The organism is Spirosoma sp. 209 (genome assembly GCF_002006735.1).
GTDB classification, from domain to species: Bacteria; Bacteroidota; Bacteroidia; order Cytophagales; family Spirosomataceae; genus Spirosoma; species Spirosoma sordidisoli.
Genome location: NZ_MVEC01000017.1, coordinates 1 through 57,671, shown reverse-complemented (window position 1 = coordinate 57,671; position 57,671 = coordinate 1). Strand labels below are relative to the sequence as shown.

The 57,671-nt window shown below is 57.1% G+C and carries 39 protein-coding genes and 1 pseudogene (1 of these 40 running past the window's edge); 19 read left to right on the top strand and 21 right to left on the bottom strand.

Annotation, left to right across the window (positions count from 1 at the left end; translation table 11 throughout):
- Positions 1-2,449, top strand: the 3' portion of a protein-coding gene (locus B1C80_RS22630) for a DEAD/DEAH box helicase (RefSeq protein WP_077923501.1). It extends 575 nt beyond the left edge of the window; only the last 2,449 of its 3,024 coding nucleotides appear in the window; its start codon lies beyond the left edge, outside the window; its stop codon occupies positions 2,447-2,449.
- Between the two features lie 90 nt (positions 2,450-2,539).
- Positions 2,540-2,716 carry a hypothetical protein gene (locus B1C80_RS28560; RefSeq protein ID WP_165358854.1) on the top strand — a complete coding sequence of 59 codons (177 nt, stop codon included), beginning with the start codon at positions 2,540-2,542 and terminating at the stop codon, positions 2,714-2,716.
- Between the two features lie 73 nt (positions 2,717-2,789).
- Here B1C80_RS28560 and B1C80_RS22625 read toward each other — a convergent pair whose 3' ends face one another.
- A complete protein-coding gene (locus B1C80_RS22625; RefSeq protein WP_077923500.1) occupies positions 2,790-3,395 on the bottom strand; it encodes an OmpW family outer membrane protein in 606 nt (201 codons plus the stop codon).
- A 305-nt stretch (positions 3,396-3,700) separates the two neighbouring features.
- Complete coding sequence (locus B1C80_RS22620) at positions 3,701-4,213, bottom strand: phosphoribosyltransferase family protein (RefSeq protein WP_077923499.1); 513 nt, start codon at positions 4,211-4,213, stop codon at positions 3,701-3,703.
- A gap of 148 nt (positions 4,214-4,361) precedes the next feature.
- Between B1C80_RS22620 and B1C80_RS22615 the strand changes: the two genes are divergently transcribed.
- The 3 genes from B1C80_RS22615 to B1C80_RS22605 are packed head-to-tail and all read left to right on the top strand — an operon-like array spanning position 4,362 to position 8,126.
- Positions 4,362-4,952: a YcxB family protein gene (locus B1C80_RS22615; protein WP_077923498.1), complete on the top strand. Its 591-nt coding sequence runs from the start codon at positions 4,362-4,364 to the stop codon at positions 4,950-4,952.
- A gap of 54 nt (positions 4,953-5,006) precedes the next feature.
- Positions 5,007-7,190, top strand: a complete 2,184-nt coding sequence (locus B1C80_RS22610) for a S9 family peptidase (RefSeq protein ID WP_077923497.1) — start codon at positions 5,007-5,009, stop codon at positions 7,188-7,190.
- 6 nt (positions 7,191-7,196) lie between these two features.
- A complete protein-coding gene (locus tag B1C80_RS22605) occupies positions 7,197-8,126 on the top strand; it encodes a carbon-nitrogen hydrolase family protein (protein ID WP_077923496.1) in 930 nt (309 codons plus the stop codon).
- A gap of 58 nt (positions 8,127-8,184) precedes the next feature.
- Here B1C80_RS22605 and B1C80_RS22600 read toward each other — a convergent pair whose 3' ends face one another.
- From B1C80_RS22600 to tnpA, 3 genes are all read right to left on the bottom strand, one after another.
- Positions 8,185-8,580, bottom strand: coding sequence for a Dabb family protein (locus tag B1C80_RS22600; protein ID WP_077923495.1), 396 nt, complete (start codon positions 8,578-8,580; stop codon positions 8,185-8,187).
- Between the two features lie 99 nt (positions 8,581-8,679).
- A complete protein-coding gene (locus B1C80_RS22595) occupies positions 8,680-9,906 on the bottom strand; it encodes an NADP-dependent isocitrate dehydrogenase (protein ID WP_077923494.1) in 1,227 nt (408 codons plus the stop codon).
- Between the two features lie 409 nt (positions 9,907-10,315).
- Positions 10,316-10,750 (bottom strand): IS200/IS605 family transposase, encoded by a 435-nt coding sequence (gene tnpA / locus B1C80_RS22590; protein ID WP_077923493.1) that lies wholly within the window; start codon positions 10,748-10,750, stop codon positions 10,316-10,318.
- Between the two features lie 829 nt (positions 10,751-11,579).
- Here tnpA and B1C80_RS22585 point away from each other — a divergent pair.
- On the top strand, positions 11,580-13,268 hold the full coding sequence (locus B1C80_RS22585; protein WP_077923492.1) for a peptidase dimerization domain-containing protein: 1,689 nt from the start codon (positions 11,580-11,582) through the stop codon (positions 13,266-13,268).
- Between the two features lie 75 nt (positions 13,269-13,343).
- Here the strand turns inward: B1C80_RS22585 and B1C80_RS22580 are convergent, their stop codons facing one another.
- Positions 13,344-13,673, bottom strand: a complete 330-nt coding sequence (locus B1C80_RS22580) for a hypothetical protein (RefSeq protein WP_139361713.1) — start codon at positions 13,671-13,673, stop codon at positions 13,344-13,346.
- 218 nt (positions 13,674-13,891) lie between these two features.
- On the opposite strand from B1C80_RS22580, the gene ffh reads away from it, so the two are divergent.
- From ffh to B1C80_RS22565, 3 genes are all read left to right on the top strand, one after another.
- Positions 13,892-15,211: a signal recognition particle protein gene (ffh, locus tag B1C80_RS22575; RefSeq protein WP_077923490.1), complete on the top strand. Its 1,320-nt coding sequence runs from the start codon at positions 13,892-13,894 to the stop codon at positions 15,209-15,211.
- 322 nt (positions 15,212-15,533) lie between these two features.
- On the top strand, positions 15,534-16,757 hold the full coding sequence (locus B1C80_RS22570) for a S8 family peptidase (protein WP_077923489.1): 1,224 nt from the start codon (positions 15,534-15,536) through the stop codon (positions 16,755-16,757).
- Positions 16,758-16,906: 149 nt separating this feature from the next.
- Positions 16,907-17,356: a hypothetical protein gene (locus B1C80_RS22565; RefSeq protein WP_077923488.1), complete on the top strand. Its 450-nt coding sequence runs from the start codon at positions 16,907-16,909 to the stop codon at positions 17,354-17,356.
- Positions 17,357-17,425: 69 nt separating this feature from the next.
- Here the strand turns inward: B1C80_RS22565 and B1C80_RS22560 are convergent, their stop codons facing one another.
- Positions 17,426-19,150: a S41 family peptidase gene (locus tag B1C80_RS22560; RefSeq protein ID WP_077923487.1), complete on the bottom strand. Its 1,725-nt coding sequence runs from the start codon at positions 19,148-19,150 to the stop codon at positions 17,426-17,428.
- 342 nt (positions 19,151-19,492) lie between these two features.
- Between B1C80_RS22560 and B1C80_RS22555 the strand changes: the two genes are divergently transcribed.
- From B1C80_RS22555 to B1C80_RS22535, 5 genes are all read left to right on the top strand, one after another.
- Complete coding sequence (locus tag B1C80_RS22555; protein WP_236648896.1) at positions 19,493-20,701, top strand: glycosyltransferase family 2 protein; 1,209 nt, start codon at positions 19,493-19,495, stop codon at positions 20,699-20,701.
- 263 nt (positions 20,702-20,964) lie between these two features.
- Positions 20,965-21,762: a TolC family protein gene (locus B1C80_RS22550; protein WP_236648895.1), complete on the top strand. Its 798-nt coding sequence runs from the start codon at positions 20,965-20,967 to the stop codon at positions 21,760-21,762.
- A 9-nt stretch (positions 21,763-21,771) separates the two neighbouring features.
- Positions 21,772-23,961: a lipopolysaccharide biosynthesis protein gene (locus B1C80_RS22545; RefSeq protein ID WP_077923485.1), complete on the top strand. Its 2,190-nt coding sequence runs from the start codon at positions 21,772-21,774 to the stop codon at positions 23,959-23,961.
- Positions 23,962-24,014: 53 nt separating this feature from the next.
- On the top strand, positions 24,015-30,689 hold the full coding sequence (locus tag B1C80_RS22540; protein ID WP_077923484.1) for a type I polyketide synthase: 6,675 nt from the start codon (positions 24,015-24,017) through the stop codon (positions 30,687-30,689).
- A 51-nt stretch (positions 30,690-30,740) separates the two neighbouring features.
- Positions 30,741-35,990: a non-ribosomal peptide synthetase gene (locus tag B1C80_RS22535; RefSeq protein ID WP_077923483.1), complete on the top strand. Its 5,250-nt coding sequence runs from the start codon at positions 30,741-30,743 to the stop codon at positions 35,988-35,990.
- Between the two features lie 483 nt (positions 35,991-36,473).
- On the opposite strand, the gene B1C80_RS22530 is transcribed toward B1C80_RS22535, so the two are convergent.
- A complete protein-coding gene (locus B1C80_RS22530; RefSeq protein ID WP_077923482.1) occupies positions 36,474-37,910 on the bottom strand; it encodes an MOP flippase family protein in 1,437 nt (478 codons plus the stop codon).
- A gap of 14 nt (positions 37,911-37,924) precedes the next feature.
- Positions 37,925-38,857, bottom strand: a complete 933-nt coding sequence (locus B1C80_RS22525) for a gliding motility-associated C-terminal domain-containing protein (protein ID WP_161492809.1) — start codon at positions 38,855-38,857, stop codon at positions 37,925-37,927.
- A 229-nt stretch (positions 38,858-39,086) separates the two neighbouring features.
- Here B1C80_RS22525 and B1C80_RS22520 point away from each other — a divergent pair, with 229 nt between their 5' ends.
- Genes B1C80_RS22520 through B1C80_RS22510 form a run of 3 tightly spaced genes read left to right on the top strand, consistent with a single transcriptional unit; the run spans position 39,087 to position 42,017 of the window.
- Entirely contained in the window at positions 39,087-39,869 is a 783-nt protein-coding gene (locus B1C80_RS22520; protein WP_161492808.1) for a 4'-phosphopantetheinyl transferase superfamily protein, read from the top strand.
- Between the two features lie 22 nt (positions 39,870-39,891).
- The gene (locus B1C80_RS22515; protein WP_077923479.1) at positions 39,892-41,067 is read left to right on the top strand and encodes a glycosyltransferase family 1 protein; all 1,176 of its coding nucleotides are present in this window, start codon (positions 39,892-39,894) and stop codon (positions 41,065-41,067) included.
- Complete coding sequence (locus tag B1C80_RS22510) at positions 41,064-42,017, top strand: hypothetical protein (RefSeq protein ID WP_077923478.1); 954 nt, start codon at positions 41,064-41,066, stop codon at positions 42,015-42,017. Before B1C80_RS22515 ends, B1C80_RS22510 begins: the two co-directional genes overlap by 4 nt.
- 5 nt (positions 42,018-42,022) lie before the next feature.
- Here B1C80_RS22510 and B1C80_RS22505 read toward each other — a convergent pair whose 3' ends face one another.
- The 11 genes from B1C80_RS22505 to B1C80_RS22455 all read right to left on the bottom strand — a co-directional run bounded on the left by B1C80_RS22505 (position 42,023) and on the right by B1C80_RS22455 (position 54,157).
- Entirely contained in the window at positions 42,023-42,880 is an 858-nt protein-coding gene (locus B1C80_RS22505; RefSeq protein ID WP_077923477.1) for a glycosyltransferase family A protein, read from the bottom strand.
- Positions 42,881-43,007: 127 nt separating this feature from the next.
- The gene (locus B1C80_RS22500) at positions 43,008-44,219 is read right to left on the bottom strand and encodes a glycosyltransferase (RefSeq protein ID WP_077923476.1); all 1,212 of its coding nucleotides are present in this window, start codon (positions 44,217-44,219) and stop codon (positions 43,008-43,010) included.
- Positions 44,182-45,678 carry an O-antigen ligase gene (locus B1C80_RS22495; protein ID WP_077923475.1) on the bottom strand — a complete coding sequence of 499 codons (1,497 nt, stop codon included), beginning with the start codon at positions 45,676-45,678 and terminating at the stop codon, positions 44,182-44,184. Before B1C80_RS22495 ends, B1C80_RS22500 begins: the two co-directional genes overlap by 38 nt.
- A 14-nt stretch (positions 45,679-45,692) precedes the next feature.
- The gene (locus B1C80_RS22490) at positions 45,693-46,910 is read right to left on the bottom strand and encodes a glycosyltransferase family 2 protein (RefSeq protein ID WP_139361712.1); all 1,218 of its coding nucleotides are present in this window, start codon (positions 46,908-46,910) and stop codon (positions 45,693-45,695) included.
- Between the two features lie 17 nt (positions 46,911-46,927).
- The gene (locus B1C80_RS22485; protein ID WP_077923474.1) at positions 46,928-47,851 is read right to left on the bottom strand and encodes a glycosyltransferase family 2 protein; all 924 of its coding nucleotides are present in this window, start codon (positions 47,849-47,851) and stop codon (positions 46,928-46,930) included.
- On the bottom strand, positions 47,830-48,858 hold the full coding sequence (locus tag B1C80_RS22480; protein WP_304442111.1) for a sugar transferase: 1,029 nt from the start codon (positions 48,856-48,858) through the stop codon (positions 47,830-47,832). Before B1C80_RS22480 ends, B1C80_RS22485 begins: the two co-directional genes overlap by 22 nt.
- Positions 48,859-49,175: 317 nt before the next feature.
- Positions 49,176-49,658 (bottom strand): response regulator transcription factor, encoded by a 483-nt coding sequence (locus tag B1C80_RS22475; protein WP_077923472.1) that lies wholly within the window; start codon positions 49,656-49,658, stop codon positions 49,176-49,178.
- Positions 49,659-50,025: 367 nt separating this feature from the next.
- Positions 50,026-52,260: a peptidase domain-containing ABC transporter gene (locus B1C80_RS22470; protein WP_077923471.1), complete on the bottom strand. Its 2,235-nt coding sequence runs from the start codon at positions 52,258-52,260 to the stop codon at positions 50,026-50,028.
- On the bottom strand, positions 52,257-53,447 hold the full coding sequence (locus B1C80_RS22465; protein ID WP_077923470.1) for an HlyD family secretion protein: 1,191 nt from the start codon (positions 53,445-53,447) through the stop codon (positions 52,257-52,259). The genes B1C80_RS22470 and B1C80_RS22465 overlap by 4 nt, the downstream gene beginning before the upstream one ends.
- A gap of 158 nt (positions 53,448-53,605) precedes the next feature.
- Positions 53,606-53,848 (bottom strand): hypothetical protein, encoded by a 243-nt coding sequence (locus tag B1C80_RS22460; protein WP_077923469.1) that lies wholly within the window; start codon positions 53,846-53,848, stop codon positions 53,606-53,608.
- Between the two features lie 66 nt (positions 53,849-53,914).
- Positions 53,915-54,157 (bottom strand): hypothetical protein, encoded by a 243-nt coding sequence (locus tag B1C80_RS22455; protein ID WP_077923468.1) that lies wholly within the window; start codon positions 54,155-54,157, stop codon positions 53,915-53,917.
- Between the two features lie 437 nt (positions 54,158-54,594).
- On the opposite strand from B1C80_RS22455, the gene B1C80_RS22450 reads away from it, so the two are divergent.
- Positions 54,595-54,864 (top strand): helix-turn-helix domain-containing protein, encoded by a 270-nt coding sequence (locus B1C80_RS22450; RefSeq protein WP_077923467.1) that lies wholly within the window; start codon positions 54,595-54,597, stop codon positions 54,862-54,864.
- 4 nt (positions 54,865-54,868) lie between these two features.
- Here the strand turns inward: B1C80_RS22450 and B1C80_RS22445 are convergent, their stop codons facing one another.
- Positions 54,869-56,857, bottom strand: coding sequence for an acetoacetate--CoA ligase (locus B1C80_RS22445; RefSeq protein WP_077923466.1), 1,989 nt, complete (start codon positions 56,855-56,857; stop codon positions 54,869-54,871).
- 240 nt (positions 56,858-57,097) lie between these two features.
- On the opposite strand from B1C80_RS22445, the pseudogene B1C80_RS22440 reads away from it, so the two are divergent.
- A pseudogene (locus B1C80_RS22440) lies at positions 57,098-57,671 on the top strand (hypothetical protein); the annotation flags it as partial.

Sequence of the window (57,671 nt, the reverse complement as noted above, 5' to 3'; positions counted from 1 at the left end):
TGCGCTCATGATCTGCGACGAACCGGCCTACATGATGGTCGGTAACCGGCTGTACCATTTCGGCAAAAACGTGGATGGAAAGAAGCTACGGCCGTTCTTCACGAAAAATCATATTATCATTCCCCGCAACATCGAGCAGCAGTACTACGAGCGGTTTGTTACCCAGCTCATTGCCGGCTACGACGTATATGCCAAAGGGTTCGAAATCAGATCCGAGATACTGGAGCCAAAACCCGTCCTGACCGTCTCAGAAACGGTAACCAGCGGTCGGACTATACTGGCCGATGGTTCGGTCGATACCGACGAGGAAGCCAGCCAGCGCATCACCTTCGATCTGTCGTTTCAGTACGGCGACTTCATGTTCCGGTTCGACAGTTTCGGGCCGTCGGCCAACGTCAGCCTGGAAAAACAGGGCGACGACTATATCTTCCATAAAATTCGGCGGGACCAGCGGCTGGAGCGGCAAAAGCTGAGCTTCCTGCGCGACACCGGCCTCGACCTGCGCCACGGTCGGCTGGCCCTGCCCAAGACCGAAGCCTTCAGCTGGCTGACCGAAACCAACGTGCGGCTCCAGGAAGCCGGCTTCCAGCTCCGCCAGCACGAACACGACGCCAAGCGGTATTTTCTGGGCTATTCGAGCATCGACGTATCGATCCGCGAAGGCCGCGACTGGTTCGATATCTACGCCAACGTACGCTTCGGCGAGTTCGAGATTCCGTTTCTGAAGCTGCGAACCCTTATTCTGAACAAAAAACGGGAGTTCAGCCTGCCCAACGGCGAGGTGGCGGTGATTCCGGAAGCCTGGTTTACCAAATACTCGGAGCTGTTTGGGTTTCTCGAACATCGCATCGATCAGGACACGGACCAGCTGGTTTTACAGAAACACCACCTGGCGCTGGTGCAGGAACTGGAACGCGACAACCTGGCCAGTACTGTGATGAGCCGCAAACTCGAACGCCTGCGCGACTTCGCCGAAATTGAGTCGTTTCCGCTGCCGAAGCAATTCAAAGGGGTGCTGCGCCCATACCAGCAGGCCGGTTATGACTGGATGAATTTCCTGCGCCAGTACCGGTTTGGCGGCTGCCTGGCCGACGACATGGGCCTGGGAAAAACGGTCATGACGCTGGCCATGCTGCAGGGCCAGAAAGAGATCGCGCTGGCCGAAGCCGGCGTTTCGGCCTCGCCCGAAGAGCAGCAGGCCGCCCTGGCAGCCGCCCGGCCCAGCCTGCTGGTGATGCCCACGTCGTTGCTGTACAACTGGGAGCTGGAAGCCCGCAAATTTACCCCCGATCTCCGGGTCATGATCTATACCGGCACCTACCGCGACAAGAACACGGCCCAGTTTGACCAGTACGACCTGATTCTGACCTCCTACGGTATTGTCCGGATCGACATCGACCTGCTGAGCCACTACCAGTTTAACTACGTGATCCTGGACGAGTCGCAGGCTATCAAGAATCCGTCGTCGCACATTACCCGGGCGGTGATGCAGCTGAACACCAAACATCGGCTCATCCTGACGGGTACTCCGCTGGAAAACAGCACTATGGACCTCTGGTCGCAGATGTCGTTCATCAACCCGGGCCTGCTGGGCAGCCAGTCGTTCTTCAGAAATGAGTTTCAGGTACCCATCGAGAAACGGCACGACGAAGCAAAGACGGGGCGGCTCTACGGCCTCATCAAGCCGTTCATGCTTCGGCGCAACAAGGCCCAGGTAGCTACTGACCTGCCCGAAAAGGTAGAGAGTGTGCTGTTCTCGGACATGACCCCCGATCAGGAGAAGCAGTACGAAGAAGCCAAGTCCTACTACCGGAACCTGATTCTGGAGCGCATTGAAGAAGACGGCATGGCCCGGTCGCAAATGATCGTTTTGCAGGGCCTGACCAAGCTCCGCCAGATTGCCAACCACCCCCGCATGGTCGATGCCGACTACGAAGGCGATTCGGGCAAACTCGACGATATGCTGATGCGGCTCGAAACGGCCATCGGCGAACGACATAAGGTTCTCGTCTTCAGCCAGTTCATCAAACACCTGAGCGTTGTTCGCCAGTATCTGAAGGAAAAGAACATCAAATACGCCTACCTCGACGGATCGACTACCGACCGTCAGAGCCAGGTCGAGCTGTTTCAGACCGACGATTCGGTGAGGCTGTTCCTGATCTCGCTGAAGGCTGGGGGGCTGGGCCATAACCTGACCGCAGCCGACTACGTCTTCATCCTGGACCCCTGGTGGAACCCCGCCATAGAAGCGCAGGCGGTTGACCGGGCCCACCGGATTGGCCAGCAGAAAACGGTCTTTACGTATAAGTTTATTTCCCGGAATACCGTCGAGGAAAAAATTCTGGCGCTCCAGCGCTCCAAGCAGCAGCTGGCCGGCAGCCTCATCACGACCGAAGAAAACTTCGTAAAATCGCTCACGAAAGAAGATATTATGGTGCTGCTGGAGTAAGGTTGGGGGTCAGGCAGTGGTTTTTTGGGACACTCGGTCTGTTTTAGAGTTATCTACCCGGAAATCATCATTCACCCAATCGACTCAACGATGAACACAAAAAGTATACTCGGCCTTGTTCTAACCCTGGCCGGTCTGGCTGGCCTGATCTACGGCGGCATCGACTTCACCAAAGGGGGCGTCGCGCAGGCTTCGTTCGTTTACCTGATCCTGGGCGGCATCTTTTTCTTCGCCGGCATCAGCCTGATTCGTAATACGAAAGGCTAAAAAAAGAGTCATCCACATCTCCGCAGATCGACAGTCGCGGAGATGTAGATGACTCTTTTTCGTACAAACGCTACTAGTTGCTACCCAGGTTGTAATAGACACCCAGTCCCAGCAACAGGAATTTGCTCGTACCACCCTCACCGAAAACAAGGTGCAGGCCGGCATCAAAATTAACCCCCAGCGCCGGGGTGAGGGCATACTGTACGCCCGCCTTAGGCGCAACACCAAAATTGGTCACGTTGTCCGAATCAGTCCCACCGACACCAGCATTGGTCGTCAGGTCGATTTTATAAGCAGAGCGATATATACCCGCTTCCAGCCCTGCGTAGGGGCGCAATGGATAAGCCGCTTCGCCAAAGAAATACTCCCCCTGCGCCGTAACCTGAAGTATATTAAAGTTAGCTGTGGCCGTTGCCGTAACCCCTCCTCCACTGGCACTGGCCGATTCACGCCGGGTAGAGTACCGCGCATTTAGCCCAACGGCCAGATTCTGGTTCAGGAAATAACGGCCGGTAGCTCCGCCCCCCCATAAGCCATCGGAAAACGAAGAGCCCGATTCGACAGGAGCGAGGTAGTTCCCGGTCAGGTTTAGCTGAATTTGGGCCTGCGCCCGGCCCGGCACCAGCCAGCAACCTACCAGCAGGACCAGCGCGGCCACTATGCGTACATACTTTTTCATAACTGTAGATAATTGATTGAGCCGCGAATCTAGGCTTTATCACATATTATCTACAGAACAGATACATTAAATTTATTCATATGTCGATGGAGCATACGCATGAATAGATTTAACACAGCGGATGTCTGCGGGTTTATGCTGGCTTTACTGTATACTGGTTCTTGCTAAGGCCCATACCACTGACTGGCCTGGCCCACCGTGGTCCGTATCTTTTATCAGGATTAAAACCACTGACTGGCCTACCGGCACAGTCAGGGTGCAGGGCGAACAGTCAGGGTGCAGGGCGAACAGTCAGGGTTATGAGGTTAGCGGAGGTAGACGCCCATTCGGGTGTCATCACTCAGGACCACATCGACGTGGTCGGTCAGGGTGGTGCTGAGTTCGTAACCTTTGTAGTCGGCAGAGACGGGGTAGCGGGGGTAGTTGCGGTCGACCAGCACCGCTACCTGCAGCTTGCGGATCGGCACCGACAAAAAAGGCTGCAGACTGAACGCCAGCGTTCGGCCGGTATACAGCACGTCATCGACCACGATAACCACTTTATCGGTAAAGTCGGTAACCGATCCGCTGGCTTCGACGGGCGGCTGGGCGGGCTGGGTTTTGTCGAGCCGAAGCTGCAGCAGTTCGACCGAAAAAGGGGCTATGCGCTGCAACTCCTGGGCCAGGGCCTGGGCCAGCACGTAGCCTTCGCCCGAAATGCCGGCCAGCAGCAGAGCCGGCTCTTCAAAATTGGTTTCGTATATCTGGAAAGCAATCCGCCGGATTTTCTGGCGAATCTGCTCAGGAGTAAGAATCAGCGTTGGCTGGATGGTATTCATGCGCACGTAAAACCATTTACGCTGTAAAGATGGGAAAAGTCGATCACGGAACGAAATAACTGAACCTCGGAGCCTTCCCCCTTTCGTGTGCCCTATTCTCCCTTTCCACCTAACAATCCGTATCTTTGCGCTTTCTCACGAAAGTGCCATGATTGTTAAGACAAAAAAATACGCATTAGACCAAAAGACGTACATCAACATTGCCCTGCGGCAGTGGCTGAAGGAGAACTGGAAATGGGCCTTTGTACCGCTGGGACTGATCCTGCTGAACGTGGTCCTGAACATCACCGGAGCGTATCCAAATTACTGGATTTACATCGTCATTGTGCTCCTGACGATTCTGTACGTGCTGTTCTGGGCCGTACAGATTACGGGCATCGCCCAGATGGAACAGAGCAAAGCCCTGTTTCAGAAATACGTCTACGAAATCGACAGCCGCCAGATTCTGATGCGCATCAACGCCAAAGAAGGCGGCCTGCTGAAATGGAATCAGATCGACAGCGTTATCAAGGACAAAGACGCCTACATTCTCTTTCTGGACAATACCGAAGCCATGAAAAATGTGAAGGCGACCTGGATTGCCCGCGTGGTCACGAAAGGACTTTCCAAAGCCCAGTTCCTGTATCTGCCGTTCAGCATTTTCAACAGCGATAACGACCTTCGTTTTACGGATGCGCTGCTCCGGCGCAAAGGCCTGCTGCCCGACAGTCCGGCGCTTCCGGCCGAAACCACCAAATAGCGGTCTGGCCCTGGTCGTCTCACACTCATCTGACCTTATTGGCACACAACCCGTATGCTCCGATTTCTTAGTCTGCTGATTATCCTGCCAGGCCTCGTTCTGGCGCAAAAACCTGTAACCCTCGACGACATCTGGGGACGCAGCCAGGGTGTCTTCAACCAACGTTCGGTATCGGGCGTGAACTGGATGAAAACGGGCGGTTTCTACACCACCCTCGACGGCGGTCGCATCGATCGGTTCAGCATCACGACGGGTAGCGCCGTAGAGACCCTCTTCGACGAGCGCAAAAACACCGTGACCAGCACCGGCAAAGCCGTTCACGTCGACAGCTACCAGCTCTCGGCCGATGAGCGCAAACTCCTGCTGACCACCAACGAAGAGCCGATCTACCGCCGGTCCAGCAAGGCCGACTTTTACGTCTACGACCTGACCACCAAGCAGCTGAAAGCACTCAGCCAGGCCGGCAAGCAGCAGTACGCTACGTTCTCGCCCGATGGCAAACGGGTGGCTTTTGTTCGTGACAACGACCTGTTTGTGGTCGATCTTCAGTCGGGTAAAGAAACCCGGCTCACAACCGATGGCAAACGTAACGCCATTATCAACGGGGGCGCCGACTGGGTCTATGAAGAAGAGTTCAGCATGGCCCGGGCCTTCGAATGGTCGCCCGATAGCCGGCGGCTGGCCTGGATCCGGTTCGACGAAAGCCGGGTTCCGGAGTATAACATGCAGCTCTGGGGCGAACTATACCCCACCGATTACCGCTTCAAATACCCCAAAGCCGGCGAAGCCAACTCCGTTGTAACGGTCTGGATAGCCGACGTAACGACGACCAGGAAAGTACAGGCGCAGACCGGCACCAATACCGACATCTACCTGCCCCGGATTCAGTGGACCAAAGACCCGGCGCTGCTGTCGGTCCGGCGGCTCAACCGGTTGCAGAACCAACTCGACCTGCTGCACGTGAATGCAGCCAGCGGGGCGGCCACTACGGTGCTGACCGAGTCGAGCCCGACCTATGTGGACCTGGAGTTTACCGACGATCTGACGTACCTGCCCGATGGCAAATCGTTTGTCTGGAGCAGCGAACGCAGCGGCTACAAGCACCTCTACCTGTACAGCATGGCGGGTAAACTGATCCGCCCCATTACCGGCGACGGCGCGTTCGAAGCGTTCAGCATCGTAGGAATCGACGAGAAAAAACAGCTCGTTTATTACCTCTCTACCGAAGACTCGCCCCTCGAGCGCCACCTCTACCGGATCGGGCTGGATGGCCAGAACAAACAGCGGCTCACCACCCAGCCCGGTACCCACCGGGCCGACTTCAGTCCCGATTTTTCGTATTATCTACTGTATCACGCATCTGCTTCGGCCCCGACAACGGTCAGCCTCCGCAACACCCAGTCGACCACCGATCTGCGGGTGCTGGAGTCGAACGGCGCACTCAAAACCCGGCTGGCCGGCTACCGGATCAGCCCGAAGCAATTCTTCCGGACCAAAGCCGCCGACGGGTCGACCGACCTCAACGGCTGGATGATTCGCCCGGCCGACTTCGACTCGACCAAAAAATACCCGGTGCTGATGTTCGTCTATGGCGGCCCTGGCTCGCAGACGGTGAAGAACGACTGGGACGCCCGCGACTTCTTCTGGTACCAGACGCTGGCGCAGAAAGGGTACGTGATTGTATCGGTCGATGGTCGGGGAACTGGCGCGCGCGGAGCGGCTTTCCGTACGGTTACCTACGCTCAGCTGGGCAAACTCGAAACTGAAGACCAGATAGCAACGGCCCGGTATCTGAAAACCCTGCCCTACGTTGATCCGGCCCGGGTTGGCATCTGGGGCTGGAGCTACGGCGGCTACATGACAGCCCTCTGCATGACGCTGGGTGCCGACGTCTTCAAGACCGGCATTGCTGTTGCGCCCGTTACCAACTGGCGGTTCTACGATTCGATCTACACGGAGCGTTACCTCAAACGCCCGCAGGAAAACGCCAGCGGCTACGACGATAACTCGCCCGTTACCCACGCGGCCAAGTTACGCGGCCCCTTCCTGCTCGTACACGGCACCGGCGATGACAACGTTCATTTCCAGAACTCCGTTGCGTTCGAGAACGCGCTGGTAGCGGCTAACAAGCAGTTCCAGTCGTTCTACTACCCCAACCGGAACCACGGCATCTACGGCGGTAACACCCGCCTGCACCTGTACACGATGATGACCGATTTTCTGGAGAAAAACCTCTAAGCGCCTATGCCCCTGCCAACTGTTCGGGTGGGCGTTGTACAGGCCACGCCAGCCCTGTTCGACCGCGAAGGAAGTATCGATCGGGTTATCCGCTGGATCGAGACAGCCGCGCAGGCTGGTTGTCAGCTTGTCCTGTTTCCGGAATCGTTCATTCCCTGCTACCCGCGGGGCTTAACGTTCGGCGCCGTAGTGGGTCGCCGAACCGACCACGGGCGGGATGTATGGCTCGACTACTGGGAAAACGCCATCGAAGCCCCATCGGTACAGACAAACCGAATTGCGGAAGCTGTTAAACAAGCAGGCATGCTCGTAGCGTTGGGGGTAACCGAGAAAGAGCCGGTTGGTGGAACGCTCCACTGCTCGCTGCTCTATTTCGGAAAAGACGGTACGCTGCTGGGGAAGCATCGGAAGCTGAAACCAACGGGGCTTGAGCGCTTCATCTGGGGCGAGAGCGACGGCAGCACGCTGGTCAGCTTCGACACCGAACTCGGTCGTCTGGGGGGCCTGATCTGCTGGGAAAACTACATGCCGCTGGCCCGGATGGCGATGTATCAGCAGGGCCTCGATATTTACCTGGCCCCCACGGCCGACGCCCGCGACTCGTGGCAGTCGACTATGCAGCACGTAGCGCTGGAGGGGCGCTGCTTCGTGCTGGCCAGCAATCAGTTTGTCCGTAAAACCGATTATCCCGAACGGTATCAGGCCGAGCTGACCAACGAGCCCGACATCATGAGCCGGGGCGGTAGTGTTATTATTTCGCCGATGGGCGAGGTACTGGCCGGACCGCTCTGGGATCAGGAAGGCTTACTGGTCGCCGACCTGGATTTCGCCGTACTGGCCAAAAGTAAACTTGATTTCGACAGCGTAGGCCACTACGCCCGGCCCGACGTATTCACCCTGACGGTCACGAATCAGCCTCCCATCCAGCCGGTATAAACGCAGCGAGGAGACGCCCTGATAGCATCTCCTCGCTGCGTTTGTCAATAGCAACCGGTTATTTCGCCTGGTTGGTGAAATCGACCACCGTCACGTCGGCCAGCCAGGGGCCCACTACCGAACCGAAGGCTTTATGAGCCGGATGAGGCAGGTAAGTATCCCTGTCTTTTTCGTTATCGAACGTCAGGATAAACGCGTGCGTCAGGCCTTTATCGAGTTTTTCGGGACTGTTGTTGGTTCCCCACTGGAACCCTTTGATCTCTTTGATCTTCGACGGCAGCGCTTCAAAAGCGGCTACAATCTCGGCCACCTTTTCGGGGGTGGTTTCGGGTTTGAATTTGAAGAGCACGACGTGCTGCAGGGCTTTGGCTTTCATGGGTTTGCGGGGCGGCTCGGTACCGGCGTAGGTAGTGAGCGTCAGGACCGTTAGCAGACTGACGAGTAGGTATTTCATATAGATATAGGGTTTGCAGGTTAAAGACCGTGCCACGGCTGGGCGACGTATCGCTTTGCACCGTGGCACGGAGTATGGTATCAGCAATAGAGGACGGTATTAAGCCAGCCCCCGTTTTGCTTTCAGGTTTTCGTCCAGCGCTTCGAGGAAGTCTTCCGTATTGAGGTAGTGCTCACCCGCTACCAGTTTGGTACCAGCCGGGTAGGCCGACAACGCCAGATCTTTCGTCATCTTGCCGCTTTCTACGGTTTCAACGCAGACCGCTTCGAGTGCCGTAGCGAAATCGATCAGCTCCTGGTTGCCATCCAGCTGGCCCCGGAACGCCAGACCACGCGTCCAGGCGTAGATCGAAGCAATGGGGTTGGTGCTGGTTTTGTTGCCTTTCTGGTACTCGCGGTAGTGGCGGGTAACGGTACCGTGGGCTGCTTCCGCTTCCATCGTCTTGCCATCGGGCGTAACCAGTACCGAGGTCATCAGACCCAGCGAGCCAAAGCCCTGGGCTACCGTATCTGACTGTACGTCGCCGTCGTAGTTTTTGCAGGCCCATACGAAATTACCTTCCCACTTCAGCGCCGACGCCACCATGTCGTCGATCAGGCGGTGTTCGTAATGAACGCCTTTGGCTTTGAACTCGGCTTCGTAAATTTCCTGGAAGATGTCCTTGAAACGACCGTCGTATTTCTTCAGGATCGTATTCTTGGTCGAAAGATACAGCGGCCATCCCTTCTGCAGAGCCATGTTGAAACAGGCCTTGGCAAAACCGCGAATCGACTCATCGACGTTATACATCCCCATGGCTACACCCGGACCTTTGAAGTTGAAAACTTCGTACTCCTGTACGGTTCCGTCTTCGCCTTCAAACTTCATGGTCAGCTTTCCTTTACCCGGCACCAGGAAATCCGTAGCGCGGTACTGATCGCCGAACGCATGGCGCCCTACGATGATCGGCGCGGTCCAGTTGGTTACCAGACGTGGCACATTGCTCATCACAATTGGCTCGCGGAATACCGTTCCATCCAGAATATTCCGGATAGTCCCGTTGGGCGATTTCCACATCTGTTTCAGGTTAAACTCTTTTACGCGGTCTTCATCGGGCGTAATGGTGGCACACTTGATACCAACACCGTATTCTTTGATTGCATTAGCGGCATCGATGGTTACCTGGTCGTTCGTCTGGTCGCGATATTCAATACCGAGGTCGTAGTATTTAATGTCAACGTCAACGTAGGGCAGAATCAGCTTGTCTTTAATGAACTTCCAGATGATGCGGGTCATTTCGTCGCCATCCAGTTCGACAACCGGATTTGCTACCTTAATTTTTTCCATGCGAGTTGTTTATAATTAATTGGGAACGAAGCAAAATTTGGGAGCAAAAGTAGTGAATAAGGGGCAAGGCGGAAAATAGAACCGAGCCAGAGGACTCCACACGGTTTATCGGTTTCATCGGCATGAATGCCGACGCTAGTCATGAATCGCCGATAGAACGATCCGGCCCGGGTTTACCCTTTTTTACAGGTTATGACATGATCATAATTTACCTATCCGACCAATGGATAGCCCCGGCATTTATGCCGCGGCCATACGCCATATCCCGTTTCGTCGGCATGAATGCCGACGCTAGTCATAAATCGCCGACAGAACGGTCCATCCCCGGCTTACCCTTTTCATGGGTTATACCACCGCCATAACCTACACCCGCCAACCAATGACTAGCTCCGGCATTCATGCCGGGGCCTTAGTCATCAGTCGTAAATCGCCATTGTCGTACTAAGCTGTCATACTCCTCCGCGTAAGATCGTCCCTGATGATGGGCTTCCTGGTTACGGATATAATCCCGAGTTTTATTAAGCGTTGATTCACACACGGAAACAGCGAAGTACTCCGTCTGCCAGGCGAAGTAGGCCGGCACGTATCGCTTTTCTTTCAGCCATCGCGAGGATTCTCCTTTCAGAATATGTACAACTTCAGCAATAGACTGAGTTGATTTAAGAGATATAAGTACATGTACATGATCCGTATAGCCATTAATGAAATCGACGTAGATATCATGTTCGTGAGCATGGTCCCGTATATGCGAAAACACGACCTGACGTAAGGTAGGTGTCTGAAAGAAGGGCTCCCTATTCTTCGTGCTCCAGACAGCATGTACCCATATTCTAACATAGCTCATAATTACGGCAGATTGATCTTATAAATTAATATATATTAAATAAACGTATGGATACAAATATTCATCGGCATATCCCGTTTCGTCGGCATGAATGCCGACGCTAATCATGAATCGCCGATAGAACGATCCGGCCCGGCATAGCCATTCGTACAGGTTATACCATCGCCAGGCCCCCACCCCGATGACCAATGACTAGCTCCGGCATTCATGCTGGGGCAAACCCAATACCACGTATCGTGTCGTCGGCATGAATGCCGATGCTAATCATGAATCGCCGATGGAGCGATCCAACCCGGCATAGCCATTCGTACAGGTTATACCATCGCCGTAACCTACCCCGATGACCAATGACTAGCTCCGGCATTCATGCTGGGGCAAACCCAATACCACGTATCGTGTCGTCGGCATGAATGCCGATGCTAATCGTGAATCGCCGACAGAACGATCCGGCCCGGCATAGCCATTCGTACAGGTTATACCATCGCCACAACCCACCTCTCCGACCAATAAATAGCCCCGGCATTTATGCCGGGGCAAACCCATTATGCATATCGTTTCATCGGCATGAATGCCGACGCTAATCATGAATCGCCGATAGAACGTCCGGCCCGGGTTTACCCATTATCATAGATTGAACTAGCGCCGTAACCTACCCCTACGATCAATGACTAGCCCCGGTATTCATACCGGGGCAGGCATATCCAATTCCCGATGAACATTAATAGACCTGGTATCCAGGCAGGTGAATCTATAAGCCCATTAAGAATAATGATCCCTGACCATGAATCGAGCCGCCGTAACGTGTATATTGTCGGAAACAACCTTATCCATGAAACGAACCATCTACCTCATCCTCAGTGTACTGATGCCGCTACTGGCGATCGGACAGCGGAAAGCCAAGCAACCCGCCGGGACCGACCGCGACCCACTCGCCAAAATCAAAGCCGAAGCCGTAGCCGCCGTCGACGCCCGCAAAGACCAGGCTCAGCAGATCAACGACATGCTGTTCAGCTTCTCGGAACTGGGCTTCCAGGAACAGGAAACCTTTACCTATCTGACAACCTTACTCGAAAAAGAAGGCTTCACCATCCAAAAAAACATTTCGGGTATGCCAACGGCCTGGATCGCCACCTGGGGCAGTGGTAAACCCGTCATCGCGATCGGTTCCGACGTCGACTGTATTCCCAAAGCCAGCCAGAAACCCGGCGTGGCCTACAAAGACCCCATCGTTGACGGGGCTCCCGGCCACGGCGAAGGCCATAACTCCGGACAGGCCCTGAACATCGTAGCGGCTCTGGCCGTGAAACAGCTGATGGAACGCGACAAAATTCCCGGTACGCTCATGCTCTGGCCCGGCGTTGCCGAAGAACTCGTGGGGGCCAAAGCCTTTTATATCCGCGATGGCTATTTTAAGAATGTAGACGCCTGTATCTTCACTCACGTGGGCGACAACCTGACCACCTCCTACGGCGATGCCGGTAATAACGGGCTGGTGTCGGTGAAATTCAATTTTGAAGGGTCAGCCGCCCATGCAGCCGGAGCACCCTGGCGGGGAAAAAGTGCGCTCGACGCCGTAGAGCTGATGAACATCGGCTGGAACTACCGGCGCGAACACCTCGAACTAACCCAGCGGTCGCATTACGTCATCTCCGACGGGGGTGACCAGCCGAACGTTGTCCCCTCCAAAGCGGCTGTCTGGTACTACTTCCGCGAACGGAGCTACCCCAAGATCAAAAAGTTGTTCGAAGCCGGCATCAAAACCGCCGAAGGAGCCGCCCTGATGACCGACACCAAGTTCACCTACGAAATACTGGGATCGGCCTGGCCCGGCCATTTCAACAAGCCCATTGCCGAAGCCATGTACAATAACATCCGGAAAGTAGGGCTGCCCACCTGGTCACCCGAGGACCAGTTGCTGGCCCGGGCCACCCAGAAAGAACTCCAGGCCCGCAAAACCGGCGGTCTTGCCATGAAACTCGACAGCATCGGACTGCCCGCCGGCACGGCGCCCACCATGATCATGGGTGGCCAGACGTTCGTACCCCTCACCGGCGGCTCCGACGATATTGCGGATATCTCGTGGTCACTGCCCACCATCGTTCTGCGCTACCCCAGCAACATTCCCGACCTGCCCGGTCACCACTGGAGCAACGCCATCTCCATGGCCACGCCGATTGCACACAAGGGCATCGTGGCCGGTGCTAAAGCCGAAGCCATGACCCTGCTCGATCTGCTGCTGAAACCCGAAATCATCAAAGAAGCCTGGGCGTATTACACCAACGAACAAACCAAAGAGCAGAAGTACACGCCCCTGATTTCGCCGAAAGAGTTTCCCGCCGTGTACCTCAACCAGAAGATCATGGCCGACTTTAAGCCGAAACTGAAACCATACTACTACGACCCAACCCGCTACAAAACCTATCTCGAACAGCTGGGCATCAAGTACCCAACCCTGCGTGACGACCAGCGGGCCGACCTCGAAAAAACAAAAGACAACAAGGAGTCGACGGGGAAATAAACCCGCCAGCCTTCCACAAAAAAGCCCCTGACCGGGGCTTTTTTTGATGATAACGATAAATAGGCTACGGGGTAGCTATTGCTTGTTGCGGTGCGCTTTGGTTACCTCCCGGACGTTATCCATCAACCGTTTCCAGCAACGGCTGATGGTACTTTTACCTTCGTCCTGCCGCGCTTTTTTACTGTCGACGGTGGTCTCGGCTTTGGCCGTTGTGGCTGAGTTGCGCGCCAGAACGGGTGCTTTTGGCTGACGGCTCAGGCTTTTGGCGGGGTCACTCGCGTCAGCGGCAGTCGCGGCAGGCTGCTGTACAGTCGTCGCGCCCGCGGTTACGGTCATTGATGGGCAGGCGATCAACAGGCTAACGAGCCATAGACCCGCTACTTTGTTTAGTCCGATTTCTCTCATGAAGGTAAATGCACTCGTTAATACTGGCTATCGCAGGATCGATTCATGTTCGTATGAACCACAATTACAAACATAACGACGTTTAGTATTATTTATGCAGTGAATAGGAATAAATAGTTACCCGGGTTACAGTAGCTACAAATCGGTACGGATCAGCCGACCGTACTATAGCACCCCGCCGGAAACTGTTATCTTTGTGTCACTGTTTTTAAAGGACTATGTTCGAGAATCTTCAGGATAAGCTCAATAAGGCTATTAAGACCCTCAAGGGGCAGGGCCGCATTACCGAAATTAACGTTGCCGCTACCATTAAGGAAGTGCGCCGGGCACTGACAGATGCCGACGTAAACTATAAAGTAGCGAAGGACATTACCGACCGCATCCGCGACAAAGCCATCGACCGCAAGGTGCTGATTTCGGTAGAGCCGGGTCAGCTGTTTGTCAAGATCGTGCAGGAAGAACTGACCGAACTGATGGGGGGCGAAGCCCAGAGCATCAACGTCAAGGGCGATCCGGCGGTTGTTCTGATTGCGGGTCTGCAGGGTTCAGGAAAGACCACGTTTTCGGGCAAACTGGCTGCGTACCTCAAAAAACAGGGCCGTAACGTCCTGCTGGTAGCCGCTGATATTTACCGGCCAGCCGCCATCGACCAGCTTAAAGTACTGGGCGAGCAGGTCGGCGTGGAGGTGTACAGCGAACCCGATAATAAAAATGCCGTACAGATTGCCCAGAACGCGATCAGCCAGGCACGCCGGACCGGCAAGAAAGTAGTCATCGTCGATACCGCCGGTCGTCTGGCCGTCGATGAAGCGATGATGCAGGAAATCGAAGCCGTGAAACGGGCGATAGCGCCCTCCGAGACCCTGTTCGTCGTCGACTCCATGACGGGTCAGGATGCGGTCAATACCGCCCGCACGTTTAACGAACGGCTCAACTTCGACGGGGTCGTACTGACCAAACTCGATGGCGACGCCCGTGGTGGAGCGGCCCTGTCGATCAAGACCGTTGTCAACAAACCCATTAAGTTCATCAGCACGGGCGAGAAAATGGAAGCGCTCGACGTGTTTTACCCTGATCGGATGGCAAGCCGGATTCTGGGTATGGGCGATGTGATCTCGCTGGTTGAACGGGCGCAGCAGGCGTTTGACGAAGACGAAGCCAAACGCATCAACGCCAAGATGCGGAAGAACCAGTTCGACTTCGACGATTTCCTGAGCCAGCTCCAGCAAATCAAGAAGATGGGCAACGTGAAAGATCTGCTCGGCATGATTCCTGGTATGGGCAAGATGATCAAAGATCTCGATATTGATAACGACTCGTTCAAGCCCATCGAAGCCATTATCAGTTCCATGACCCCCCTGGAGCGTCAACGCCCCGATATGATTGACGGCAGCCGCCGGAAACGCATTGCCAAAGGATCGGGTACCGACATCACGCAGGTCAATAACCTGATGAAACAGTTTGAGGAGATGCGGAAGATGATGAAAAAGATGAATACCATGCAGTCGTCAGGAAAACTCAATAAACTGATGCGCTAGCACCCTACAGTAACCCATTGGTCAGCAAGCCGAATAATCGCCAGGAGCGGTTGTTCGGCTTGTTGGCGTTAAGAGCCCGGCCAAACTTATTTCCTGTCCGCCCCCTAACCAGGCACCGCACCCTGCTTTCTGGTGCCGTTTCTTTATTAAACGGTATGCCAATGAATAACAAGCTATTAGTCCAAATAACATCTATATTATGTTGAATTATGTAAAAAATGTTAATTTTTAATTTATCATATATTGATTTCGTAAATAAATAGTTTCTATATTTCTGACGAGGCCTCAACCCAAATTCAATAACCTTCATCTTAACTTACACATGGTACACGTATCTAAACGTGCCCTGCTGGGCGCATGCTTACCCTTTTTACTGGCCAGTTGCCAGCTTACCGAACCCGATGCTGCTTTATCTGACCAACAGGTACCCGACAACCTGGTTCGCTACGAACAGCCCGGCAAATCGGCACGAGCTGCCGGTGACCGACAGAAATACATCATCACGCTGAAAGAAGACGCGGATATCGCGAATCTGTTACCCCCCGAAGGCGGGGCCTACGACGGTCGACTAAACCGGATGCGGGGCCTGATCGAGCAGGTGATCGGCTCGTCGATGGGCCAGCGGGCCGAGCAGGTCTATGTGTCTAGCCTGAAAGGATTTACCGTCACCCTGTCGCAGCAGGAAGCGGCCTGGGTCGAGAAATTGCCGGTAGTGGCTTCGGTAGAGCCTGACCAGGTATTTCAGCTGAAGCTGCCGGGCGGAAGCGTTTCAGCGCAGGCGCAGGAAACGCCCTGGGGCATTACCCGCGTGGGCGGGTTCGTGAACTACACAGGTACAGCCGTTGCCTGGGTAATCGACACTGGCATCGATATGGACCACCCCGATCTGAATGTGAGCCAGAACCGCGGTCGTAATTTTATCAACACCAGCGCCAGCCCCGACGACGATAACGGCCACGGTTCGCACGTTGCCGGTACCATTGCGGCTAAAAACAATGGTCTGGGTGTGGTTGGCGTAGCGGCCGGGGCTACGGTTATCCCCATAAAAGTGCTGGCCGGCAACGGCAGCGGCTCTAACTCGGGCGTTATTGCGGGCGTCGATTTTGTGGCCAGTAACGGCCGGGCCGGCGACGTAGCCAACATGAGCCTGGGTGGCGGGCTGTCGACCGCCCTCGACAATGCGGTAAAAAGCGCAGCCGCCAAAGGCATCAAGTTCGCGCTGGCTGCGGGCAACGAAGCCCAGAACGCCAACAATTCGTCGCCGGGTCGGGTAAACGGTACCAACATCATTACGGTATCGGCTTTTGACGCCAACAACCGGTTTGCCAGCTTCTCGAACTACGGCAACCCACCGATCGATATTTCGGCACCGGGCGTGAGTATCAAATCGACGTATAAGAATGGTGGTTACGCCACGCTGAGCGGTACCTCGATGGCCACTCCCCACGTAGCCGGTATTCTGCTGGCCAACGGCGGCACGCTACGCTACAACGGCACCGTAACGGGCGATCCCGACGGCACCCCAGACAAGCGCGCTTATCGGTAACAAACGATTTTGGTAGATAGAAATCTAGTCAGACACGGCCCGGCTTTTAGCTGGGTCGTGTTTTTTTTACAGGCGCTCCGGCCGGACCAGACAGTTGTTTTCGTCGTTCAGCCGCTTGTTTCTGCCGGGAAAAGTGTTGTTTTGCGGCTATGAAACACGCATTTACTGCGCTGCTCCTCAGCGTTGCCGCTTCGGCTTTTGGTCAGGCTTCCGTAGCCTATTATCCGTTCAATAACGTCGTTAGCGTTAGTACCAATGCCGATCGGGCCCTCTGGCTCGATGCGCGCGTACAGACCAACACCGTATTTGGGTCGCTCAGCACTACGTTCTGCCCGATGGTCAACGTGAGTCGCCAGCCCCAGGTAAACGTGTACACCGGTCTGGGTGTCCGGTTCAACTTCCTCAACGGGCTTGACGACCGCCAGGCGCTGGAAGGCTACTCGCTGCATGTGGGCGTACGGGTACGGGTACCGTTTGTACCGAATCTGCGGGCCGCTTTTGAGCTGGCTCCCTACGCCCGCCAGGACTTCAAAACCGGCAACCTGCAATCCATGCTGGGCCTGGCCTATCAGTTCAAGAAAAAAGTAAAAGCCGAATAACGCAGCAATCGGGTCGGTAGAACGGGCTGTTGCCTGCTCTGCCGACCCGATTTCCCGTTTCTAATCGCCCTATTTAGGCTGATTGTACGTAAATGTACCGTGGGCGAGTTTATCGGCCCGGTCAAATAACTTCAGCGCTTTCTGGTACGTATCGTCGGCCTCGCCAATGACTTTGAAGAACTCGTTGTTCTGGCCGCCTTTGTTGTTCTTCTGGTAGATGTACCGCGCCACTAAGGCTTTAATCTGCGTCCGTATGTAGGGCCTGGAGCGGTTATATTCTTTCTCATTGAACTTGATCCCTGCCGATGTGGCATCTTTCACGAACCGGCCCATCTCCTCGTCGTTGATGGAAACGGTTTTATCGAAGTCAGCAAACGGCAGTTTCTCCAGTTTCTTCCGGTTCGCGTTGGCGTACTCGACGGCAAACTCGCGGATGATGTTTTTGCCATACAGCTGCACCAGGTACGGTGTTTGCCAGCTCGAATCGCGCGGAATGAAGTAGTCCGGGGTAATGCCGCCACCACCGTACACGACCCGACCTCCGTCGGTTTTAAACTTTAGCTTTGGGTCGTTTTTGATCGAGTCGGCAATGTAGTACTCGCCCCGTTTCGAGCGGAGTTCCAGTTCTTTCTCGTAATCCCCTTCCTGACCCGGCACGTAAGGCTTCTGAATGCTCCGGCCGCTGGGGGTGTAGTAGCGCGAGATCGTGAGCCGCAACTCCGACCCGTCAGACAATTGCACCGGCATCTGCACCAGTCCTTTACCAAACGAACGCCGGCCAACGATCAGCGCCCGGTCGTGATCCTGCAACGCGCCCGCCACAATCTCCGACGCCGACGCACTGCCCTCATCGACCAGTACGATCAAAGGCCCATCCTCAAACTGGCCCGCAATCCGGGCGTAGGTCTGCCGGTCGTAGCGGTTGTCTTTACCATCGGTATAGACCAGCAGTTTATTACCGGCAATAAACTCATCGGCAATGCTGGTAGCCCGGTCCATATAGCCCCCCGGATTGTTACGCAGGTCGAGCAGCAACTGGCTCATCCCTTCGGCCCGGAGAGCCGCCAGCGCCGACTTGAATTCATCGTAGGTCGTTTCGGAAAAGCGATTTACCTTGATGTAACCGGTTTTACCGTCAACCATATACGCAGCATCGACCGAATAGGTCGGAATGCGGTCGCGGGTAATGGTGAACACCTTCGGTTTTTCATCGCCCTTGCGCAGGATGGTGAGCCGAACATCGGTACCGCGTTTGCCACGCAGAGCCTTGAACACGGCGCTGTTCTCGATTTTGCCGCCCGCCAGGGCCTGATCATCGACTTTAATAATCTTGTCACCGCTCAGAATACCGGCCGTTTCCGAAGGGCCACCCGCCAGGGGCGTCACCACGTATACCGTATCCTTGTAGATATTGAACTCGATCCCGATACCGTCGAACCCGCCTTCCAGCTGCGACCGGGCCGCAATAGCGTCCTGCGGGTTCATGTAAGCCGTATGTGGGTCGAGCTTCTGCAGCATCTTTTCTATCGAAAAATCGACCAGCTCGTCGGTATTGACCGAGTCGACATAGTTGTTCTCGATTAGCTGCAGGATTTCGCGGTATTTGGTGTACCCCCGCCCAATGGTATTCAGGCTCTTGGTACCGCCGAAAAATGTAGCTCCGATCAGCATACCACCTGCCAGCGTAATGCCCAGCAACATGGGCAACCGAACAGTTGCTTTGTCATTATGAATCGGCGAACGGGGGCTTTTCTGCCCCGCCGATTCGTTGGTCGTTTCGTGTCCTGCCTCCATTCGTTTTAACCCGCTAACTCTGATGTCGTAGTATAGGCATAACGTTGGGAGTATAGCGAAATGTTTGCCAGAAATGCCTATATGGGAAAAAATTGCTAACCGTCTGAAGCCCAAGGTCGCTTTTCGCTCTAAGAGGCCTATTTCGGGCCATGACGAGTACCTGTTATTGCTGAGCGGCCATTAAAGTAAACTAAATATTTCTAACATTTTTTAGTTGGTACTTGACGGATTTACAGAAACGAAGTCTAACTACTTGATTGACATGCTTACCAACCGTCTGGTCAATCTTAACCGCCCAGATTGGTTCTTGATGATTAATAGCCGAATTTCACATTCACTCTCATGTACTTTACTTCGATGTCGCTCGTTTACCTGGCTTATTTTGGCTTTCTGAGCTTTCTGGCGCTGACGGTCCTGTACGTTCTGCTGTTTGCCGTAGCGGGTCGTCTGGGAAAAGCCGATGACAGCGGCCCGCTCCCCCAAACGCCCCGGCTGCGCCGGATCGGGGTCCTGATTCCCGCCTACAAAGAAGACGCTGTCATTATCGATTCGGTAAAAGCCAACCTCCGCCAGCAGTATCCCGCCGAACTCTTCGATCTGATTGTCATTGCCGACTCCATGCAGCCGGCTACCCTGGCCCGGCTGGCCGATCTGCCCATCCGGGTTATGGAGGTCTCGTTCGAGGTATCGACGGTAGCCAAAGCACTTAACGCGGCCCTGGCCCGGATTCCCGACGGGCAGTACGATATCATGGTGGTGGCCGACGCCGACAATATCATGGCGCCCGACTTTCTGGTCCGGATCAACGCGGCTTTCGAGCAGGGCTGGCGAGCCGTACAGGGCCACCGGGTAGCCAAAAATACCAATACCGGCGTGGCGCTGCTCGACGCCATCAGTGAGGAAATCAACAACCATATTTTCCGGAAAGGCACCCGGTCGCTGGGCCTGTCGTCGCCGGTTATCGGGTCGGGCATGGCTTTCGACCTGCGGCTTATGAAGGCCTGCATGACTAACCTCCGCACCATGGGAGGCTATGACAAGGAACTGGAGATAAATGTTGAGCTAAACGGTTACATTATTGGATACCTGGAGCAGGCCTATATATACGATGAAAAAGTAGCCCAGCGAGCCATCTTCGAGAATCAGCGTACCCGCTGGATTGCAGCCCAGTTTCAGTTTCTGCGTATGTATTATAAGAAAGGGCTGGCCGAGCTGGCGCAGGGTCATCCAACCCCCGCGCTGAGTATGCTCCGGCAGGTTGTACTGCCACGCGTACTCTTGCTGGGCGTGTTGGGGCTTTGCACGCTCCTGGCCCTGCTGACGTTCAACCCGGCGCTGTGGGCTGCTCCGATGGCCCTGTTGATCACCCTGTGTTTCAGCCTGTTTATCTCGATTCCAGCTTATCTGCGGCAGCGCGTTACCCTGCGTGAACTGATGCTGATTCCTATGCTGATGCTGAGTTTCGGACGGGCTGTTCTGAACATGCGGAAGGCCTTCAAACGGTTTATGCATACCCCTCATACAGGCTCGCCAGACGTTCATGTGCCCTAAAAAGTGAGCGAACACAAGTATATTATTTTTATAGAGTGACAGAATTGTAAACAGTTAGTCCAAACAATAGCCCTTACCCCAAATCAATGTGGATTGCCGGTAATAGCCTCTCAGCCAGCAACCACCGAACAATAAAATTAGACGATTCATACGCAACAAAACAGTAACTTGGATACCCGCTGATTCAGTCGTTGAGAAACTGACGCTGTCAGCGCAGCCAAAAACCTTTATTCTGAATGAACATCTGCTTTCGTAGGCAACCATTGCGTACTGTATACCGAATTAGTCTTCTTGTTGTTGCCGGACTGTTGTGGACGTTGACGGCTGGTTTCGCACAGAGCCGGGGCGGGCGGGGACTGGTATCGTTCGGGCGCTCATCGGGGCTGGCCAGTGATACCCTCTACCTCGATGTGAACCAGGACATTGCCGTTCAGCTTCTGCCCTTCGACGAGCTGGTAAAAATGGCCGTTGCCTATTCGCCGGTTATCAAATACCAGAACGAGGTATCCAGCGTCCTGAAAGCGTCTCAGGGCGTTGCGCGCACCCAGATCCTGCAGAACGTTTCGGGCTTTGGCAACTACTCGGGCGGCAACCAGGTCCTCATCGCCAGCGGTTCACCTGATTTAAACACCAATCCAATCGGACAAATCGCCAACGGGTACCGGGCGGGGGTCGAACTTCGGGTTTCGCTGTTCGACGTCTTCGGACGGAAACACCTCATCCGGCAGGCCGACGCCAACTACAAGGCCTCGCTGGTTCAGAAAGACATTGCCGAGCTGGAGCTCAAGCAGCAGCTGATCAGCATTTATCAGGATATGATCACGGCCCAGCAGATTCTGAAAACACGACTTATCGACGAGCAGGCTTCGCTGGCCGCGCTTCGGGTAGCCGAAGCCGAGTTGCAGAAAGGCAAAATAACCACCGGTCAGCTGGCCAGCGCCACAACGGCCTACGTACAGGCAAAAGCCACTACCGAGCAAGTCAAAGGCGATTTTCTGAAAAGTGTACACTTGTTCGAAGCCTTGATGGGAACCCCCATCCAGCGGCTGAAACGATACTAATGAGCGGGTATGAATATTAGTGTTTTTCTTCGTTTACTGAAGCAACATCTGCCTTTGTTCGTTCTGATTCCCTGTATCACGGCCGGAACCGCCTGGTACGCCACCCGGAACGAACCCAAGGTCTACAAGTCCGAAGCTACGCTCTATACGGGCCTGGCCTCGGGCTATTCGCTGTTATCTGACAAGCAGGCCGCGTATGGCGATCGCTCCGCCAGTGCTTTCGACAACCTGCTCACTACCCTCTATTCGAAGGAGACCATGCTCCAGGTCGGCATTCACCTGCTGGCCGATCACCTGCGGCTGCAACAGCCCGACAGTCTGGTACTGGGAGCCGGGGGCTTTCAGCAACTACAGCAGGCCGTGCCGCCCAGTCTGCGCTACCAGCTCCCCCTGGAAGGCGACCCGGCGCTGCTGATTACGGCCCTCGACAGCCTGTCGAAAGCGCAGATGACTAACCCCATCAAAGATCTGCTGCTGACATCCAATTCGTACTACTCGCTGCGGCATCTAACCGAAACTCTGAAAGCAACCGCCCGCAAAGCGACCAACGACATCCTGCTGATGGAGTACGAGTCTGACGATCCGGCCGTTGCCCAGCGCACCCTTCGCTACGCCATCGACATGCTGAACGAGCGGTACTCGCTCTTCAAAACCTCCGAAACCAACTCGGTCGTTGGCTACTACGAGGGGAAACTGGCCAAAGCCAAGCAAAACCTCGACGAAGCCGAAGGACGGCTGCGCGCCTTCAACATCCAGCACAAGGTGCTTGACTTCGACTCGGAGTCGAAAAACGTATCGGCCTCCAAAGAGCTGCTGAGTACCGAATACAACCAGGAGCTGATGCGCCGGGATGCGGCCAAAGCCGCCATCGACGCCCTCGACCGCCGGATGGGTCAGCAGGGAAGCGTCCGGTCGGCCAACACTGACCTGAGCCTCAAGCAGAAAAAACTGGCCGACGCCGAGAACCAGCTGGCCAACGCCCGCGCCTACAACCAGCCCCGGCATATCATTACCCGGCTCCAGGCAGCCGTTACCCAGGCCAGCGAGGAGCTCAAACTGAGCGCCCAGAAGTACGATGCCGCGGCCAGCGCGCCCGATGCCCTGCCCGCCCAGAGCATGGCCAACGACCGGATGACCAAGATTCTGGAGTATGAAGAATCGAACGCCCGCCTGCGAACCTACAAGAAGCGCATGGACGAGTACCAGGCCAAACTTAGCGAGTACAGCCCGCTCGGCACCCAGCTCCGGCAGCTGCAGCGCGAACTGGCCGTAGCCGAAAAAGAATACCTCGACCTGCTGCAGAACGTCGATCAGTCCCGCATGCGCCGGCAGGATGTCAAGATTGGCGGTACGCTCGAAGTCCTCGACGCCCCCTATTTCCCGCTGCTGCCCCAAGCCGCCAAGCGCTGGCAGCTCGTGGCCATTGGCTTTGGGGTGGGCCTGTTCCTGGCGCTAGTGCTAACGGCGCTGCGCTTCTGGCTCGACAAAAAAATTCATTCGCCCGATCAGGCCGAGCAGATGGTCGGTATGCCCGTTACGGCGGTGTTCCCAACGGTGAGCAAGCCGAATGTGTACTCGAAGGTGACCTGGGCCAGTCGCAGCATGTTTGAGCGGCTGTTCAACGCCATTCACATCGAGATAACCCAGGCTACGTCATCGCCTTACCCCCCCATTATCACCCTGTTCAGTATCCGCCCGAAGCAGGGGAAATCGTGGGTCGCCAACGGACTGGCGCAGCTCTATAACGACGCCGACCAGCAGGTGGCTTACTGCTATCCCCGCCAGAAAGGCAATGAACAGCGCGAGATTCGGAATGGCATTACGTTCTTCCCTTACACCATCCGGCCCGATTTTATGAACGTGACGGATATCAGCTACCTGCTCGACGCCAGTCAGGATTTCGACGCCACCCGCTACGACCGGATTCTGCTGGAACTGCCGTCGCTGATCGACCATCAGATTCCGGTGTTCCTGCTGAAACGAAGTGCGCTGTCGCTGCTCGTCATCGACGCCAACACGGCCTGGACCCGCGCCGAAAAACAACTACTCAGCCTCTACGCCCGCGTTACCAACCAGCCCATGCTGCTGATACTGAACCGGGTGGGTGGCAACTACATGGACGTACCGGGGCGTAACGACGCCAAACTGGCTCCTATTCAGTCTGAGAACTCACTGCATACCCAGCGGAACATGACGTAGACGACGTCGCCCGGCCGCAGCCCCGCTGCCGGGTGGAAAACCTTTCTTTCTCCATGACACCAACCGGCCTTCCCGTAACCTCTTTCCCGCTGGTTCATCAACTCGTTGAACGCGTCGCTGCCGATCACCCCGACCGGCTAGCGGTGGTGCATAATGACGCCCGGCTGACCTACCGGCAACTGAACGACCGCGCCGATGCACTGGCTCAGGCCATTCTGCAACAGGACCCTACTGCCGATTACGTGGCCATCAGCACCCGGCGCTGCCTGGAGATGGTCATTGGCGTGCTAGCCATCGTAAAAGCCGGTAAAGCGTACTTGCCCCTCGACCCCGAACACCCGGAGCAGCGACTCCGCCGGATCATTACCGACTCGGGCCTGAAAACGGGCGTCTCGATCGGGGCCGATGCCGGTGTTTTTGAGACGCTGGGGCTGACGGTTGTCCGGGCCGATCTCGATCATGAGGCAGCCCCGCAGGCTGTGACGCACCGGAACGAGGTGGTCTGTGTACTGTATACCTCCGGCTCGACGGGGCAGCCGAAAGGCGTTTGTCAGCTGCATACCGGCCTGATCCGGCTGATGGACTGGCAGCGTCGGCACGGCATCGTAGGCATGGGTGTCAACACCCTGCAGTTCTGCCACCTGACGTTCGATGTATCGTCGCAGGAGCTGTTTTTGCCGCTCAGCACCGGCGGCACCGTTCACCTGATCGACAACGCCGACCGGCTCGACGCGGGCCGGTTGCTGGCGTTCGTGCGCGATCATCACATCAACCGGTCGTACCTGCCCTACGTGGCCATCCAGTACCTCTGCGAAGCGGCCATTGCCGAAAATCGCTTTCCCGACGAGCTGCGCGAAATTACCATGGGGGGCGAGCAGCTGAAGCTCACCCCGGCCATGCGAACGTTCTTCGAGGCCCTGCCCGAGTGTACGATGATGAACGTCTACGGCCCGGCCGAAGCCAGTATCTGGGTTACCGAATACCGGATGAAAGGCAATGCGTCGGCCTGGCCCACTATCCCACCCATGGGCTGGCCCATTGTCGATGCCAGCCTGTTTATTGTCGACGAAGACCTTAACCTGCTGCCCAACGGCGAAGCGGGCGAAATCCTGATTGCGGGCAACTGCCTGGCCGCGGGCTACCTGAACCAGCCCGACCTGACCGCCGACCGGTTTATCCGGTGGCAACACCCGCAGCAGGGCGAGTACCGGGTGTACCGCACCGGCGACATGGCCCGCTACCGCCCCGACGGCACGCTGGAGTTTGTGGGTCGGCGCGACGACATGGTCAAGATTCGCGGCAACCGGGTCGAGTTAGGCGAGATCGAAGCCGCGCTCCGGCAAATTCCGCTCCTGGCCGAATCATCGGTGATGGTGCGCGAGGGCGGCAACGGCCAGAAACAGATCGTCGCATACCTGGTCTCGGTCACGGGCCAGCCCGACGATGCGCTGATCCGGCGTGAACTGGAGCAGCGCGTAACCGACTACATGATGCCGTCGGCTTTTGTCTGGATGGACAGGCTGCCCCGCACCATCAGCGACAAGGTCGACAAGAAACTCCTCCCCGCTCCCGAACTGAAACGTCCGGAGTCGGCCGGGGCCTACCGCGCCCCCAAAACGCCCCTCGAACGCACCATCTGCTCGCTCTGGACGCGGCTGCTGGCGATCGATCAGGTCGGCATAGACGATAACTTTTTCACCCTGGGTGGCAACTCGCTGCTGGCGCAGCAAACGGTGGCGGGACTGAAACAACAGCAACTGACGCTACCCATTACCAAGCTCTATCAGTTTCCGACCCCGGCCGGTATAGCCCGGTATCTGGGTCAGGCGACCAGCCCCGACAGCCCGACTCCTTTTGCAGAAGCGACGGATCCGGCCGACCCCTCGTCGGCGATTGCCATCATCGGCATGGCGGGCCGTTTTCCGGGGGCCAGCACTATTGAAGCGTTCTGGAACCTGCTGACCGAAGGCCGCGAAACAACCCGCTTCTTCACCGAAGAGGAGCTTGACGGGGCCGTTCCGAACTCGTTCCGGACCGATCCGCTGTACGTAAAAGCGCGGGGCGTTATCGAAGGAGCTGAGCTGTTCGATGCCGGATTTTTCGGACTGGCGCCCAATCAGGCCCGGCTCATGGACCCGCAGCAGCGCATATTCCTCGAAATAGCCTGGGAAACCCTCGAACAGACGGGGTACCTGCCGCAACAGTACGGCGGGCGGGTGGGTGTCTTTGCGGGCACCGGGAAGAACACCTACTTTCTCAACAACGTACTGCCCAACCACGAGCTGGTAGCGGCTGCCGGACCGTTTCAGGTCGAGCTGCTGAACGAAAAAGATTATATCGCCACCCGAACCGCCTACACGCTGGACCTCAAGGGACCGGCCGTCAGCGTTTTTTCGGCCTGCTCTACCTCGCTGCTGGCGGTAGCCCAGGCCGTGCAGAGCCTCCGGAGCGGTCAGTGTGAGGTAGCCCTGGCGGGTGGTGCCAGCATTACGGCCCCGATCAACAGCGGGCATCTGTACCAGGAAGGCTCCATGCTGAGTAGCGACGGGCACACCCGTCCGTTCAACGCGGGCTCTACCGGCACCGTCTTCAGCGACGGGGCCGGGGTTGTTCTGCTCAAACGGGCCGAAGCCGCCCGGCGCGACGGGGATACCATCTGGGCCATTATCGAAGGCGTCGGCGTCAACAACGATGGCGCTGGCAAAGGCAGTTTCTCGGCCCCTAACGCCGAAGGGCAGGCAGCCGCCATCCGGGCGGCCTACGCCGACGGTGGGGTCGATCCGGCAACGATCAGCTACGTAGAAGCCCACGGTACGGCCACTCCCATCGGCGATCCCATCGAGATCGAAGGGCTGACGATGGCGTTTGGCGAGCAGGCCAGTCGGCAATTCTGCGCGATCGGCTCCGTAAAAAGCAACTTCGGTCACCTGACCGCAGCCGCTGGCGTAGCGGGGCTCATCAAAACCGCCCTCTCGCTCCATCATCGGCAACTTCCCGCGTCGCTGGGTTTCGAGCAGCCGAACCCAGTCATCGACTTCGCCAACAGCCCGTTCTTCGTCAACGCCCGCCGGACCGACTGGTCGGGCGAGTCGGTCCGGCGGGCGGGCGTCAGTTCATTCGGGATAGGCGGTACCAACGTACACGTGGTGCTGAAAGAAGCCGACCGGCCCCAGCCCGCCCCGTCAACGGCTCCGGTACGGCCCGCGCAGCTGATCAGCTGGTCGGCCAGGTCGGCAGCCAGCCGCGATGCCTACGCCCATAAACTGGCCGACGCCCTCGCAACCGCTGAGGCACCCGCCCTGGCCGACATCGCCTATACCCTACATACGACCCGCCCCGCCCTGGCCCACCGCCGGTTCGTGGTGGCGGACACGACGGCCGACCTACTCGACAGCCTGACAAACCCAGCCGCGCAGGCCGCACCGCCCGTTCGGCAGGTGCCCGACGACATCGTATTCATGTTCCCCGGTCAGGGCGCGCAGTACCTCAACATGGGTCGGCCGCTGTACGAGAACGAGCCGGTTTTCCGACAGGCCGTCGACGAATGCGCCGACCTGCTGACCGATCAGCTCGACCGCGACATCCGGACGGTAATGTACCCCGATCTGGCCGATGCGGATGCCGAAGCCCGGCTCAACGACACCCGCTACACCCAGCCCGCCCTGTTCATTACCGAATACGCCCTGGCCAAACTCTGGATGCACTGGGGTATACAGCCTTCGGTACTGTGTGGCCACAGCATCGGGGAGTTTGTGGCGGCTCACCTGGCTGGTGTTTTCTCCCTGGCCGACGTATTGCAGGTGGTCAGCTCACGGGGGCGGCTCGTCAGCGAACAGCCCCGTGGCTCGATGCTCTCGGACCGTAAAAACGCTGACCTCATCCGGGCCATGTTACCCGAAACGCTGTCCATTGCGGCTATCAACAGCAAAAACCTGTGCGTCGTGGCTGGCCCTGACGATGCCGTGGCGGAGTTTGCCCGGCGGCTCAGCGACCAGGAGATCCCGAACAAGCGGCTGCCAACGAGCCACGCCTTTCACTCGGCCATGATGGACCCGGTCGCCGAGGCCCTCGAGAGTCAGGTAGCCCGTGTTCCGCTGAACCGGCCTCAGAAGCCCATCATCTCGACCCTGACGGGGACGCTGCTGACCGACGCCCAGGCCACCGATCCGCACTACTGGGCACGTCACATGCGCGAAACGGTGCAGTTTGCCGGGGCCCTCGATACCATGTTGGCCTTCGACAACCCGCTGCTGTTCGACCTGGGGCCTGGCAAGATATCGGCAACCCTGGCGCGGCAGCAGGCAGCGGGCAAACCGGTTCCGGTACTGACCGGTCTCGAAACAACCACCGACTGGGCCGTTACCTGCCGGTCGATACTGACAACCCTGGGGCAGTTCTGGCAACTGGGGCTGACCCCCGACTGGGCCGCGTTCTACGCCGGCCAGCCGCACAACCGGGTCCTGCTGCCTACGTACGCGTTTACCAAACAACGATGCTGGGTAGACCCGCCCGCGCCCGTAGCTTACCCGCAGTCTGCGCCTTCACCGGCCGAGCCGCTGCCAACCCATACAACCTCAATTGAACCGACTCATTCATCCCTGTTGCCCATGCGAAACGTTGTACTGCTTAACCGAATCAATGAACTGCTGGAAGACGCATCCGGCATCGATCTGGCCGGTGTGCAACCGTCCATGAGTTTCGTGGAGATCGGGCTCGACTCGCTGTTGCTGACCCAGGTAGCCACTACCCTGCGCCGGGAGTTCAACGTACCCATTACCTTCCGTCAGCTCTCGACCGATTATCAGTCGCCCCAGGAGCTGGCGGCTTACCTCGACAAAACCCTCCCGGCCGATCAGTTTCAGCTGGCCCCCGTTCAGGCAACGCCAGCCCCGGTCCCGGCACCCGTCTATGCCGCACCGCCCGTATCGGCAGGGTCGGATACCGCGCTGGGTCTGATTGCGCAGCAGCTCCAGTTGCTGGCCAAACAGGTAGCTTTGTTGCAGGGTGGTACACCGGCACCTCCGGTACCGGCCGCTGCTCCCGCCCCCCAGCCTGCCCCGGTGCTGAACGGGCATACGAACGGCACCAACGGGTCTGCGCATGCCGCACCGAACGGGAAAGCCATATCGATTCCGAACGGACAGGCCGTTGACATCAGCCCCGAAGAAGCCGCTGAACTCAAAAAACCGTTTGGCGCCACGGCCCGCATCGACCGGCAAACCGCCAACCTGACCAACCGGCAGCAAACCTTCCTGGAACAGCTCACGGCCCGGTACACCCGCAAAACGGCGGGGAGCAAAGCCTATACCGAACAACATCGGAACCAGATGGCCGACCCGCGAGTGGTATCCGGTTTCCGGCCGCTGACCAAAGAGATTGTGTACCCGATTGTTGTTAACCGGTCGCGGGGAACGCGGCTGTGGGATGTCGACGGCAACGAATACATCGACGTACTGAACGGCTTTGGCTCCAACTTCTTCGGCTACCAGCCCGACTACATCCGCGAGGCCCTGCATCGGCAGATCGACAATGGCTTCGAGGTGGGTCCGCAACACGAACTGGCCGGCACCGTCAGTCAGCTCATCTGCGAAATGACGGGCGCCGACCGGGCTGCGCTCTGCAGCACCGGTTCCGAAGCCGTACTGGGCGCCATGCGGATGGCCCGCACCATTACAGGTCGCTCGCTAATCGTGGCTTTCACGGGCTCGTATCATGGCATCATGGACGAAGTGCTGGTGCGGGGCACGAAAAAGCTGAAGTCGTTTCCGGCTGCGGCCGGTATCATGCCCGAAGCGGTGCAGAACATGCTGATTCTGGAGTATGGCACCGACGAGAGCCTGCGCATCATTCGGGAGCGGGCGTCGGAGCTGGCTGCCGTACTGGTTGAGCCGGTGCAGAGCCGCCGTCCGGAGTTTTTACCCGTCGATTTCCTGAAGGAAGTGCGCGCCATCACGGCTTCGGCCGGTACCGCCCTGATCTTCGACGAGGTCATTACCGGCTTCCGGATGCACGTAGGCGGTATGCAGGCCGTGCTGGGTATCCGGGCCGACATTGCTACTTACGGAAAAGTGGTGGGCGCAGGCCTGCCGATCGGCGTAATTGCCGGGAAGAAAGCGTTTATGGACGCCCTCGACGGCGGCACCTGGCAATACGGCGACAACTCGGTTCCCGAAATAGGCGTCACCTACTTTGCCGGTACGTTTGTCCGGCACCCGCTGGCCCTGGCCGCGGCCCATGCGTCGCTGACCCACATTCGCGAAAACAGCCCCCGTCTGCAGGAAGGTCTCACCCACAAAACGACCTGGCTCGCCGATCAGATGAACGCCATTTGCCAGACCCGGCAGCTGCCGTTTTTCGTGGCTCATTATGGATCGCTCTGGAAAATCAAGTTCAAAGACGAGGTTCCTTATACCGAGTTATTGTTTACCTTAATGCGGGAGAAAGGCATTCATATCTGGGACGGCTTTCCCTGCTTCATGACCGAAGCGCATACGGATGCTGACCTTGATGCGGTGCTGGCGGCCTTTAGCGACAGCGTAAATGCCCTGATCGAAGCCGGGTTTATGCGCGGTACCCTGCCCGCTCCCGTAGCTTCCCAGGGCCAGCTGCTCACGGCAAACCAACCGCCTATTCCCGGTGCCCGGCTCGGCCGCGACCGCCAGGGAAATCCGGCCTGGTTTGTTGCCAATCCTGACCTGCCAGGTAAGTATATGCAGGTGAATAACTAAGCCCGAAATGTCCACACCTCGTCCAACACCCGAGGCAACCTGATAGTACGCATGCTGACAACTGTACCTTACGACCAACTGACCGCCGTTGATTTCGACCCGTTTGCCGGACCGGATATACTGCTCGTCACCCACACCACGGAACCCCAGCGCGAAATATGGCTGGCGTGCCAGTTTGGGGGCAACGAAGCAAACCGCTCCTATAACGAGTCGATCTCGCTCCGTTTTACGGGACAACTGAGCATACCGGCTCTGGAGCGAGCCTGGCACGCCCTTGTGCAGCGGCACGAAGCCCTGCGCTCGGCCTTCAGCGCCGACGGCGAGCAAATGATTGTTTTCCGCGAGCTGTCGGTACCGCTGGAGCTGGTCGATGGCTCGGCGCTGTCAGCCGCGGATCAGGACCGGCTGGTGGCCGATTACCTGAAGCAGGACGTTCAGACAAATTTCGACCTGACCCACGGCCCGCTCGTTAAAGCCGGGCTGATCAAACGTACCGACGCCAGCTTTCATTTTGTCCTGACCGCCCATCACATCGTCTGCGACGGCTGGTCGACGGGTATTCTGATGCAGGACCTGGGCCGTTTATACTCGGTTTATGTGCGGCAGCAGGAGCCGGTACTGCCGCCCGTCGATGCCTTCAGCCAGTACGCGCTGGAGCAGCGGGCGTTTGTAGAGACGGCCGACTACCGGCAGATCGAGCAGTTCTGGCTACAGCAGTTTGCGGGTTCGGTACCCGTACTGGATCTGCCCGCCGACGCCCCCCGCCCCGCCCGCCGTACGTTCCAGAGCGACCGGATCGACTTTAGGGTCGACGGGCCGCTGCTACAGGCCGTCAGGCAGATGGGGGCTAAAGCCGGGTGCAGCCTGGTAACGACCCTGGTGGCCACCGTTGAGGTGCTGATTCACCGGCTGACGGGTCAGACCGACATCGTGCTGGGCTTACCGGCCGCGGGCCAGTCGGCGACTGGCCACGACCGGCTGGTGGGTCATTGCGTAAACCTGCTGCCCCTCCGGAGCTTTCCGCAGCCGGAAATGACGTTCGGTGCCTACCTGCAGAAACGCAAAATCGACCTCCTCGACGCCTTCGACAACCAGCAGCTCACCTTCGGCAGTCTGCTCAAAAAACTGCCGATCCCGCGCGATTCGTCGCGGCTGCCGCTGGTGCCGATGGTCTTCAACATGGATATGGGCCTGGCCGATGGAGTCACCTTTCACGGTCTCGACTACCGCTTCGACACCAACCCACGCGCGTTCGAAAATTTCGAAATTTCGATCAATGCAACGGGCTCGGCCGACGCGCTTCAAATCGAATGGTCATATAACACCCAGCTGTTTCGGGAAGAAACGATCCGGTCGTTCCATCGGCAGTTTGTCGAGCTGTTACAGACCCTGTCGGCTTCGCCCGATACGCGCCTGGGCCAACCCGCTGCGGCTCCGGCGCCCGTAGCTGTAACCGCGCCGGTGACGAGTCCGGTCCGCGCCGACAGGCCGGGCCTTGGGCGTCGGCTGCCGTTTGCCAGCGACCGGGCGCTGCACGACTTCATTCGGGATACCGTTCGGCAGTTTCCGCACAAAACCGCCCTTCGGTTTAAGGAGCAGACGCTGACCTATACGCAACTGAACGAGCAGGCCAACCAGCTGGCCCGGGTGCTGATCGAAGCAGGCGTACAACCCGGCGACCGGGTGGGACTGGCGGTAGAGCGGTCGCTGGAGATGGTTGTCTGCCTGGTAGCCGTCATGAAAACGGGCGCGGCCTACATTCCCGTCGACCCGCGCCACCCTGCCGACCGGATCGGCTACGTACTGGCCGACGCAGGCTGTCAGGTGCTGCTGACCAACCGGGTTCATCAGGGTCGGTTTGCCGTAACCGCGCGCGAACTACTGCTCGAAGACCTCTGGCCAACCCTGCCGGGCTACGCGACCGACGACCTGCCGATCCGCGTGGCGGGCGAATCGCCGGTTTATGTGCTCTATACCTCCGGCACCACCGGCCGACCCAAGGGCGTGCAGATCAAGCACAACAGCGTGGTAAACGTCATGCTGAGCGTACAGCAGCAGCCCGGCCTGAGCCCGACCGACAAAACCGTCTCACTGGCCACCATTGCGTTCGACCTCGCCACCGTCGAAATCTACCTGCCGTTGCTGACCGGTGCCGAACTGGTCATTGTCGATACCGATACCAGCCGCAACGGACCCGCCCTGGCCGACCTGCTCCGCACCGAAGCCATTACCTTTGTTCAGGCTACCCCCGCCACCTGGCGGATGCTGCTGGAATCGGGCTGGCGCGGCACCCGCGACGTTCGGATCATCTCCTGCGCCGAAGCCCTCTCCAAAGACCTGGCACAGCAGCTGCTTTCGTTCTGTGGCGACCTGTGGAATTTCTACGGCCCGACCGAAACCACGATCTACGCCACCGGCAAAAAGATTTTACCCGACGATGAGCTGATCACCATTGGCCAGCCCATTGCCAACACGACCATCGTCATCAACCCCGAGAACCCCGATTTGTCGGGCGAGATCTGCATTTCAGGAACAGGCGTCGGCATCGGGTATCTGAACCAGGCCACCCTGACCGCCGAGAAGTTCGTGACCGATGCCGCAACGGGCGCCCGCCTGTACCGCACCGGCGATCTGGGACGCTTTCTGCCCAACGGCGATGTGCAGTACATGGGCCGGATCGATCAGCAGATCAAGATTCGCGGCCACCGCATCGAACCGGGCGAGATCGAGTACAACCTGCTCCAGCAACCCGACATTCAGGATGCCGTTGTCATTGCGCGCGAAGATCGTCCCGGCGATCAGCGGCTGGTGGCCTACGTGGTGCCGAGCGCATCGGGCAGCGACGAAGGCTCGTCCGAATGGCAGGAGCACTGGAACACGATCTATACGCTGGGGAAAGAATCGGAAAGCGACCTGGACCTGGCCGACCAGAACCTCGATGCCGCCATTGTGGCCCAGGTCAGCGATGTAGCCAACGCCCATGAGCAGAACGAAGAATGGATGCAGCAGTCGGTTCGGCGTATCAAAGCCCTGAAGCCGACCAGCATTCTGGAACTCGGCTGCGGAGGGGGGCAGCTGGTGTTTGAACTGGCTCCGCACGTTCGGCAATACATCGCCACCGACTACTCGCAACCCGCTATCGACACCCTGTCGAAGAAACTCCAGCAGCAGCCCGCCAAGTGGGCGAACGTACTGGCCAAAACGGCCCCCGCCGACGACTTTACGGGTATCGAGCCGACCTCGCTCGATATGGTGCTTATCCACGCAGTGGCGCAGTACTTCCCTGACCTCGGCTACCTGCTGAAAGTCATCGAACGGGCTGCCAACGCTACGGCCGATGGCGGTTGTGTGTTCATTGGCGGTATGCAGGGCAAGCACACGCTGACCATGTACCACGCCATTGACCTGATCCGGCGCACGAGCGGCACCCGTACCGTAGCCGAGTTCCGGACCGCGCTGGACCGGCGGGTGCAGCTGGACGATGAGCTGATGGCCGACCCGGCCCTGTTTTATCGCCTGCCGGCGTTTATTCCGCGCATTACCGCCGTTGATATCCAGCTGCGCGAAGGCGTTTACCGGAACGAAGCCACCCGCTACGATTACGACATCTGGCTCTACGTAGGCACCCCGCCTGCCGTAGCCACGCCAGACCAGCGCATCGAGTGGGACAGTCGGCTGTCGGTGGCGTCAATCGGGCAGTTGCTCAGCAGCCATCCGCAGCAGGTTATCCAGGTGATCAACCTGCCTAACCGACGTACGGCAAAAGATCATGCGCTGCTCCAGTTCATCGGCGAAGCCCGACCCGACGATTTCATCGGCGAGGTGCAGGACCGGTACAATGCCCTGCCCGAGACCGGCGTTGACCCGAACGATTTCTGGGGACTGGCCAGCCAGCACGGATTCCGGGCCCATGTTCGCTGGACGGGCAGCCATACCGACAACCGATTCGAAGTCGTCTTCATACCGGCCGACCGCCGGGCTATTCCGCCGAAGCCGTCGGCGCTGGTTACGACCCACGAGCGCCTGAACGAGTACGTCAAAAACCCGTACAAACCGTTTACAGCCGTTTCGAAAGAACATATTGCGGCCTGGAAAGAGCAGCTTCGGCAGGTATTACCGGCCTATATGGTCCCGACAGAGTTTGTGGCGCTGCCGAAACTGCCCGTTACGCCCAACGGAAAAATTGACCGGAAAGCGCTGCCGAAACCCGAACCGGCCGAAGCGCCCGTTGTGAACCGGTTCGTGGAGGCCCAAACGCCCGAAGAAAAGCTGCTGGCCGGTATCTGGACCGGTGTTTTCGGTCTCGACAGCATCAGCGTTCACGACAATTTCTTCGACCTGGGTGGCCACTCCATGCTGGCCGTTCGGGTCATGACCCAGCTGGAGCGCGAAACCGGCCGACGCTTTCCGCTATCGATGCTGTTCGAATACCCAACCATTCATCGGCTGGCACAGCTGCTGCAACCCGACAAACCTACCCGCACGTTTAAGTCGCTGGTGCCGATCAAACCGCAGGGCAGCAAAACCCCGATTTATATCATCCACGGCATCGGGCTGAACCTGCTCAACTTCAGCAGTCTGTCGACCTACATGGACCCCGAGCAACCCATCTACGGCCTGCAGGCCCGCGGTCTCGACGGTACCGAAGAGCCGCTGAACCGGATGGAAGATATTGCCGCCTGCTACATTCAGGAGGTGCTGGAACAGAACCCAACGGGCCCTTACGCCATTGCGGGCTATTCGTTTGGGGGGTATGTAGCTTACGAAATGGCGCAGCAACTCCGGGCGATGGGCAAGGAAATCAAGCTGCTGGCCATGTTCGACACCGACGCCCGTGCCCTGGTTTCGCACAAGAGCCAGCTCAGCCGGCTGGTCTGGCGGATTGGGCGGCAGTTTCCGAAGATGCTCTTCATTGGGCGGTCGCTGATCAACCAGCCTAAAGAAACTATACGCTACCAGCAGGAATACTTCAACCGGCAGGGGCAACTGCTGCTGGAAGGCCTGGGTCTGGCCAGTAAGCCCAAACCCTCAACCGAACTGGGGCATATGGAATACATCATGCAAAAGCATGAAGAGGCTTTTGAGGCTTACCGGCTACAACCCTACAACGGGAAGCTCGACCTGTTCCGGGCGATGACCCGGCTGTATTTCGTCGATGACCAGGTTTACCTCGGCTGGAACGACTTTGCCCGGCAGGGCGTCCGCGTCCACGACGTGCCCGGCGACCATGCTACGCTCATGTACCCGCCCAACGATAAGGCGCTGGCGCTGGCCCTGCAACGCGCGCTGGATCAGGCGTAAATCAGGAGTAGGTCAAACGGGGAACGGACGCGCACCTCACGATGCGCGTCCGTTCCCCGTTTGGCATTTAGTGTCCCATGCACACCGGCATTATTTAATATATACCGGGGACGGGTCGCGTACCTACGGCACGCCATCTACATACACCCGCCCCTCTTCGGCTACCAACGTTTCGTGCCTACGGCACGTTGTCGACCCGGCGCCTTCTCCGGCCTACCATCCCATTCCCATGGCATACCTGCGGTCAAACCCCCACCGCATCGAAACCCCTTGTGGCGACATGTCCATGGCCCGGAGGTACATCCGACCGTAGCGCCCCCCCGTGAGAGTGGCATGTTAAAGCCAAACCACGCTCGCTCCTGCAGCGCAAACCCCGTAGGGGTGATATGTCCATAGCAAAACCACCAGGCCCGCACCGCAAACCCCGTTGGGGGGCATGTTATGCCCTCTACCGGGGTTCCTCATCAACAAAAAGGAATAAAGCTAGAGCGCCTGGCGGTAGGCTTTGATCTCGGAGAAGGGCAGCTTGTAGGCCAGCGTCAGGGCCAGATACACCGCCCCACCCAGCGCAATCTCGGCACCGGCATTCAGCCAGCCCTCATGCCCAACGGTCACTTTGTACAGCGTAACCACAGCAATCATAAGCCCGCAGAACAACACCGGCTTGGCTATGTTTTGCAGGAAGACACCCAGAAAGCTCCCGACCAGGTAATGCACAATGGCGAAGTTGGCCAGCATATTCAGGAAGGTCGTAATCAGAAACGCGTAAGCCACGCCCGTAACCCCAAAATACCGGCCTCCCACGTAAACCAGCGGGATCTTCACGAGCAGCGTGGCCAGATTCAGGTAAAACAACAGATTAGGCTTGCCCTTGGTGAAGGCCAGGGTAAAGAGCGGGTGGCTCAGCGAGAAGAAAACGCTGACGAACACGAAAATCCGGATCAGCTGAATGGTTTCTTCCCAGCCCGGCCCGTAAAACAGCGGCACCACCGTTTCGGCCGTGATAAACAGACCCGCCAGCAGCGGCAGGTTGCAGTAGCTGATGAAATCCAGAATTTTCAGGTACGACTTCTTCAGGTCGGCCGCGCTGTCTTTCATCTTCGCCAGAATCGGGTACGCTACCTGCAAAATAATGGGGTTGAGCTTGATGACGGGGAAAATGGCCAGCTGGTAGGCCATCGTGTAAAACCCGAGTTTCTCCACGCCCAGCAGGCCCCCGATAAAGATGTTGTCGGAGTTTGACTGGATGAAGCCCAGAAACCCATCGCCCATGTTGTATATGCCAAACCGCAGGTGTTCTTTGGCATCGTGCAGACTGAAGGCCAGCATCGGTCGAAAAAACGGCCGGCCCAGCGCAACCTGGAGGGCACTGCGCACCGCCTGCCCCACCAATGACCCGATGATGAGCGACAACTCCTGATACTGGTTGAACGCGAGCGACAGCGTTACTCCTGTCGACACAACGCTGCCTATGATATCGATGATGGCCACTGACTTGAACCGCAGCTCTTTCTCAAGCAGGAAGAGGTACAGCTGCCCGAAATAAACGATCAGGAAATAGAACGACGCCAGCCGGACCACCCGCCCCAGCCGGGGTTCTTCGTAGAACGCAACGATGGGCGGTGTGCTGATGTAAATGATCGCAAAGAGCAGCACTCCAACAGCCAGGTTCAGCCAGTACAGCGTCGACAGAACGCGCCGGTCGCTTTCCTGCTTGTAAATGATCGAGTTAGAAAAACCCAGGTTGGCAAACACCCCGAAAAAAGCAATGATCAGGTTACTGACGCTGACAACGCCAAAGTCGGCGGGAGCCAGCAGCCGGGCCAGAACGGCTACCTGCGCAAACTGAAACACGGTAGAAATGGCCGTGGCAATCGTGATCCACTTGCCGCCATTCATGGCCTTACGGGTGTTACTCATTACGGTGATGACGGTTAGCGCAGCAGCAAAACTCGGCCGGTCTGCACGTAAGGTTTATCGGGGCTGTTGACCCCACTAAGTCGATAAGCAATCTGGTACGTATAAGCACCCGCCGGACAATGCTGCCCGGCATAGGTGCCATCCCACCGGCGAGACTGGGTGTTGCTGGTGAAAACGACCGTACCCCAGCGGTCAAAAATAGACAGATCGTAGGAGATCATGGTATCGAGATAGACGGCCAGATCATCATTTATACCGTCACCGTTCGGCGTAAACACATCCGGAATCTGAACCGGGTTGGTGGCGCAGACGCTGCATTGCCTGAGTTGAATATCGTCCAGGGCCATATCGTTGCCGCAGCCCCGCAGGCCCTGGTTGTTGATAAACCGGATCACAACGGTAGCCGAGGTTTTAGGGACGCTGAAGACAGTAGCGTACCGGCGCCAGTCGGGTCGTTCGGTCTCTATGATCTCGCCCAGATCGATCAGCTGCAGCACCTCCCCGTCGGCCGATTCGACGCGCATCGTCAGGTTGGGCCTGATGCTGTTTTCGCAGATGCCCGCCCGCAGCAGGTTCAACGCCCAGACCGACACCTCGTAGGTCGTATTCGGACAAAGTCCCGTGACCGACTGCTGATAAAACTCGCCCGGCTCGAAATTACCGTTGATGATCAGCATATTACCACCGGTCGAGCCCGGCGTATGATCGCGCGGAATAACGTGCCAGGTGTTGCTGAAACAGGCACTGTCGAGCGCCGTGGTACGGGTGTACTCGCCATCGTCGGGGCAGGTTCGGTCTACGTACCGGTACGAGGTCTGATTATCGGGCAGCGGGCCGGCCGTACGACCGAACGTTTCGCTGACAATCAACGGTCCTCCCGACTCCGGGCAGGTCTGCGCCATGGTTCCGGCCATACTCAGCCAGCCAACGACCAGCGCCCTTATCATTCGCCCCATCCGGCATACCCTCCAACCAACCTGACAAGCTATTGCACTGACCATGAACGACCACCGCGACCAAACGCAGAAAGATTTTTTCTTCTTAATTATGACTAATCGCACTAAATGACGTCACTACTATAGAGATCAAAAAGACTACTGGTGACCAACAAGCGTAGTAAGCCTCGTACCGGTGTCATCTATGTCACTTTTTGAGAAGGTCTTTCTTTGTTTTTGTATGCCTGCTGCGTTCGTTTCGTGTGCGTCGTGGCTGCCCCCAGACTGGCAGCCTATCCGACCTGGCTCCCTGGCGGGGCCGCTGGCGGTGTTTCGGGTATTCCTGCCCGACCATACGACCTGCCTGCCCCGGCTACGCAGCTGGCTCAGCCCCGACGAACTGGATCGGGCCAGCCGCTACCGGCAGGCCGCCGACCAGCACCGCTTCAGCTGTGCGCGCGGCTGGCTTCGTTTGCTGGTCAGTGCCTATACGGGTCAGCAGCCCGGCCAGGTGCGCATCACTATAGGCCCGAACCAGAAACCCGAACTGGACCCGGCTACGGGCTGGCATGTCAACGTATCGCACGCAGGCAGCTGGGTGCTGATCGGCATAGCGCGTCGGCCTATCGGGGTCGATGTGGAAGAGATCAGGCCGGACTTTCCGGCTGCCGACCTGCTCCCATCGACCTTCAGCCCTTCGGAGCAGCAGTACATTACCAGTGTCACCGAGCCGCAACGCCGGTTCTACCAGCTCTGGACGCGTAAGGAAGCGCTGGTCAAAGCCACCGGCCAGGGGCTGGGCAACGACCCGGCGGCCATTCCCTGTCTCGATGGCCAGCACCGGGCATCGGCGTCGGCCATCGGACAGCCAGGTTACTGGGCAGTCCGCAGCTTCGACCTGGCCGGGTCATACAGCGCGGCCGTGGCCAGCAACGACCTTTCTGACAGGCCGGAATTCTATACCCTGACCCCCGATTCTCTCTACCGGCTTGCGTCGGCTACTCAATATACGCTCTCATGTTAGGCTTAACAGACTCCTGCAACTTATGAAAATCGGCATCGAAGCACAGCGCCTGCTCCGCCCCCACAAGCACGGTATGGACATCGTAGCCCTGGAAACCATACAGGCGCTGGTGAATAACCCGGAGCACGAATACGTAGTCTTTGTGAAGCCCGACACCGCGCCCGATAGTCTGCCCAGTGCGCCCAACCTGACCGTTGTTGAGCTACCGGGTGGCCCTTATCCGGCCTGGGAGCAGTATACGCTCCCCAAAGCCGTCAGCCAGTACGGCCTTGATATGCTGCACTGCACCGCCAATACCGCGCCCCTCCGCCGACCGGTACCGCTGGTGGTAACGCTACACGACATCATTTTTCTGGAAAACCGATTCCTGACGGGCGGCAACTGGTACCAGCGGATCGGCAACCTGTACCGGCGCTGGAACGTTCCGCGGGTCGTAGCCAGCTGCGAACGCATCGTTACCGTTTCGGACTACGAGCGGCAGCGCATTATCGAACATCTGCGCCTGGAGCCCGAACGGGTCGTTACCGTGCATAATGCCGTAAGCAGCCAGTTCCGGGTTATCGACAATCCCGACCGGCTGGCGCAGGTGCGCGCCCAGTACGGCCTGCCCGACGAGTTCATGTTCTTCCTGGGCAATACCGACCCCAAGAAGAATGTCAAAAATGTGCTGAAAACGTTGCTGTTACTACAGCGACGCAAGCAACTCTCGCTGCCGCTGGTGATGCTGAACGTATCGCCTTCGTACGTCAACGAACTGCTGAGCGAAATGGGCGGCCATACCCTGGCCGATCATATCATCCTGCCCGGCTACATCCCGAACGCCACCTTACCCCTGATCTACAATGCAGCCACGATCTTTCTGTGCCCGTCTCTGCGCGAAAGTTTCGGGTTGCCCATCCTCGAAGCCATGGCCTGCGGTACCCCCGTGCTGACGGCCAGCAGTTCGGCCATGCCCGAAGTGGCCGGCGACGCAGCCCTGCTGGCCGATCCGACTTCGGTCGAAGACATGGCTACCCAGCTCTACCGGCTGCTCACCCAGCCCGCTTTGCGCGAGACATTACGGCTGAAAGGGCTGGCGCGGGCCGCTCTGTTCTCCTGGCAGCATACCGCCAACCGCCTGCTAAACGTCTATCAGCAGGTCAGCGCCCAGGCGACCCAACGGTCGTTTCCCGATGTATTCATTGATCAGCCTGCATGAAACGCTTCTTTCTCAAAGCACTTTACGTTGTAGCCACCCTGAACTACCCCCGGCTCCGACGCGATCTGCGGTATTTCGTACGCGACAATTACTTTGCCCGTCTGAACCAGCTTCGGTTTATCCGGCAGGATTTTGTCAGCAAAAAGCCCTACAAAGTCATTGATTACCACGGCGAATTTGACCAGGAGCTACGCTACGTGCTACCCTTTGCGTACTGGCACTACTGCAACGGAACCCTGAAACAAACCATTGGCTGTTCCAACACGAAGGCGTTTTACTTCTTCAGCCCCGATCACGTAGAGCGGTATGAAAAGCGGGTGTGGCAGGCCGGTTACGGGTATTACGACGTTCCGAACATGACCCACAGCCCTACCTTCGATTTCTCGAAATGGGCGCGCGTGCCGTTTAAAACCCATTACCAGAATACCCGCTTCCGCTACAGCAAGCCAACGCTCGTCATAGCCAATAAATACAACATCGAGTGGGACCAGCCGCCCATTAACTTTCTCGACATCCCGGCGCTGGATCGGATCGTTACGGCCTGCAAAGACAAGTACCAGATTATCTACAACCGCCCGCTGGCGACCCAGATCGTAGGCGACAACAGCGAAACGCTGGATCTGCACGAACACGCCTGGCTCCGCGAAAACCACCCCGAAGTTCTGCTCATGAACGATCTGTACGAGCAAAACCGCTCGTCGGTCGATAATTACAACCACTTTCAGCTGCTAGTATACGCCAACTGCGACCGCTTCATCTCGATGCACGGTGGTACGGCTGCGCTGGCCAGCTATTTTGGCGGGATCAACATTATTCTGTCGCAGCCCGGTGGTGGCAAAGAGCACGATTTCAACGAGTACGAGACAATCTTCCCGGCTTTGTCAGGCGCCAGTATCCGGCACGCCCGCACCGTTGGGGAGGTATTCGGGTTCGTAGACAGCCTGTTTTAGTGCCCTTAGTTCTTCGATGTTTTTGTATCGTGGGGCGGGTGGGGCGTCAGGTAAGATAAGGGCCGCTGCAATTCGGTGAGCACGCGTTTGCCCAGCGCCTGCCAGAAATTTCCGTCGCGCAGCAGGCTCCGGGGGCCGGTCCAGACGCGGGCCGCGTTATTTTTCATGGCTGCCACCCGGCCGTACTGCATCAGATCGAAACACATCCGCCCGTCTTCACCCCGGATGTTCTGCATCACAAACCCCGCTTTCAGGCCAGCTTCCCGATTATAGCCCATGCTCATACCGAAGGCGTTCAGGTAGGGCCGGTTAACGTGCCGCACTTCGGCAATCATGTCGCGCAGGGTTTCGTGCAGCGCCAGTTGCCAGCGCGGCATGTCATCCTGAGCAATGAACGAGTAGCGGCCATAGACGCAGGATACGCCCGGCTTGCGGAGTTTTTTGGTCATCTCGTCGAGCCAGACAGGGGGGTACAGACAGTCGGCATCGGCCAGCAGCACGTAATCGCCCAGCGCCAGCTCCTGCCCCATCTGCCGGGCCGGGCCGCAGCCCTGTATGGGTTGCAAAGCCGACCGGACATGCAGCCGATCCAGAGTTTCTGCCGTCTGGTCTGTAGAATTGTTGTTAACGACAATGATCTCGAACGGGATACCGGTTTCGAGAGCAGCCAGCGAACTAATGCAGCGAATCAGGTTAACTTCCTCATTATAAGCCGCAATAACAATAGATACAACGGGTTTTCCGGTGGGCTGTTTATCCAGCCGGGCATTGATTGCCTCAAACACTGACCCGGGTACGTCGGCCAGCCGTTCATAGGGGTAGGCGTGTTGGCTGATCCAGTCAGGGTTCTTAAACCAATTCATTGCGGATGCTTCTTGCTGAATGAAAGGTTTAAGTTACGCCATTTTTACGAAGCCGTAACCGCACAAAACGGAGATCTATTAATTGGTAGAATTAATAGGCAAACTAAAGAAGATGGCGCTTACCCGGTCAGGCGGGCTGCAGCTGTCTGATAACGGCTTCAAATTCTTCGGAGCGGTGTGACCAGGAATTGGCCCTGGCCAGCGCGATTCGCTGATCGAGCCGCTGCCGACTGGTATCGGCCAGCGCCCGCCGAAGGGCCGCCACAAAGGCGTCGGGCGTGTCGGCCAGCTCGACGATACCGGCAAAATCGTCCAGCAGGGAGAACGGGGTTGACACCACCGGTAACCCGGCCGCCAGGTATTCGTTGATCTTCAGCGGGTAGATGGTATAGGTGTGCTCGTTACAGACAAACGGAATCATGGCTGCGCTCATCCGGGCCAGGAGTGGAGGTAACTCGGCTGGCTGGTGGGGCGGAACAAATTTTACGTTGGGATACGGAGCCAGCTGAACCCGGATCGTGGGTTCGTTTACTTCGCCCACAAACATAAAATCAAGGTCGGGCATTGTCCGAACGCAGTGCTCTACCAGCGGCAGATTGATCCGATCATCAGCGGTACCGAGGTAACCGACAACCGGTCGGTCCGGCACGGTCTGGTCGGTAAACGAGCGGGCTTTGTTAAACAGCTCAAAGTTGACCCCATTCTTGACGCAGAAGGTGCGGGGCTGCAGCAGCGACTTCGACTGCCGGAGCGTTTCGGAGGTGGTCACGACGGCATCGACGCCCTGCAGGTACAACGGTTCATAGCGCCCCCCGTGGCGGCTCATCCAGCGCGACATGGTAATCTCGTCGAAGCAGTAGTAGATAGTGGCCCATTCGTTCAGCTGCCTCAGCATGGGCAGACCAAACACCGGATTGAAGGCGTTGATGACCAGCGGACGGCTGATACCCAGCTGTTTCATCACAGTCCGGAGTCCGGCCGTCAGGCGGTTCACATTCCAGCGCACCACCCGATCATGCGACCGCGCCGACAGCCAGTTGATGGGCAACATAACGGGCGGATGCCAGATATACGCTTCGGTGCCGTTGTCGAACAGTTTGCGGTTGAGCGAGGGGGCCAGCCCCAGCATAGGCCGTACGGGTATGTCGGTACGGCCGGTCAGCCCTTTGGCCAGGTCTTTAAGTGTGTACTGATAATCGACAAACACCACCCGGTGCCGGGCCGAGAGTTCGGTCATCAGCTGCACGACTGCCTTCTGAAAATTGCCCTCCCACGACGTCTGGCCTATGCAGACAATACCGTCAAAAGGAGTGTTGTCTGTGAAGAGGTTGGGGTTCATAGCGGTGAAGAGGAGGTTTCTTGGGGAGGGTGGGAATGTCCCAGCGTTCGCCGGTGGCAAACAGGACAGAATTGATGAATAGCATGGTACTGGTAGGAAACTGACCCAGAATCGGGTTCGAGTAACTCACTAAGGCAATCCCGATGAACTCGGCCAGCAGCGCAATCATGATAATCCGTAATCGATCGTCCCGAATCTGCCAGACCTTGTATACGCCCGTCAGGATAATGCCGGCCAGTACGAACAGATACAGCGACAGCCCAACCCGGCCCGTCTCGATCCAGATCTGAACATACCAGCTATCGGTCGGAATCTGCGACGCAAAATGGTTCGGAGAGAAGCGCTGCCCAGCCCCCGACGACGACCCGATACCGGCTCCGAACGGCAGGTCTTTCAGGTAGGCCCGCAGTTTGGCCTGGTTCTCGAGCCGCACGATGAACGACGCATCCTTGGTAGGACGCAGGGCCGTGCGTATGCGGTAGATCTGGTAAATAGAATCACCGAAGTTTGTAAACACCAGTACCAGCAGCACCGGCGTTGCCACCGCAATACCGCGCAGAATCGGCTTCAGCTGCCGCATCAGAAACAGGTAGGCCGGGTAACCAGCCAGCAGCCCAAACAAGGCGCTGCGGGTACCCGACACCGCAAACCCCCAGAACATAATCAGCGCCAGAATCAGGTAGCCAATTTTGTTGAGCCAGCGTTTACTCTCGAAAAAGAAGATCAGACAGATCAGCGTGACGCCGGCCATCTCGGACCCGAACTGCCCGGCATCCGAATAAAAGGAGAAGCTTCGTAGCTGGCCCCAGAGAATGTGGGTGCGCTCGGCTCCCTCGGCCAGCCACCGCTGTTCGGCAGCCGCCAGCCCGATGTATTGCTGTTTGAACGCCCAGAAAGCCGCCAGCACCGACCAGCCTACCCATATTCTGATCAGCGTGTGAATATCGCTGCGGGTAATGGGAGCCACGAAGACGATAATGGCCAGAAAGAACCAGTTGATCGAAAACGACCGGATGTGGTAGAACCAGGCCTGCCGGGCGGGCGCATCGGGGTTATAATACTCCAGCAGCGTATACGTGAGCCAGAGAATGAGCAGGTAAAAAACCGGATTTTTGAGCCGCGACCAGGCCATACGTTTCCCGTTCAGAAACACACTGACCAGGGTCAGCGACAGAATAGCATCCAGCGACATACCCAGCGGGGCTTCGGTTTGCAGAAAGCGGGTGAAGCCCAGGATGAAGCTCAGGTTGATGTAAATCAGCAGGCCCAGGCGGGGTTCGAGCAGTATGCCCACCAGCGTCAGCAGCCCTACCGGTACTCCAACGGCCATCAGCGCCCCCATTATCCCGTAAGCGCCCAGGAGCGAGCCGGCTATCAGCGCACAGACAACCCCGATCAGGCCATACACCCAGCGGCTGTCGCGGAACAGGTTTTCCAGAGAAAGCGATTGATCGAACATACAAAGTCAAAAAATTAGGCGGCCCGACGTGCTTTTTCCCAAACACCCGAAATCGAGCCGTTGCCATAACGCCAGAAACCGAGCAGTACGCACCAGTTCATAAACACGAAGTAAAACGGTACAAACGTGAGTTTCCAGCGCGTTTGCCGATTCTCCAGCACGTAGCCAAGCATGGCTGCTGCGTAGAAAACAAGCTGTATCCCAAACAGTAACCACCAGAACCGGGTCGAAGCCGGGTCGGGCCGGGTCAGCATGATGACGTTGAGCAGCAGCAGCAATGGCAGACAAAACGGTGTAACGGCCCAGCGCAGCACCCGGTGCGATACGTACTGAAAGCTGAGCCAGCCGTACCGAAACACGTTCAGCAGATAAGCCAGTCGTTTCATGGCCTGGAAGCCCCCCGTAGCAATGCGAACCTTGCGTTTCATCTCCTCCCCAACCGAAAATGAAGGCGACTCGAGCGCGTAGGCATCCGGCGCGTAGGCCACCCGATAGCCCCGGCCCGCAATGCGCAGGGAAATCATAAAATCGTCGAGCAGCGTATCCGTCTCAACGGGTTCGTACAGTTCCGTTCGGATGGCAAACAGCTCTCCCGCAGCCCCAACAATGGTATACAGTTCGGCGTCGAGCTTTTTGAGGAACGACTCATACCGCCAGTAAAGCCCCTCCCCACTGCCCGCTGCCGCTTCGAAGCCCGCCTGCCGGATCCGTTTTTCACCCGTTACGGCCCCTACCGTTGGCGCGTTGAACCGACGTACCAGCCGACTAACCGCTTCCAGGTTGAGATGTGTATTGGCATCGGTGAAAATGGTGATCGGCGTCGTGATCTGCTGCATGGCCCGGTTCATGGCCGCTACCTTCCCCAACCGTTCGGCCCCCGACAGTATGGTCAGATTCGGCAGATCGGCCCGGCGCTGCTCCAGGTACTCCGCCGACCCATCGGTTGATCCTTCTACCACGAAAAGCAGGTTAAGCTGGGTGGAAGGATAATCCTGGGCCAGGCAGTTCTGGAGCTTTTCGGGCAGGTAAGCCCGTTCGTTATAGGCAGGTACCACCAGCGTCACCAGCGGCAGCGACCCGGCCGGACCGGGCAAATCGGCCGACTTGCCCAGCCGCGCCTTCAGGCTCACCAGTATCCACGCCAGTACTCCATAGCCCATGTATGTATATAGAACCACAAAAACCAGTAGAAAAAAGGCGTAGGCCGTCAGGTCGTAGAGGGTACTGATCATGGGGGGAGATGAAGGGGCTAAACCGGGGAGACACTGGCCGATCGGACGTTCCACAGCACGCCGTTTAGGAAGGCACGGGCATGGGTAAACTGCCCCCTTGCAAGATACGAAATCACGTGCTTCGGTAACACTAATGCCGCAAAGAAGCTATAAAAAACCAAACGTTGAAACAACGAACAGTGACGGCGCATATACAGAATCCGGTTGCGCGTCAGGTAATAGGTGCGCAGCGGACTTTCCCGACCAACCGAGACCGACTCTTTGTGCAGAATCGTAACCTCCGGCTGGTAATAAATCAGAAAACCGGCATCGCGTATGCGCTGCGACCAGTCCAGTTCTTCGTAATACAGAAAGAACCGATCGGCAAACCGGCCTACCCGCTCAACTACTTTCCGGCTCACGAGCATGGCACAGCCGTGGGCAAAGTTGGTCGGGCCGGGCCGATCGTAGCGTCCGTCGTCGGTTTGATTGTAACCAATTATAGTCGCCGTGCCCGTGTACATATTCATCGGATTGTAGCCGGCATATTGCACCAGCCGGGGCGAATCGTAGAAGCGGATTTTTGGGCAGGTAACACCAACCTGACTATTCAGGTCGAAAGGTGCCAGCAAGGCTTCCAGGACAGACGGATCCAGCTCGGTATCGTTATTGACGATAAAGAAATAGTCGCCCCGCGCGTGTTCCATGCCCAGGTTGTTGCCCCCCGTAAAGCCCAGGTTCGTATCGCTCCGCACGACCTTCAGATTCGGGTACCGGGCAGGGTCGATCTGGGTAAGTAAAGCGGGTTCAGATGCGTTGTCTACCACCACGATTTCAACATTCGGGTAGGTTAGCATACGGGCTGACTCCAGAAACTCGCGGGTCGTTTCGGCCTGGTTATAATTGATGGTGACAATAGAAACGCAGGCAGACGCGGGGGTTAGACGTTCTCCTTCTGCCATAAGCTGAAAAAGGTTCGCCATATAATATACGCGTCCGTTCGGAACGAGAAACTGCTGGCATAATCAATATCGAGCAGGGTTCGCTCCCGATCCGACATGGGCCCCTGCCCCTTGGCCCGTTTTTTTATCTGCCATAAACCCGTCAGGCCCGCCGGTCCGGCAAACCGTTGTGCAAACTCGTCGGAGGTTAGCTTTTCGGCTTCGTACAGCGGTAGCGGCCTGTTCCCCACCAGCGACATATCGCCCAGCAGCACATTTACCAACTGCGGCAGCTCATCAATACTACTGTTCCGCAGAAACGTGCCCAGCCGGGTAATGCGTGGGTCGTTGCGGAACTTCATAAACTTAGCCGATTCATTACTTTGCCGCAGGTACTGCTTCTCGCAGATGGTCTGGTTGTGATCGATCAGCAGTCGCTGGCAACTGGTTCCTTGCTGCTGGCAATCGGTGCACAGCCGTTCTCCGCCCGCCGACAAATCTCTTAGCGCTGGCGATTCCTCCGAAATACTGGCATAGATATTGCTAGCGGCCATGCTGTTCAATTGTTGGTCGGCCTGCACCTTCATCGTCCTGAATTTATACATATTGAACACCCGGAAATTTGTTCCCGCGCGTTTTGACATATAAAAAGCGGGGCCTTTACTGTCGATAACAATAGCGATCGCTACCAGCAGCAGCAAAGGCGATAGAATCAGTAAGGCAATTGACGAAACGGCAATATCAATCAGGCGTTTCCACCAGGGTAACCGAAAATGCTGAAACGGTGCTGTGCGTTCAACGTGCTGATTCGTCTGAATCCGTTTTTTCAGATCGATGTAATATTGAACTTTAGTGATGAGCCGGCCATCTCCTTCACTAAGTAACAGAATATCAGTTACTCCGCTCGAAAAAAGGGCTGACGATAGCCGGGGTTCGGCTGAGTACGACATCACCAGAACCGGCACCAGTCGATGTCGGGCGTGGGTACGGATCAGGTTGGCTACGTCTTTTTCGTAGCTTATATCCACGATGATAAGGCTAAGGGCTACCGCTTCCGATAGCCCTTTTTCGAACTCACCTACGCTCTCACAACGCTCAACCGGACCGTACTTTCCGACGATTGAGGTTATCCTATGCGTTGCAGCGGTGCCATTTTCCGATAGTATCAGACACAAATCGGACGATTTACTCACGGAATTGACCTGAGTCACTACATTTTTCAATTCCGAGTTCAACACTTTGGCACACATTTTGCAAGTTATTGGGTGAGTATATCAGGTAATAGTGCTGCAAAACCGTTTAATTAATAATCAGGAAGAATGGCATTGAGCAACCGCGTTTTCTTTCAGAGTATGAGAGACATCACGCGTGATCTCAGCTGCCGGAGCAAATTGGTCCGTGGCTGCATCCGGGCTAGAACGGGTCGCTTAAGACCTTCTTCAGCCGGGAATACGGTTCTCCGTAGCAGAGCATGAAGTTTTGCTTTTACTTCCAGTGGATTGAATGGTTTCAGAATGACGTTGTCAACTCCTTCTTCAAGACTACGAATACGTGTATTGCTGTCATGAGCGTCGGAGAGGGCAACAACCGGAATGTGACTCATTAGCCGGTTGGTACGAATAAGCCGAGTTAGTTCAAGCCCACCCAGCGAGGGCAGGTTCAGTTCGGTAAGTACGCAATCAAAGCGGCAGCCCTGCACAATCAGCTGGGCAGCCTCCTGTCCAGATTTTGCTACGGTAATAGCAAAATCCTGGCGGAGCGTTTGTACAAGAATATCGGCTACGTACGGATTTTGGTCCACGATGAGTAGTCGGTGTTTACGGTCCATATATTGAGCGTTTTGAAAGTTTAGACTGTATCTATTTCTATCGGTTACCGGATTAATAAAAAAACCACAACTTTTAATCCGGCTAACCGAACCTACTTATGGCTTGAATCCCAGCTTAATTTGGTGGGTTGAGGGGACTCTTGTGCCCTAAATTTATTAGACGGTCCGTAAAGCCAGTGAAGTCGGCCATCGGCCTCTCCCATACTTTACCAAATGTTAGCCCCCTGATTTATCAGGGGGCTTATAATCAATACGTAAGCCGCATATTGTATACAAACGCAATTCTTTTATTTACTTAAGCCATAGCGCGAATTACCCATATACCAGAAAGGGCTAGTATACTTATATATTTTAATCACTTTTTAATCTACACCGACTCCGTTTGTTGCTGCCAGAACTGCGAATACGCCTTTCCATTGCGCAATAATTCTGTGTGTTTCCCTTCCTCGATAACCCGCCCCTGCTCCAGTACGATAATCTTATCAGCCTTACGAACGGTGCTCAGTCGGTGAGCGATAATGATAATGGTCTTTCCTGCTTTCCGGAGCAGCTGCACCGTCTGCTGAACGTAATTTTCAGAGGCTGAATCAAGAGCCGAAGTAGCTTCGTCCAGAACAAGAATCTGCGGGTCGCGATAGAGTGCACGGGCAATGGCCATACGTTGCTTCTGCCCGCCCGACAGGGTAGCTCCGTTCTCTCCCAGATAAGTTGTAAACCCATTCGGCATTCGCTCAATAAAGTCGGTAATGCCGAGCTGGCCACATATGGTCAGGATCCGCTGCATGTCCGGGTCTTCTTCGCCGACGGCTATGTTTTCGATTACATTGCCGGCAAACAGATCGATCTTCTGCGGTACCACGCTCACTACCCGGCGGAGGCTGTCGGCGTGCAGGTGCCGGATGTCGTACTCGCCAATGAAAATGTTGCCACTCTGCAGCGGGTACAGCCCCTGTACCAGCGACAGCAGGGTCGACTTACCCGAGCCACTCTCGCCCACTACGGCCGTAATTTTTCCTTTCGGCATGATCAGACTCAGGTCGTCGAAAACGGGCGCCCGGGTGCCGTACCGAAAGGTGACATTCTTGAAGCGGATGTCCCCCACCATGTCGGGCTTGAGCTGCACTTTGTTCTCGTTCGACTCCCGATCGAGGTCCATAATTTCGAATAGCCGGTCGGCCGCGATAAGCGCTTCCTGAATGCTGCGGTTAGCACCAATCAGACTGGCGGCTGGCCCGGTGAAATAACCTATCAGCGCGTAAAATGACAGCAGCTCGCCCGGCGTCAGGTCGTTGCTGAGTACGTACCCCGCGCCAACCCACAGGAGCACGATCGTGAACAGACGGGTAATGAACTCCGATGCATTACCGGCGTAGATTCCCATGCTGCCGGTCTGGAAAATCGTTTGCAACAACCTGACGAACCGATCTTCGGTTTTCTGGCTGGCAAACTGTTCGAGCCCGAATCGTTTAATGGTTGGCATAGCGTTCAGCGATTCGACCAGCTGCGCTTCGAGGTCGGCCGCGTTTTCCATCTGCTGCCGCTGGTTACGCTGGTTGAACCGGTTCACCACCCAGTAGATGCCCGCGTAGAACGGAACGATGAGTACCAGAATCAGCGCCAGCTTCCAGTAGTACGTGAACATGAGTCCGAACGAGAACAGTACGATCAGCACGTTCACGATCAGCCCAAGCGCTACGTCGTTGATAAACGTTCGGATTTTGACCGCGTCGTTGATTCGCGAGATGACCTCCCCTACCCGCATGGTGTCGAAGAACGACTGCGGCAGGGTCATCAGGTGTTTATAATACCCCAGAATCAGCGCGGCATCCATCCGCTGGCCGGTTTTTAAGTTGAAAAAACTCTTGGTTGCGTTGATGAACACCTGAAGAACCAGCAACCCGATCATCACCACACTCAGCAGGTTCAGCAGGTTGCGGTTTCCGTTGACGAGCACGTTATCAACGATCTTCTGAATGTAAATAGCCGACGACAATCCCAGGATGGTGTATACCAGCGCGCCGAACAGGGCCTGGAGCATAACCGACCGATGCGGCTGCAGCAGTTGCCAGAACCGTTGCAGAACCGGCACCTGCTCGTTACCTACCCGAAACGTCTCATCCGGAATAAGCAACACCAGCAACCCGGTCCAGACCTGCGCAAACGCCTGGGGCGATAGCTGGTGCAGCAGCCCATCGGCCGGGTCCATGACGGTAATCTGTTCGGCTGTAATCCGGTAAATGACCACGTAATGGTGCAGTGCGCCGTCGCGGATGGCTACGTGGGCGATGGCAGGCAGTGGAATTTTGGACAGGCTTTCTACCGTAGCTTTAACCCCCTTGGCCTGAAAACCCATCTTCTGGGCAGCCTCCACCATACCCAGCACGTTGGTACCTTTCTGGTCGGTAGCGGCCATCTGCCGAATGCGGGCAACGGGCAGCAACAGCCGGTAATGGGCCGCTACAGAAGCCAGACAGGCCGCCCCGCAGTCGGTTACGTCGCGTTGTTTGACCTTTACGCGGGCGCTGATCGTGTCAGTTGTCAGCCCTTTGAGCCGCGCCAGCCAGGCCGACGCGCGGGTTTTGAGTGGGGTGAGTTGGCTCATGCTGCTTTACCGCCCTCCTGCTGCGCCAGATCTTTCGTGGATGATGACTTCGGATTGACAGCCGGGTTCAGCCAGTCGTCGGCTTTGTCGTACAGGAGCTGAAACAGTGACCGGCGGGCTACCTGAAAACGGGTCTGTACCGTCATGCCTTTTTTGAGCTGGCCCCGGTACCCATTGGCCAGCGACAGATACGACCGGTCCAGCTGGCAGCGGACTTTAAAGACAGGCTCGCCATTGGTTACGGTGAAATCGTTGGCTACGTCGATCACACGGCCGGTGAGTAAGCCCCACTGGTTGTAGTTGAACGCATCGACCTGCAGGCGAACGGGCTGGCCGGGCTGGATCAGGCCAATATCCTTAGACGGCACGTACGTTTCGACGATGAGGGTAGAATCGGGCGAAATCACGGCCATCACGTCGCCGGGCTGTACGTAGCTGCCGGCATAGCGCCCGCCCAGCTGGCTGGCAGTTCCGCCGACGGGGGCCTTCAGGATGTAAAGTTCTTCCTGCTCGGCCAGCTGCTTAGCCTCCGATTCGAGGTTGTTCAGATCGCGCCGTACCTGCGTCAGATCGGTTTGCCAGTCACTCCGTTGTTGCTCGACCAGCGTGTTGTAGCGGGCCAGAGCCGCTTTGTGCGCGTAGAGCGCGTCTTCGTATTCGAGCCGGGCAATGACCTTCTGACCGTATAACTGGCGGGCCGTCTCGTACTCCCGACGGCGTTTCTCCTGCAGATTCCAGCTCTCTTCCACCACCGACCGAAACTGGTTGTACTGCTGCCGGTAAAGCGGAGCCGACAGGCCGGCAATCTGTTTCCAGGAGCGGGTGGTGAGCTGGCTTAGGTCGCGAACAAACGCCTGTTTCTCGGTTCGTTGCTGATCGAGCAACTGCTGGCGCGTCTGAAGCTGCTCGGACCGGAGCCGGAACAGGGGCTGGCCTTTTCGGACAGTCTGCCACTCCCGAACCAGCACCGCTTCGACAACCGCTCCGGCGGTAGCTTTCACGTCGCTGCGTTCGGAGACGGGCCGCACCAGTCCGTTTGCCTGTACCGTTACGTCGACATAGATAAACGGCAGGGCCAGTAAGGTGAGCACGATGGCGCCGAGTACCGTAGTATAGATGATCTGGCTGCGTACGCTGACCCGGGGCAGGTAGGTGACGAGGCCATAGGAAAAATCGGTTTCGTTCATGGTCGCGTTGAGCAAATTCCTGGTGTGTACCTACGGGAAAACAAAAAGCAGGGATTTTGCCCATGAGCGGAAACGAGGGAACGGGTTCCTGTATTTCCGGGCGAAATCCCTGCTGAAACATTACTATGGCGGGCTTATGCGGGGCCCGATCCGCTTACCTACGACCGGCTGAACAGAAAGCCGAAGCTACTGCTCGTACTGGTGTCGGCGCTGGTACTGTTGCCGCTGAACAGGGCGTTGTCGCCACTCAGGAGGCTGTTACCACTTATATTGACCAGGTCGGCTACCAGCAGCGAGCCGATAGTACCGATGCTCGTGCTGTCGCCACCACCGTGGTTATTAATCATTTCGCTGTTGGTCAGTTCTTCGATACCAAACTGGGTTGTTTCTAGCGTTTTCATACCGATACAGTTTATGGTGAAAAGAATGAATACCCCCGACCACCCGGCCAGGATACGCGCCGTCGCTTATGAGCGGCCCGACACAAAACTGAACAGGGTGTCGGTTACGGTGCTGAGGCTGGTGCTGTTGCCGCTAAACAGGGCGTTATCCCCACTCAGTACGTTGTTGCCACTTACATCTACCAAATCGCCGATGGCAATGGAGCCGATATTGAGCAGGCTGGTACTGTCGCCACCGCCGTGGTTGTTGATCATTTCTCCGTTGGTCAGTTCTTCGATTCCGAATTGTGCTACTTCAAGCGTTTTCATAACGATATAGATTTACTGAGAAAAGTGCCTACTCTATCAGCTTTTCGGCTTCCGCTGGACTCCTGACGACCCGACCCCGCTGACTGCGCGCATCGGACTGCCGTTTGCCTGTGACAAAGGTGGGGGATGAATGGACAGGCTCTGATAACGGCTTTTTATAGTTTCATAGCCATCGGTTATAATTTTATAACCCATCGGTATAAGCACCCTCTGGCTCAGAAAGCAAAAAAAATGATCTGCAACCCCGACCATCTAACCAACCCGTTTACAAGCAGTTACTCCCACTCCAGCGCCGGGCATAGGCTGGACTGGTTTAGGCAGCCTATTCTATAAGGAATCTGAACGCCCGTTTTCTGTCGTATAAATAGCCTACAAACATGATCTAGATTACATCATATGGACTGATCGGCTACGTTTCGTTATAAACCGCTTGTTTTATGCACGTGCTATCGGAAAAGCTTCGTCGGCTGCGCCAGTTGTTTGGTTACTCGCAGGAATACGTGGCCTTCACTATCGGTATGACCCAGCCCGCCTACTGCAAATGGGAAAGTGGCCAGACCCAGCCGTCTATTGCTAAACTGCAGGACCTGGCCACTCTGTATCAACTGACCATTGGCGATCTGCTGAACGACGATGACGTCGACATTATCAGGAAGCTGCTGGCCGACGAGCACTTTGCCGAGAAGCTCCTGGGCCGACCCAACTGACGCTTTAGTTCCGTTTCAGCACGATTTCGGCGAACTGATCGAGCGAGGCCGGGTTCCGCAGCGTGTCTTTGCTGGTAGCCAGGGTAGCGTCCATACCCGACAGCATCTTCTTGACGGGGGTTTCGAGCTTTTTACCGCTGATGGTATACGGCACATCGCTGATCTGGTAGATGGCGTCGGGCACGTGCCGGGGGCTGAACTGGCTGCGCAGGGTTTGTTTGATGCGTTTGGTCAGCTCGTCGGTCAGTTCGACACCGTCGTGCAGCACAACGAAGAGCGGCATAAAATACTGCCCGCCCGGCTGCTCGACTCCTACGACCAGGCTATCGGCTATTTCGGGCAGGCTCTCTACAGCACTGTAAATTTCGGCGGTTCCGATCCGGACGCCGTCGCGGTTAAGGGTGGCGTCGGAGCGACCGTAGATGATAACCCCGTTCCGCTCGGTGATCCGGATGTAGTCGCCATGTCGCCAGATACCCGGGTAATCGGCAAAGTAGCTTTTACGGTATCGGTCGTTGCCGGGGTCGTTCCAGAAATAGATCGGCATCGACGGCATCGGCTCCAGAATTACCATTTCGCCCAGTTCGCCCCGCACCGGCCTGGCCTGCTCGTCGAACGCTTCTACCTTACAGCCCAGCAACCGGCACTGAATTTCGCCTTCGTAAACAGGCAGCATGGGGTTACCGCCCACAAACCCGCTACAGACGTCGGTACCTCCGCTGAACGAGATCAGCCAGACATCTTTCTTGATCGATTCATAGATCCACCGAAATCCTTCTGCTGGCAGGGGCGAGCCCGTTGAGCCGATGGTCCTCAGATAGGGGAAGCGGTGCGTAGCGGCCGGATTCAGGCCAGCGCGCAGGCAAGCCAGGTAGTAAGCCGCCCCGCCCCCAAAGTGCGTAATGCGGGCCTGCTCGGCCAGACTCCACAGAATATCCATATCCGGATACCCCGGCGCCCCATCGTACAGCACCAGCGTAGCTCCCACCAGCATGGACCCGACGGCGAAGTTCCACATCATCCAGCCCGTTGTCGAATACCAGAAATAACGTTCGCCAACGCGTACGTCCTGATGCAGACCGAGGGCTTTGAGGTGTTCGAGCAGGCAGCCGCCCACGCTATGGGTAATCGCCTTCGGTTTGCCCGTCGTTCCTGATGAATAGAGCACCCAGATCGGGTGGTTGAACGGTACCGGCTCGAAGGTCAGCCCGTCGGTTGCGGGTGTTTGCAGTACGTCTTCCCAGAGGTCGGCCCGTTCGAGCTGGCTGGTTTCGTCCAGGTAAGGCATCCAGACCACCTGCCGGAGCGATGGCAGACTCCGGCGCAGTTCACGCATGGCCTCGGTTTTGTCGATGGCTTTGCCGCCATACAGATACCCATCGACGGCGATCAGGACCTTGGGCGCAATCTGGCGAAACCGATCAACGATGCTGGCTGTCCCGAAATCGGGCGAGCAGCTCGACCAAACGGCTCCGATGGCGTTGGTAGCCAGAAAAGCAACCACCGCTTCGGGGCAATTGGGCAACACCGCCACCACCCGATCGCCCACCCCAACGCCCTGCTGCCGCAGATACGCAGCCACAGCCGCAACCTGGTACTCCAGATCGGCCCACGACAGGGCCAGCAACCGCTGCCGGCGCGACTCGGGCCCTTCGGCTGCGTAGAGGATAGCGGGCTGGTTGCTCTTATGCCGGAAAATATGTTCGGCGTAGTTGAGGGTAGCGCCGGTAAACCAGTCGGTGCCGATCATGTCGGCATCGGTCGGTCGATACACCACCTGGGTATAAGGCGTTCGGGATTGCACATCGAAAAACTGCCAGATGCTTTCCCAGAAATCTTCGAGATCCGTAACTGACCAGTCCCACAAATCGTCGTAGTCGCGGAAGTAGAGGCCTTTTTTGACGAATAGCCAGTCGATGTATTTCTTCATCAGTGACTGACTGGCCGTACGCGAGTCGGGTATGTAGAGCGGGGTGAGTGTCGGGCGGGACATAAAAAGCGTGCTAAGGAATACGTTGTTGACAGAAGTTTTCGGGTGTAGCGACTAATCGACTAACGACTAACGACTCTTCTGGATTGTTTTTGTCATAAAATGCGTTTCTCTTCAGACGGCTTCGCAGGGGTTGTGGCGAAAAGCCGTAACTTTGCACTCCTTTTTTCTCCGTACAAACAATACAGCCTGATTATCAGCGCTTTTTACTTAGCAAAACAGTACACTTTACTGTATTTTTCCATGGACCAGGATTTTGATCAGAACAGAGCCGGCGGCCAAAAGCCGCGCCGTGATGGTGAGCAACGTTCATTCGGTCGTCGGGATGACGACCGGCCCCGCTTTTCCCGCAGCAGCGGCAGTGATGACGCATCACGCCCCCGCTTCAACCGGGATAGCAACCCTACAGATCGGCCCCGCTTTGAGCGGAACGACGAACGCCGGTCAGCCGACCGCGCCAATGACCGGCCCCGCCCGGCCCGACGCACAGACAATACCAGCGACCGGCCCCGCTTTTCGGACCGCAGTGGAGACTCCCGGGGTGGAGACTCCCGGAGTGGAGACCCCCGGGGTGGCCGCTCGTACGCCAATAAAACCGACCGGTTCGGTAACGAACGCCGGTTCAACGACCGCCCCGACAGTACCCGTACCGACCGCGACAGCCGCCCCGAGCGGTTTGATCGGAACGACCGGAGCCGGGATGACCGCAATACCGACCGGCCCCGCTTCGAGCGCAGCCGCGACGACCGCCCGGAACGGCCCTTTACCGACCGGCGCAACCAGCCTGCCGGCGACCGGCCCCGTTTCGACCGCCGGA

Excerpts from the sequence above, each read along its gene's own strand:
- B1C80_RS22500 (WP_077923476.1), bottom strand. The coding sequence starts at position 44,219 with ATGAACCCCAACCTCTTCACAGACAACACTCCTTTTGACGGTATTGTC.
- B1C80_RS22465 (WP_077923470.1), bottom strand. The coding sequence starts at position 53,447 with ATGAACGAAACCGATTTTTCCTATGGCCTCGTCACCTACCTGCCCCGG.
- B1C80_RS22585 (WP_077923492.1), top strand. The coding sequence starts at position 11,580 with ATGAAACGAACCATCTACCTCATCCTCAGTGTACTGATGCCGCTACTG.
- B1C80_RS22615 (WP_077923498.1), top strand. The coding sequence starts at position 4,362 with ATGATTGTTAAGACAAAAAAATACGCATTAGACCAAAAGACGTACATC.
- B1C80_RS22600 (WP_077923495.1), bottom strand. The coding sequence starts at position 8,580 with ATGAAATACCTACTCGTCAGTCTGCTAACGGTCCTGACGCTCACTACC.
- B1C80_RS22515 (WP_077923479.1), top strand. The coding sequence starts at position 39,892 with ATGAAAATCGGCATCGAAGCACAGCGCCTGCTCCGCCCCCACAAGCAC.
- B1C80_RS22490 (WP_139361712.1), bottom strand. The coding sequence starts at position 46,910 with ATGATCAGTACCCTCTACGACCTGACGGCCTACGCCTTTTTTCTACTG.
- B1C80_RS22460 (WP_077923469.1), bottom strand. The coding sequence starts at position 53,848 with ATGAAAACGCTAGAAACAACCCAGTTTGGTATCGAAGAACTGACCAAC.
- B1C80_RS22455 (WP_077923468.1), bottom strand. The coding sequence starts at position 54,157 with ATGAAAACGCTTGAAGTAGCACAATTCGGAATCGAAGAACTGACCAAC.
- B1C80_RS22525 (WP_161492809.1), bottom strand. The coding sequence starts at position 38,857 with ATGATAAGGGCGCTGGTCGTTGGCTGGCTGAGTATGGCCGGAACCATG.
- B1C80_RS22485 (WP_077923474.1), bottom strand. The coding sequence starts at position 47,851 with ATGGCAGAAGGAGAACGTCTAACCCCCGCGTCTGCCTGCGTTTCTATT.
- B1C80_RS22545 (WP_077923485.1), top strand. The coding sequence starts at position 21,772 with ATGAATATTAGTGTTTTTCTTCGTTTACTGAAGCAACATCTGCCTTTG.
- B1C80_RS22560 (WP_077923487.1), bottom strand. The coding sequence starts at position 19,150 with ATGGAGGCAGGACACGAAACGACCAACGAATCGGCGGGGCAGAAAAGC.
- B1C80_RS22565 (WP_077923488.1), top strand. The coding sequence starts at position 16,907 with ATGAAACACGCATTTACTGCGCTGCTCCTCAGCGTTGCCGCTTCGGCT.
- tnpA (WP_077923493.1), bottom strand. The coding sequence starts at position 10,750 with ATGAGCTATGTTAGAATATGGGTACATGCTGTCTGGAGCACGAAGAAT.
- B1C80_RS22520 (WP_161492808.1), top strand. The coding sequence starts at position 39,087 with ATGCCTGCTGCGTTCGTTTCGTGTGCGTCGTGGCTGCCCCCAGACTGG.
- B1C80_RS22595 (WP_077923494.1), bottom strand. The coding sequence starts at position 9,906 with ATGGAAAAAATTAAGGTAGCAAATCCGGTTGTCGAACTGGATGGCGAC.
- B1C80_RS22450 (WP_077923467.1), top strand. The coding sequence starts at position 54,595 with ATGCACGTGCTATCGGAAAAGCTTCGTCGGCTGCGCCAGTTGTTTGGT.
- B1C80_RS22620 (WP_077923499.1), bottom strand. The coding sequence starts at position 4,213 with ATGAATACCATCCAGCCAACGCTGATTCTTACTCCTGAGCAGATTCGC.
- B1C80_RS22470 (WP_077923471.1), bottom strand. The coding sequence starts at position 52,260 with ATGAGCCAACTCACCCCACTCAAAACCCGCGCGTCGGCCTGGCTGGCG.
- B1C80_RS22495 (WP_077923475.1), bottom strand. The coding sequence starts at position 45,678 with ATGTTCGATCAATCGCTTTCTCTGGAAAACCTGTTCCGCGACAGCCGC.
- B1C80_RS22555 (WP_236648896.1), top strand. The coding sequence starts at position 19,493 with ATGTACTTTACTTCGATGTCGCTCGTTTACCTGGCTTATTTTGGCTTT.
- B1C80_RS22445 (WP_077923466.1), bottom strand. The coding sequence starts at position 56,857 with ATGTCCCGCCCGACACTCACCCCGCTCTACATACCCGACTCGCGTACG.
- B1C80_RS22510 (WP_077923478.1), top strand. The coding sequence starts at position 41,064 with ATGAAACGCTTCTTTCTCAAAGCACTTTACGTTGTAGCCACCCTGAAC.
- B1C80_RS22475 (WP_077923472.1), bottom strand. The coding sequence starts at position 49,658 with ATGGACCGTAAACACCGACTACTCATCGTGGACCAAAATCCGTACGTA.
- B1C80_RS28560 (WP_165358854.1), top strand. The coding sequence starts at position 2,540 with ATGAACACAAAAAGTATACTCGGCCTTGTTCTAACCCTGGCCGGTCTG.
- B1C80_RS22625 (WP_077923500.1), bottom strand. The coding sequence starts at position 3,395 with ATGAAAAAGTATGTACGCATAGTGGCCGCGCTGGTCCTGCTGGTAGGT.
- B1C80_RS22610 (WP_077923497.1), top strand. The coding sequence starts at position 5,007 with ATGCTCCGATTTCTTAGTCTGCTGATTATCCTGCCAGGCCTCGTTCTG.
- B1C80_RS22570 (WP_077923489.1), top strand. The coding sequence starts at position 15,534 with ATGGTACACGTATCTAAACGTGCCCTGCTGGGCGCATGCTTACCCTTT.
- ffh (WP_077923490.1), top strand. The coding sequence starts at position 13,892 with ATGTTCGAGAATCTTCAGGATAAGCTCAATAAGGCTATTAAGACCCTC.
- B1C80_RS22530 (WP_077923482.1), bottom strand. The coding sequence starts at position 37,910 with ATGAGTAACACCCGTAAGGCCATGAATGGCGGCAAGTGGATCACGATT.
- B1C80_RS22605 (WP_077923496.1), top strand. The coding sequence starts at position 7,197 with ATGCCCCTGCCAACTGTTCGGGTGGGCGTTGTACAGGCCACGCCAGCC.
- B1C80_RS22580 (WP_139361713.1), bottom strand. The coding sequence starts at position 13,673 with ATGAGAGAAATCGGACTAAACAAAGTAGCGGGTCTATGGCTCGTTAGC.
- B1C80_RS22535 (WP_077923483.1), top strand. The coding sequence starts at position 30,741 with ATGCTGACAACTGTACCTTACGACCAACTGACCGCCGTTGATTTCGAC.
- B1C80_RS22505 (WP_077923477.1), bottom strand. The coding sequence starts at position 42,880 with ATGAATTGGTTTAAGAACCCTGACTGGATCAGCCAACACGCCTACCCC.
- B1C80_RS22540 (WP_077923484.1), top strand. The coding sequence starts at position 24,015 with ATGACACCAACCGGCCTTCCCGTAACCTCTTTCCCGCTGGTTCATCAA.